Annotated in this window: 54 protein-coding genes and 1 tRNA gene (2 of these 55 cut by a window edge); 21 read left to right on the forward strand and 34 right to left on the reverse strand. The window is 70.9% G+C overall.

All coding sequences use genetic code 11. The annotated features are described in order from the left end of the window. A protein-coding gene (locus tag Aco03nite_RS09765; RefSeq protein WP_275415855.1) for a TetR/AcrR family transcriptional regulator crosses the window boundary here: on the forward strand, nt 1–119 show its 3' end. It extends 541 nt beyond the left edge of the window; only the last 119 of its 660 coding nucleotides appear in the window; its start codon lies beyond the left edge, outside the window; it ends in the stop codon at nt 117–119. A gap of 218 nt (nt 120–337) precedes the next feature. Then, entirely contained in the window at nt 338–3,238 is a 2,901-nt protein-coding gene (locus tag Aco03nite_RS09770) for a carbohydrate binding domain-containing protein (RefSeq protein WP_203794691.1), read from the forward strand. Nucleotides 3,239–3,311: 73 nt separating this feature from the next. On the opposite strand, the gene Aco03nite_RS09775 is transcribed toward Aco03nite_RS09770, so the two are convergent. The 5 genes from Aco03nite_RS09775 to Aco03nite_RS09795 are packed head-to-tail and all read right to left on the reverse strand — an operon-like array spanning nt 3,312 to nt 10,405. Beyond that, nucleotides 3,312–6,095 (reverse strand): DUF5682 family protein, encoded by a 2,784-nt coding sequence (locus Aco03nite_RS09775; RefSeq protein WP_203794474.1) that lies wholly within the window; start codon nt 6,093–6,095, stop codon nt 3,312–3,314. Further along, nucleotides 6,092–7,204, reverse strand: coding sequence for an ATP-binding protein (locus Aco03nite_RS09780; RefSeq protein ID WP_203794476.1), 1,113 nt, complete (start codon nt 7,202–7,204; stop codon nt 6,092–6,094). Before Aco03nite_RS09780 ends, Aco03nite_RS09775 begins: the two co-directional genes overlap by 4 nt. A gap of 26 nt (nt 7,205–7,230) precedes the next feature. After that, on the reverse strand, nt 7,231–8,541 hold the full coding sequence (locus tag Aco03nite_RS09785; RefSeq protein ID WP_203794477.1) for a vWA domain-containing protein: 1,311 nt from the start codon (nt 8,539–8,541) through the stop codon (nt 7,231–7,233). Next, nucleotides 8,538–9,905 carry a hypothetical protein gene (locus tag Aco03nite_RS09790; protein ID WP_203794479.1) on the reverse strand — a complete coding sequence of 456 codons (1,368 nt, stop codon included), beginning with the start codon at nt 9,903–9,905 and terminating at the stop codon, nt 8,538–8,540. Before Aco03nite_RS09790 ends, Aco03nite_RS09785 begins: the two co-directional genes overlap by 4 nt. Further along, nucleotides 9,902–10,405: a hypothetical protein gene (locus tag Aco03nite_RS09795; protein WP_203794480.1), complete on the reverse strand. Its 504-nt coding sequence runs from the start codon at nt 10,403–10,405 to the stop codon at nt 9,902–9,904. Before Aco03nite_RS09795 ends, Aco03nite_RS09790 begins: the two co-directional genes overlap by 4 nt. A 121-nt stretch (nt 10,406–10,526) precedes the next feature. Here Aco03nite_RS09795 and Aco03nite_RS09800 point away from each other — a divergent pair, with 121 nt between their 5' ends. After that, the gene (locus Aco03nite_RS09800; RefSeq protein WP_239145032.1) at nt 10,527–12,473 is read left to right on the forward strand and encodes a methyl-accepting chemotaxis protein; all 1,947 of its coding nucleotides are present in this window, start codon (nt 10,527–10,529) and stop codon (nt 12,471–12,473) included. On the opposite strand, the gene Aco03nite_RS09805 is transcribed toward Aco03nite_RS09800, so the two are convergent. Next, on the reverse strand, nt 12,467–15,448 hold the full coding sequence (locus tag Aco03nite_RS09805) for an AfsR/SARP family transcriptional regulator (RefSeq protein WP_203794482.1): 2,982 nt from the start codon (nt 15,446–15,448) through the stop codon (nt 12,467–12,469). The genes Aco03nite_RS09800 and Aco03nite_RS09805 overlap by 7 nt on opposite strands. A gap of 670 nt (nt 15,449–16,118) precedes the next feature. On the opposite strand from Aco03nite_RS09805, the gene Aco03nite_RS09810 reads away from it, so the two are divergent. Together Aco03nite_RS09810 and Aco03nite_RS09815 are read left to right on the forward strand one after the other, a co-directional pair. After that, a complete protein-coding gene (locus tag Aco03nite_RS09810) occupies nt 16,119–16,643 on the forward strand; it encodes a zinc metalloprotease (RefSeq protein WP_203794484.1) in 525 nt (174 codons plus the stop codon). Beyond that, nucleotides 16,643–17,266, forward strand: a complete 624-nt coding sequence (locus tag Aco03nite_RS09815; RefSeq protein ID WP_203794486.1) for a hypothetical protein — start codon at nt 16,643–16,645, stop codon at nt 17,264–17,266. The genes Aco03nite_RS09810 and Aco03nite_RS09815 overlap by 1 nt, the downstream gene beginning before the upstream one ends. A 41-nt stretch (nt 17,267–17,307) precedes the next feature. Here the strand turns inward: Aco03nite_RS09815 and Aco03nite_RS09820 are convergent, their stop codons facing one another. From Aco03nite_RS09820 to Aco03nite_RS09865, 11 genes are all read right to left on the reverse strand, one after another. Then, nucleotides 17,308–17,937 carry a hypothetical protein gene (locus Aco03nite_RS09820; RefSeq protein WP_203794487.1) on the reverse strand — a complete coding sequence of 210 codons (630 nt, stop codon included), beginning with the start codon at nt 17,935–17,937 and terminating at the stop codon, nt 17,308–17,310. Then, a complete protein-coding gene (locus Aco03nite_RS09825; RefSeq protein ID WP_203794489.1) occupies nt 17,924–18,430 on the reverse strand; it encodes an RNA polymerase sigma factor in 507 nt (168 codons plus the stop codon). The genes Aco03nite_RS09820 and Aco03nite_RS09825 overlap by 14 nt, the downstream gene beginning before the upstream one ends. Nucleotides 18,431–18,609: 179 nt before the next feature. Further along, nucleotides 18,610–20,196, reverse strand: a complete 1,587-nt coding sequence (locus Aco03nite_RS09830) for an acyl-CoA dehydrogenase family protein (RefSeq protein ID WP_203794491.1) — start codon at nt 20,194–20,196, stop codon at nt 18,610–18,612. 571 nt (nt 20,197–20,767) lie between these two features. Next, nucleotides 20,768–21,313, reverse strand: a complete 546-nt coding sequence (locus Aco03nite_RS09835; protein ID WP_203794492.1) for a GAF domain-containing protein — start codon at nt 21,311–21,313, stop codon at nt 20,768–20,770. A 16-nt stretch (nt 21,314–21,329) separates the two neighbouring features. Then, nucleotides 21,330–21,905, reverse strand: a complete 576-nt coding sequence (locus Aco03nite_RS09840) for a GTP-binding protein (RefSeq protein ID WP_203794494.1) — start codon at nt 21,903–21,905, stop codon at nt 21,330–21,332. After that, nucleotides 21,883–22,260 (reverse strand): DUF742 domain-containing protein, encoded by a 378-nt coding sequence (locus Aco03nite_RS09845; protein WP_203794496.1) that lies wholly within the window; start codon nt 22,258–22,260, stop codon nt 21,883–21,885. Before Aco03nite_RS09845 ends, Aco03nite_RS09840 begins: the two co-directional genes overlap by 23 nt. Further along, entirely contained in the window at nt 22,257–22,691 is a 435-nt protein-coding gene (locus Aco03nite_RS09850; RefSeq protein WP_203794497.1) for a roadblock/LC7 domain-containing protein, read from the reverse strand. The genes Aco03nite_RS09845 and Aco03nite_RS09850 overlap by 4 nt, the downstream gene beginning before the upstream one ends. A 36-nt stretch (nt 22,692–22,727) precedes the next feature. Then, the gene (locus tag Aco03nite_RS09855) at nt 22,728–24,107 is read right to left on the reverse strand and encodes a sensor histidine kinase (RefSeq protein ID WP_239145033.1); all 1,380 of its coding nucleotides are present in this window, start codon (nt 24,105–24,107) and stop codon (nt 22,728–22,730) included. A gap of 490 nt (nt 24,108–24,597) precedes the next feature. Next, a complete protein-coding gene (locus Aco03nite_RS52790; RefSeq protein ID WP_239145034.1) occupies nt 24,598–24,726 on the reverse strand; it encodes a DUF1349 domain-containing protein in 129 nt (42 codons plus the stop codon). 337 nt (nt 24,727–25,063) lie between these two features. Beyond that, a tRNA-Val gene (locus Aco03nite_RS09860) sits at nt 25,064–25,135 on the reverse strand. A 52-nt stretch (nt 25,136–25,187) separates the two neighbouring features. After that, a complete protein-coding gene (locus Aco03nite_RS09865; RefSeq protein WP_203794501.1) occupies nt 25,188–25,562 on the reverse strand; it encodes a TIGR02611 family protein in 375 nt (124 codons plus the stop codon). A 310-nt stretch (nt 25,563–25,872) separates the two neighbouring features. Here Aco03nite_RS09865 and Aco03nite_RS09870 point away from each other — a divergent pair, with 310 nt between their 5' ends. The 4 genes from Aco03nite_RS09870 (at nt 25,873) to Aco03nite_RS09885 (ending at nt 28,153) form a co-directional block, all read left to right on the forward strand. Then, nucleotides 25,873–26,304: an SsgA family sporulation/cell division regulator gene (locus tag Aco03nite_RS09870; RefSeq protein WP_014446635.1), complete on the forward strand. Its 432-nt coding sequence runs from the start codon at nt 25,873–25,875 to the stop codon at nt 26,302–26,304. Between the two features lie 190 nt (nt 26,305–26,494). Further along, nucleotides 26,495–27,373 (forward strand): helix-turn-helix domain-containing protein, encoded by an 879-nt coding sequence (locus Aco03nite_RS09875; RefSeq protein WP_203794503.1) that lies wholly within the window; start codon nt 26,495–26,497, stop codon nt 27,371–27,373. A gap of 77 nt (nt 27,374–27,450) precedes the next feature. Then, nucleotides 27,451–27,906 (forward strand): RrF2 family transcriptional regulator, encoded by a 456-nt coding sequence (locus Aco03nite_RS09880; RefSeq protein ID WP_092554613.1) that lies wholly within the window; start codon nt 27,451–27,453, stop codon nt 27,904–27,906. 64 nt (nt 27,907–27,970) lie between these two features. Beyond that, on the forward strand, nt 27,971–28,153 hold the full coding sequence (locus Aco03nite_RS09885) for a DUF4236 domain-containing protein (RefSeq protein ID WP_203794505.1): 183 nt from the start codon (nt 27,971–27,973) through the stop codon (nt 28,151–28,153). A gap of 1 nt (nt 28,154) precedes the next feature. Here the strand turns inward: Aco03nite_RS09885 and Aco03nite_RS09890 are convergent, their stop codons facing one another. Beyond that, on the reverse strand, nt 28,155–28,943 hold the full coding sequence (locus Aco03nite_RS09890) for a hypothetical protein (protein WP_203794507.1): 789 nt from the start codon (nt 28,941–28,943) through the stop codon (nt 28,155–28,157). Nucleotides 28,944–29,017: 74 nt separating this feature from the next. Here Aco03nite_RS09890 and Aco03nite_RS09895 point away from each other — a divergent pair, with 74 nt between their 5' ends. The 3 genes from Aco03nite_RS09895 to Aco03nite_RS09905 all read left to right on the forward strand — a co-directional run bounded on the left by Aco03nite_RS09895 (nt 29,018) and on the right by Aco03nite_RS09905 (nt 32,748). After that, nucleotides 29,018–30,553: a tetratricopeptide repeat-containing protein gene (locus Aco03nite_RS09895; RefSeq protein WP_239145035.1), complete on the forward strand. Its 1,536-nt coding sequence runs from the start codon at nt 29,018–29,020 to the stop codon at nt 30,551–30,553. 88 nt (nt 30,554–30,641) lie between these two features. Beyond that, nucleotides 30,642–32,204, forward strand: a complete 1,563-nt coding sequence (locus Aco03nite_RS09900; protein WP_203794508.1) for a GGDEF domain-containing protein — start codon at nt 30,642–30,644, stop codon at nt 32,202–32,204. 22 nt (nt 32,205–32,226) lie between these two features. Then, nucleotides 32,227–32,748: a mycothiol transferase gene (locus Aco03nite_RS09905; RefSeq protein WP_203794510.1), complete on the forward strand. Its 522-nt coding sequence runs from the start codon at nt 32,227–32,229 to the stop codon at nt 32,746–32,748. Nucleotides 32,749–32,752: 4 nt separating this feature from the next. On the opposite strand, the gene Aco03nite_RS09910 is transcribed toward Aco03nite_RS09905, so the two are convergent. Genes Aco03nite_RS09910 through Aco03nite_RS09925 form a run of 4 tightly spaced genes read right to left on the reverse strand, consistent with a single transcriptional unit; the run spans nt 32,753 to nt 37,024 of the window. Then, entirely contained in the window at nt 32,753–33,529 is a 777-nt protein-coding gene (locus Aco03nite_RS09910; RefSeq protein ID WP_203794512.1) for an endonuclease/exonuclease/phosphatase family protein, read from the reverse strand. After that, entirely contained in the window at nt 33,526–35,004 is a 1,479-nt protein-coding gene (locus Aco03nite_RS09915; RefSeq protein WP_203794513.1) for a phosphatase PAP2 family protein, read from the reverse strand. The genes Aco03nite_RS09910 and Aco03nite_RS09915 overlap by 4 nt, the downstream gene beginning before the upstream one ends. Before the next feature lie 38 nt (nt 35,005–35,042). Beyond that, nucleotides 35,043–36,056 carry a YihY/virulence factor BrkB family protein gene (locus Aco03nite_RS09920; protein ID WP_203794515.1) on the reverse strand — a complete coding sequence of 338 codons (1,014 nt, stop codon included), beginning with the start codon at nt 36,054–36,056 and terminating at the stop codon, nt 35,043–35,045. Then, a complete protein-coding gene (locus Aco03nite_RS09925; protein ID WP_203794517.1) occupies nt 36,053–37,024 on the reverse strand; it encodes a diacylglycerol/lipid kinase family protein in 972 nt (323 codons plus the stop codon). Before Aco03nite_RS09925 ends, Aco03nite_RS09920 begins: the two co-directional genes overlap by 4 nt. An 80-nt stretch (nt 37,025–37,104) precedes the next feature. Here Aco03nite_RS09925 and Aco03nite_RS09930 point away from each other — a divergent pair, with 80 nt between their 5' ends. Genes Aco03nite_RS09930 through Aco03nite_RS09940 form a run of 3 tightly spaced genes read left to right on the forward strand, consistent with a single transcriptional unit; the run spans nt 37,105 to nt 38,944 of the window. After that, nucleotides 37,105–37,605 carry a DUF1990 domain-containing protein gene (locus Aco03nite_RS09930; protein WP_203794518.1) on the forward strand — a complete coding sequence of 167 codons (501 nt, stop codon included), beginning with the start codon at nt 37,105–37,107 and terminating at the stop codon, nt 37,603–37,605. Then, the gene (locus Aco03nite_RS09935; RefSeq protein ID WP_203794520.1) at nt 37,602–38,369 is read left to right on the forward strand and encodes an MBL fold metallo-hydrolase; all 768 of its coding nucleotides are present in this window, start codon (nt 37,602–37,604) and stop codon (nt 38,367–38,369) included. Before Aco03nite_RS09930 ends, Aco03nite_RS09935 begins: the two co-directional genes overlap by 4 nt. After that, entirely contained in the window at nt 38,366–38,944 is a 579-nt protein-coding gene (locus Aco03nite_RS09940; RefSeq protein ID WP_239145036.1) for a DedA family protein, read from the forward strand. The genes Aco03nite_RS09935 and Aco03nite_RS09940 overlap by 4 nt, the downstream gene beginning before the upstream one ends. Here the strand turns inward: Aco03nite_RS09940 and Aco03nite_RS09945 are convergent. Further along, nucleotides 38,919–39,836, reverse strand: a complete 918-nt coding sequence (locus tag Aco03nite_RS09945) for a serine hydrolase (protein ID WP_239145037.1) — start codon at nt 39,834–39,836, stop codon at nt 38,919–38,921. The two genes, Aco03nite_RS09940 and Aco03nite_RS09945, sit on opposite strands and share 26 nt — an antisense overlap. A 145-nt stretch (nt 39,837–39,981) precedes the next feature. Between Aco03nite_RS09945 and Aco03nite_RS09950 the strand changes: the two genes are divergently transcribed. Next, nucleotides 39,982–40,698, forward strand: a complete 717-nt coding sequence (locus Aco03nite_RS09950) for a hypothetical protein (RefSeq protein ID WP_203794522.1) — start codon at nt 39,982–39,984, stop codon at nt 40,696–40,698. 63 nt (nt 40,699–40,761) lie between these two features. On the opposite strand, the gene Aco03nite_RS09955 is transcribed toward Aco03nite_RS09950, so the two are convergent. Both Aco03nite_RS09955 and Aco03nite_RS09960 read right to left on the reverse strand, forming a co-directional pair. After that, complete coding sequence (locus Aco03nite_RS09955) at nt 40,762–41,757, reverse strand: S1 family peptidase (protein WP_203794523.1); 996 nt, start codon at nt 41,755–41,757, stop codon at nt 40,762–40,764. A 272-nt stretch (nt 41,758–42,029) separates the two neighbouring features. Continuing rightward, entirely contained in the window at nt 42,030–42,581 is a 552-nt protein-coding gene (locus tag Aco03nite_RS09960) for a winged helix-turn-helix domain-containing protein (RefSeq protein ID WP_203794525.1), read from the reverse strand. A gap of 204 nt (nt 42,582–42,785) precedes the next feature. On the opposite strand from Aco03nite_RS09960, the gene Aco03nite_RS09965 reads away from it, so the two are divergent. Then, nucleotides 42,786–43,268 (forward strand): NADPH-dependent FMN reductase, encoded by a 483-nt coding sequence (locus Aco03nite_RS09965; protein WP_203794526.1) that lies wholly within the window; start codon nt 42,786–42,788, stop codon nt 43,266–43,268. Nucleotides 43,269–43,301: 33 nt separating this feature from the next. Here Aco03nite_RS09965 and Aco03nite_RS09970 read toward each other — a convergent pair whose 3' ends face one another. The 5 genes from Aco03nite_RS09970 to Aco03nite_RS09990 are packed head-to-tail and all read right to left on the reverse strand — an operon-like array spanning nt 43,302 to nt 48,068. Then, complete coding sequence (locus Aco03nite_RS09970; RefSeq protein ID WP_203794528.1) at nt 43,302–44,915, reverse strand: S8 family serine peptidase; 1,614 nt, start codon at nt 44,913–44,915, stop codon at nt 43,302–43,304. A 39-nt stretch (nt 44,916–44,954) separates the two neighbouring features. Beyond that, the gene (locus tag Aco03nite_RS09975) at nt 44,955–45,581 is read right to left on the reverse strand and encodes a response regulator (RefSeq protein WP_203794529.1); all 627 of its coding nucleotides are present in this window, start codon (nt 45,579–45,581) and stop codon (nt 44,955–44,957) included. Beyond that, nucleotides 45,578–46,726: a sensor histidine kinase gene (locus tag Aco03nite_RS09980; protein WP_203794531.1), complete on the reverse strand. Its 1,149-nt coding sequence runs from the start codon at nt 46,724–46,726 to the stop codon at nt 45,578–45,580. Before Aco03nite_RS09980 ends, Aco03nite_RS09975 begins: the two co-directional genes overlap by 4 nt. A gap of 5 nt (nt 46,727–46,731) precedes the next feature. Then, entirely contained in the window at nt 46,732–47,157 is a 426-nt protein-coding gene (locus tag Aco03nite_RS09985; RefSeq protein ID WP_203794533.1) for an ABA4-like family protein, read from the reverse strand. Then, nucleotides 47,154–48,068, reverse strand: a complete 915-nt coding sequence (locus Aco03nite_RS09990; protein ID WP_203794534.1) for a hypothetical protein — start codon at nt 48,066–48,068, stop codon at nt 47,154–47,156. The genes Aco03nite_RS09985 and Aco03nite_RS09990 overlap by 4 nt, the downstream gene beginning before the upstream one ends. A gap of 111 nt (nt 48,069–48,179) precedes the next feature. Here Aco03nite_RS09990 and Aco03nite_RS09995 point away from each other — a divergent pair, with 111 nt between their 5' ends. The 3 genes from Aco03nite_RS09995 to Aco03nite_RS10005 all read left to right on the forward strand — a co-directional run bounded on the left by Aco03nite_RS09995 (nt 48,180) and on the right by Aco03nite_RS10005 (nt 51,029). Further along, on the forward strand, nt 48,180–49,607 hold the full coding sequence (locus tag Aco03nite_RS09995; RefSeq protein WP_239145038.1) for a hypothetical protein: 1,428 nt from the start codon (nt 48,180–48,182) through the stop codon (nt 49,605–49,607). Beyond that, nucleotides 49,604–50,131 (forward strand): nucleotidyltransferase family protein, encoded by a 528-nt coding sequence (locus Aco03nite_RS10000; protein WP_203794536.1) that lies wholly within the window; start codon nt 49,604–49,606, stop codon nt 50,129–50,131. Before Aco03nite_RS09995 ends, Aco03nite_RS10000 begins: the two co-directional genes overlap by 4 nt. A gap of 94 nt (nt 50,132–50,225) precedes the next feature. Continuing rightward, nucleotides 50,226–51,029, forward strand: a complete 804-nt coding sequence (locus Aco03nite_RS10005) for a pectate lyase (RefSeq protein ID WP_239145039.1) — start codon at nt 50,226–50,228, stop codon at nt 51,027–51,029. Nucleotides 51,030–51,182: 153 nt separating this feature from the next. Here Aco03nite_RS10005 and Aco03nite_RS10010 read toward each other — a convergent pair whose 3' ends face one another. From Aco03nite_RS10010 to Aco03nite_RS10025, 4 genes are all read right to left on the reverse strand, one after another. Beyond that, on the reverse strand, nt 51,183–51,542 hold the full coding sequence (locus tag Aco03nite_RS10010) for a hypothetical protein (protein ID WP_203794539.1): 360 nt from the start codon (nt 51,540–51,542) through the stop codon (nt 51,183–51,185). A 424-nt stretch (nt 51,543–51,966) separates the two neighbouring features. Then, the gene (locus Aco03nite_RS10015) at nt 51,967–52,863 is read right to left on the reverse strand and encodes a GlxA family transcriptional regulator (RefSeq protein ID WP_203794541.1); all 897 of its coding nucleotides are present in this window, start codon (nt 52,861–52,863) and stop codon (nt 51,967–51,969) included. A 7-nt stretch (nt 52,864–52,870) separates the two neighbouring features. Then, nucleotides 52,871–53,455 (reverse strand): isochorismatase family protein, encoded by a 585-nt coding sequence (locus tag Aco03nite_RS10020; protein ID WP_203794542.1) that lies wholly within the window; start codon nt 53,453–53,455, stop codon nt 52,871–52,873. Nucleotides 53,456–53,524: 69 nt separating this feature from the next. Continuing rightward, nucleotides 53,525–55,099 (reverse strand): DUF6194 family protein, encoded by a 1,575-nt coding sequence (locus Aco03nite_RS10025; protein ID WP_203794544.1) that lies wholly within the window; start codon nt 55,097–55,099, stop codon nt 53,525–53,527. Between the two features lie 64 nt (nt 55,100–55,163). Here Aco03nite_RS10025 and Aco03nite_RS10030 point away from each other — a divergent pair, with 64 nt between their 5' ends. After that, a protein-coding gene (locus tag Aco03nite_RS10030; protein ID WP_239145051.1) for a TioE family transcriptional regulator crosses the window boundary here: on the forward strand, nt 55,164–55,817 show its 5' portion. Its footprint extends 90 nt past the window's final position; only the first 654 of its 744 coding nucleotides appear in the window; the start codon lies at nt 55,164–55,166; its stop codon lies off the right edge, out of view.

Below are 55,817 nucleotides of genomic sequence, written 5' to 3' on the forward strand. Positions count from 1 at the left end.
TCCCGATGCTGATCGAACTGGCGGCGTCCTATCGCGGCGAACCCGACATGGACCGCTACTACGCGTTCTGCGCCGACCTGCTGGTCTCCGGCGTGGAGGCGACGGCCGCGGCCCGCTGATCGCTCCGGCCCGGTGCGGCCGGCGACCAGTGCCACCCCTACGACGCGGACACGGCGGTCTCCTGCGAGCACTGATGCCGTACCGGCGCCTTGCTGTTTCTTGCAAGAAGAAGTCATCCTCTTCCAAGCTCTGCAAGAACTTGCTAGCTTCCACGGCATGTGAACGCGGGATCACACTCGCGTTTCTCCCCCATGTCATCGGAGGCCCCGTGTCCCGAATGCTCCGCAGAGTGCTGGCCGCGCTCTGCGCCGTCCCCCTGCTGCTCCTGTCCGACCTACCCGCCGCCCACGCGGCGACCACCGTCACCGTCTACTACCAGGCCCCCACCTCCTGGTCCGCGGCGAACCTCCACTACGCCCCGACCGGCGGCGCCTGGACGACAGCGCCCGGCGTCGCCATGAGCCCCTACTCCGCGTGTGCCGGCTGGTTCGTCAAGCAGGTCGACCTCGGCACCGCGACCGGCCTGCAACTCGTCTTCAACAACGGTTCGGGCACCTGGGACAACAACTCCGGAAACAACTACAGCGCCGGTACGGGCACCATCACCGTCTCCGCCGGCGCCGTGAGCTCGGCGGTCCCCTGTGGAAGCAACGGCGCCAACACCGCGACCGTGTACTACCGCACCACCTGGACCACGGCGTACCTGCACTTCGCACCGTCCGGCGGTTCGTGGACCCCGGTCCCCGGTGTGGTCATGAACGAACCGGCGTGCGCCGGATGGGTGCGCCGGACCGTCAGCCTCGGCACCGCCACCACCTGGGCCGCCACCTTCAACGACGGCGCCGGGACCTGGGACAGCAACGGCGGCCGGAATTACCCGCTGGGCACCGGCACGAGCACCGTCAGCGGCGGTGTGGTCACCGCGAACGCCGCGGATCCGTGTGCCGCCGCGCCGCCGGACACCACCGCGCCGTCCACGCCGGGCGGACTGACCGCGACCGCGGCGAACACCACCGTGACGCTCGGGTGGGACGCCTCGACCGACGACGTGGGCGTGGCCGGATACCGGATCACCCGCGGGAGCACGGTGCTGAGCAGCTCGACCACGGCGTACACCGATCGCGGGCTGGCGGCGAACACCTCGTACACGTACCGGGTCCAGGCTCTCGACGCGGCCGGAAACCTCTCCGCGGCCGCCTCGGCGACCGTGACCACCGGATCCGCCGCGCCCGCCCCCGCCGGAGGCGAGATGCTCGGTGGCGACCCGCGCAAGGACAGCATCTACTTCATCCTCACCGCCCGTTTCAACGACGGTGACAGCACCAACAACCGGGGCGGCAGTCAGCACGTCAAATCCGGGAACGCCGCCAACGACGACCCGATGTTCCGGGGCGATTTCAAGGGCCTGGTCGACAAGCTCGACTACATCAAAGGGCTCGGATTCTCCGCCGTCTGGATCACGCCGGTCGTGCTGAACCGCTCCGACTACGACTTCCACGGCTACCACGGATACGACTTCTACGAGGTCGATCCGCGGCTGGAGTCGGACGGCGCGTCCTATCAGGAACTCATCGACTCGGCCCACGCCAAGGGCCTGAAGATCTACCAGGACGTGGTCTTCAACCACACCTCCCGATGGGGCGCGAACGGTCTTTTCACCCCGACCGTCTACGGTGTCCGGGACAATCAGTGGAGCTGGTACTACAGCGAGAAGGCCGCCGGGAAGAAATACGACCCGCTGGCCGAGGACGCCAACGGGCGCACCTACAACGGCGATCTGTGGAGCAGCACCGCACCGGCCGGGAACACCTGCCCGAACTACGGCACACCGACCGGCGGGAAGAGTCCCGAGGGATACACGCTCTACCACTGCCAATGGCCGTCGCCGACCGCGAAGATGTTCCCGTCGAACCTCTTCCACCAGTGCTGGATCGGCAACTGGGAGGGTGAGGACGCCCGGTCCTGCTGGCTGCACGAGGACCTGGCCGACCTGAACACCGAGAACGCCGCGGTGCAGGACTACCTGATCGGGGCGTACCAGAAGTACATCGACATGGGCGTCGACGGATTCCGGATCGACACCGCCGTACACATTCCGCGGGTCACCTGGAACCGCCGGTTCCTCCCCGCCCTGCAGAACCACCTGACCGCGAAATACGGCGCCACCAAGGCCAAGGACTTCTACATCTTCGGTGAGGTCGCCGCGTTCGTGAACGACAAGTGGAACCGGGGCTCGGTCAACCACTCCGCCCAGTTCTTCACCTGGAAGGAGCGGGCCACCTATTCCAGCGACGACGTGACGGCCGCGATCGAGCAGTTCGACTACGAGAACAACATGGGTACGGGTAATCAGCCGACCAGCACCAACGCATTCCTGAACGGCAACACCTATCACGCCCCGGACCACTCGAAGTTCTCCGGCATGAACATCATCGACATGCGGATGCACATGAACTTCGGGGACGCGTCGAACGCGTATCACAACGGCAAGGACTCGGACGACTCGGTCAACGACGCCACCTACAACGTGGTCTATGTGGATTCGCACGACTACGGGCCCAACAAATCGTCGGTACGGTACGCCGAGGGCACCGACGCGTGGGCCGAGAACATGGCGCTGATGTGGACGTTCCGCGGCATCCCGACGCTCTACTACGGCTCGGAGATCGAGTTCAAGGCCGGGCAGCGGATCGACTGCGGGCCGACCTGCCCGCTGGAGACCACCGGCCGCGCCTACTACGGCGGCCAGATCGCCGGGAACGTCACCGCCAGTGATTACGGCGTCGTCTCGTCGGCCACCGGCCAGGTCGCCACCACCCTGTCGAAACCGCTGGTCAAGCACCTGCAGCGGCTCAATCAGATCCGCCGGGCGGTGCCCGCGCTGCAGATGGGCCAGTACTCGACCGAGGGTGTCAGCGGCAACATGGCCTACAAGCGCCGCTACACCGCGAACGGCGTCGACAGTTTCGCCCTGATCACCGTCTCGAACGGGGCGACCTTCAGCGGCATCCCGAACGGCACCTACGTCGACGCGGTCACCGGCGACACCCGGACCGTCACCGGCGGCTCCCTCACCGTCGACCTCAACGCCAAGGGCAACCTGCGCGTCTACGTCCTCTCGACGAGCGCCACCCCGGCCCCCGGCCGGATCGGCTCAGCCACCACCTATCTGAAGTGACACCCCGGCTCTGAGGTGACACCCCCGGCCCGGCGGCCCCCACACCGCCGGGCCGGGCGTCACTTCCGGCCGGTCAGGCGCCGACCAGGTCCGCGACCCCCTCCACCGCTTGCGGGTACGCCTGGAGCAGCCCCGCCACCACCCCCGCGTCCGCACCGGACGCGGGCGCGACCGGCGCCCACTCCCCCGGGCACCCGAGCAACTCGGCCACCGCATCCGCCGCCGCCGGATACCCCGCCAGCAGCACCGTCACCGCTCCGGCCGGGCCCACCGGCGCCGCGGCCGACGAGGCCGGGCGGGAGCGGGCCGGAGCGTTCCACGGTGCCGTCCACGAGTCCAGAGCCGCCAGGCTGCCCGGGAACGTGCGCCCCGCCTCCCGGGTCAGCACCGGCACCAGCTCCGCCGCCTGCGATTTCAGCGTGGTGATCAGATTCGGTAGCCAGGGCAGCAGCACCGGGTCGGGCAGCTGCGCGAACACCCGGGACAGCGTCTCCACCACGAACGGCGCCAGCCGCGGCACCGGTTCCAGGGCCTGCACGAACCCGCTCACGTACTGCGGGACCGACGGCACCACCAGCGGGTTGGCCAGCAGGTCACCGACCCTGGTCCGCAGCTCGGCCAGCGGGAGCGCGCCGAGCTGGTGCAGCGCCGCCCAGAGCAGGGCCACCTTGGCCGGGGCCTCCGGGTGCGACTGCCGGACCGCGATCTCCAGCTGGGTGCGGTCGCAACCCAGCGACAGGGCCAGACTCTCCATGCTGAACAGGAAGCCGAGCATCGCCCCGACCTGCCGGACCCCGGTCTCCTCCTCGACGAAGGCGGTGGGCAGCAGGGTGCAGTAGTGCGCGTACCCCTCGGTGACGAACCGCTCGCACCAGGCCGGCAGCACCGGGGTGGTGGCCCGGTAGTGCCCGAGCAGCCGCCGGATCCGCCGCAGCACGTCCGGCGCGTCGTCGACGGTGCGCTCGGCCGCCAGCAGCTCGATCGCCCGGGCGCCCAGCTCGGCGGTGAGCCGTGGGCTCTCCAGGAAGAGCAGCGAGTTCTCCACCGCCTTGAGCGCGGTGGCGGCGGTCGCCTTCGGATCCCAGGCGTCCCGGCGCAGCCGCTGCTCGAGGACCTGCTCGACGGTGACACCCTCGTAGCCCAGCTCGATGATGCTGCGCTGGTGCCGGCCGATGTCGAGGTCCCAGCTCTCCTGGATGTGCTTCTCGCCGAGCTTGCGGCTGCCCATGATCGGGCGGACCGCGTTGTCCGGCAGCAGGTAGCGCAGCATCCAGAGCAGCTGGGAGCAGGCGGCCAGCTCGGGCCGGGCGTTCAGGTCGAGCAGCGCGCGCTGGATGCTGCGCTGTTCGAGGTTGAGCCCGAGCGGTTCGAGCCGGTCGTGCACGTCCCGCGCCAGCGGCGGCAGCGCCTCGTAGCCGACCTGGCCGACCCGGTCGCCGCCGAGCAGGATCTCGCACAGCCGGCGCACGTCGCGGCGGCCGGGCACGGTGTCCTTCTCGATGCAGGTGACCGCGGCGTCCTGGAAGTCGTAGGGCGTCGGCCGGGCCCGGCCCCGCATGCCGGCCAGCAGGATCGACGTCTCGAAGACGGCGATCGCGTCGGCGGTGCTGGACAGGTAACCGTTACGGCGGGCGAGCCGGACGATGTCCACACACCAGCCGCGCAGTTCCTCCTCGTCCAGCCCGTCCAGCGCCGGCGGGCCGGCCAGATAGCCGGTCAGGTGGTCGGTGACCACCTCGCCGGTGACGACCGGGGCGGGCAGCGCCTTCTTCGACTTGCGGGCCGCGCCCTTCTGCCCGTCCAGCCGGAACGGGGTGAGCCGGGACCGGCCTAGCTGTTTCTGCCAGGTGCCGGCGGCGATCGACACCGAGCCGGGCGCCAGCCCGAACTGGGACTCGATCGCCGAGTGGCTGGACGGGATCAGCCCGTACAACCAGGTGGTGCCGGTCCGTGGGGTGATCACGAAGTCCGGGGTGCCGGGCGCGGAGCCGGCCTCGGGCACCCGGCTCGCGGCGTGGAAGGCGCCGCAGATGTAGAGGCAGTCGGCCGGGTCGGCGCCGGACGCGGCGAGGTGCTCGCGGATCCGGGTCCACATGTAGCGCTCGCGGTCCTCGTCACTGGCGAACCGCCGGGTGTCGTGCGGGGCCAGCCGCCGGAACAGGCTGCCGATCAGCACCATCACCTGCCGGTAGGTGTCGTGGTCGGCCCCGGCCAGCGGCTGCTCCACGTACTGGTCCCACCACTCCGACCAGTGCCGCACCCGGCCGTGGTGCAGCAGGTGCTCCTCCAGCTCGGCGAACCGTGGGCGCAGGTCGCCGATCTCCACCCCGACCGCGTCGCCGTGCAGGTCCTCCTCCGGCTCCGGGGTGTCGGCCGGCGACGCGACGTCGGGCTGCCACTGGAAGACGTGGTCGGTGGACCGGTCCACCAGGACCAGCTCGACGCCGGGAGTGTCCAGCGCGTACGAAATCGCCTGGTACTCCGCGGAGGCCTCGGTGATCGGCGCGATGACCGACAGCGGCGCCGACTCCTTGGGGAATCCGTCCAGCTCGGAGGCGAAGGCCTGCAGCGCCACCGGGAGCCGGCAGTTGCGCAGCTCGGTCAGCAGCGGCCGCATGTCCTCGCAGAGTTCCAGGTAGACGACCTTGGGCTGTTTCTCCCGCAGCCGCCGCAGCATGGCCAGGGCCGAGGCCGGCGAGTGGTGACAGACCGGGAAGATCTCCAGCGGCTCACGCAGGGCGTGGTCCACGTCGTCGACGATCCCGGCGAGGATCTCGGGCAGGGCCGCCGGGCCGTCCGCGAGAGCTTCCGCGGCGCCCAGCAACTGGTCCCGGAGCGGGTCGAAGGGACTGGTCACGACAGGGTCGCAATCGCCTGGCGGCCGCCCTCCAGGAAACCGGTCCACTCGCCGCTGTGCTCCTTGCTGCGCGGCTCGATCACGCCGTGCCAGTACTTGTTCAGAATCGCCAGGTCCTCCGGGCTGCGCCGGGCCAGCGAGCCGACCAGTGACGACGCCAGGGTCTGCGAGGTCAGGGTGGCGGCCCCGAAGAAGTTGCTGTGCAGGATCGCGTCCTCCAGCACACCGATCTGCTCGGCGGTGGAGAGCGCCGACTCCAGCCGCTCGTCGTCGCTGCCCGCCGAGGCGGACGCGGCCCGCAGGTCGGCGAAGCTCTGCAGCAGCACGTCGAGCAGGGTGGGCGGCACCTCCAGCTCGATGTTGTGCCGGCGCAGCAACTCCTCGGTGCGGAAGCGGACGATCTCCGCCTCGCTCTTCTTGTTGGTGACCACCGGGATGCGGACGAAGTTGAACCGCCGTTTCAGCGCCGAGGACAGGTCGTTGACACCCCGGTCCCGGCTGTTGGCGGTGGCGATGATGCTGAAGCCGGGCTTGGCGAAGACGATGTTGTCGTCGTCCAGCTCGGGGATCGACACGTACTTCTCGGAGAGGATCGAGATCAGCGCGTCCTGCACGTCGCTGGTGGAGCGGGTCAGCTCCTCGAACCGGCCGATCACCCCGTTCTCCATCGCGGTCATGATCGGCGAGGGGATCATCGAGGCCCGGGACTGGCCCTTGGCGATGACCATCGAGACGTTCCAGGAGTACTTGATGTGGTCCTCGGTGGTGCCGGCGGTGCCCTGCACCACCAGCGTCGAGTTACGGCTGATCGCGGCGGAGAGCAGCTCGGCCAGCCAGCTCTTGCCGGTGCCCGGGTCGCCGATCAGCAGCAGGCCGCGGTCGGAGGCCAGGGTGACGATGGACCGCTCGACAAAACTGCGGTCGCCGAACCATTTCGGGGCGATCTCGCGGTCCAGGCCGTCGGCGCGCTCCGAACCGAGGACGAACAGTCGCACCATCTTGGGGCTGAGGCGCCAGGAGAACGGCTTGGGCCCGGTGTCCACCGACTCCAGCCAGTCCAGCTCCTCGGCGTACTTGACCTCGGCGGGGGCGCGCAGCATGTCACTCATCGCGGAATGTCTCCTTGCGTGTCGATCTAGACGAGGAAGTTCTTGAGCTCGGTGACGAGCTTCTTGATGTGGCCGGACAGGACCGGGGTGCCCTGGTCCTTGAAGCGCTGCCGGAACCACGGGTTGACGCTCTGGTGGCCGCCGCTGCTGACCGAGCCGACCGGGATGAACTTGACCCCGGACCGATGGATCGCCTGGAAGCCCTCCCAGCAGGCCTGCTCCTGCCACTCGTAGAAGTCGGAGATCCAGACGACGACGCTGTTCCGCGGATCAGTGATCTTGGGGCGGGCCAGGTCGAGCGCCACGGTGCCGTCGGTGCCGCCGCCGAGCTGGGTGTGCAGCAGCACCTCGAACGGGTCGTGCACCCACGGGGTGAGGTCCAGGGCGCGGGTGTCGTACGCCACCAGATGCACGTCGACCTTGGGCAGGCCGGCGAAGATCGAGGCGAGGATGGTGCAGTTGACCATCGCGTCCACCATCGACCCGGACTGGTCGACCACCACGATCAGGCGGGCCGGCTCGATCCGTTTCGCGGTCTGCCGGTAGTAGAGCCGGTCGACGTAGAGCCGCTCGTCCTCGGGGCTCCAGTTCGGCAGGTTCTTCCAGATCGTGCGGTCCAGGTCCAGGTTGCGGAAGACCCGTTTCGGCGGCACCGAGCGGTCGATCGTCCCGGCACTGGCCTGGGCGACCTGGGTGCGCAGCACCTCGGCCACCTCGTCGACGAACCGGCGGATCAGCGCCTTGGCGTTGGCCAGCGCCAAACCGTCCAGGTTGTCCTTGTCGCGCAGCAGCTGCTCGATCAGCGACATGCTGGGGGTGAGCTGCTTGGCGAGCCGGTTGTCGGCGAGCACCTCGCGCAGCCGCATCCGCCCGACCAGATCACCCTCGATCCCGGCCAGGGTCTTGCCCAGGCCGGGGCCGTTGCCGGCGGACCGCCCGCGCAGCTCGCCCGGCTCGCAGCCCATCGCCCGCTCGAACCAGCCGGCATCGGACTGCCACCGCTGCAACTGCTCGGCGGTCACGTTGCCGGTGCCGGTGGCGAAGACGTTGAGCAGCAGTTTCGACACCAGCGCGGCCCGCCGGACCTCGCCTTCACGCTCCGCATCGGTCTCCGGCCGGTCCTCCGCCATCAGGCCGTCGAACTCCGCCTCCAGCTGCGGGAACCGCTGGACCACGGTGTCCACCGACACCGACGGGTCGAGCAGCGCGGCGGGCAGACCGAGGTCACCGACGATCGCCATGCTGCCCGCTTCCAGGCTCTCCTGCTCGTCCGGATCGAAGAGCCGGGCCAGCAACCGCCAGTACAGAACCTGACGGCGGGTCTCCGCAGCACTCATTTGCGCAACAGCCTTCCCGCTCGCTCGCTGAGCACCTCGACCGCGGTGCCGGCCGCGGCCTCGGCTTTCGCCGCCTTGGCCTCGGTCGGGCCGAGCGCCCAGTCACCGGTGTGCGCGACGACCGGTTTCTTCCGGACCACCGCCTGCACGGCCAGCGGCTGCACCGCCCAGCGGCCGGACTCCCAGCGGAGCAGGCCGAGGCAGGCGGTGGAGGCGGCCACCAGGGCCGGGGTGATCGGCCCGGCCTCGGGCAGCCGGTCCAGGTCGACGGCGACCGTCACACCGCCCAGGTCGAACGACTCCGGCCCGGCGGTGTAGCCCTCCAGCAGCACCGGCTCGGCGATCACGGCCGGATGCCGGTCCAGCGGGGCGGCCGGCGCGGCGATCGCCGTGCCGAGCCGGACCCGGGCCACCGCGAACGGGTCGACGGCCTCGCCGGTGACCGCGCACGTCTCGTCCCACAGCAGGTCGCCGGTGGTGATGAGCGGCATGCCGGTGATCTCGATCGCGCGCCGCCCGGCCAGGGCGGCCCGGAACACCGGGAACGCGGCGAGCATCCGCCAGGCGGACGGCCCGCTGATGGTGTCCACCTTGGCCGCGGCGACACTCGCCCGGACCAGCCGGACCTCGCCGCCGGGCGTCTCCAGCAGGCCGTGCGCCTGGGCCCGGAAGACCGTCGGGTGCTCGTGCAGGTCGACACCGAGCAGCAGGAACCGGCCGTCGGCCGGCGCGGCCGCCGGGACCGGGAAGCCCTCCTGGGCGAGCAGCAGGGCCCGCGACCACAGGTCGGCCCACCGGCGGACCGGGATCCGGTCGAGACCGGCGACCGGGGCGGAGGCCCGCAACTCGGCGGCGAACCCGTCGAGCAGCACCGCGAGACGGCGACCGGCCGGATCGGCGAGCAGGGCCTGCACGGTCTGGGCGCCGCCGCCGGCCACCTCGTGGTCGACCCCGCGCCAGCCGGCGATGGCCAGCTCGCGCAGCCACGAGCGGCCACCGGCCAGCAGCGGCCCGCTCGCCGCCGGGGCGGCCGGGACGCTCCACGGCGCACGGGTGCGGCCGTGGGCCTCGTCGAGCCCGCCGAGCAGCGCGTCGTGGACGGCGCCGAGCAGCGCGGACCGAGCACCGGCCAGCACGGCCAGGTGCTCGTCGGTGACGGTGCCCGCGACGATCTTGCCGATCGCGTCGGTGACCCGGGCGGCGAGCGGCGAGCCGGTGAACGCGGCGGCCAGCGACTCGAGGGCGGCGGCGCGCTCCTCGTCGATCCGGGCCAGGCCGTGGACCAGGGTGTCGTCCAGCCCGTCGATCAGGGCGAACGCCTCGTCGAGACCGGACGGGTGGGCGCGCAGGGCGTCGGCGATCATCCGCGCACCACCCCGGCGGCCGGGAACCACTGCAGGTCGGGCAGCGGATCGGTGGTCGGCGGAACCTCCAGGTAGGCCAGGTGGCGCAGGAAGCCGGAGAAGACCTCGGCGGCACGGTTGGGCGCGGTCGTCGTGTGCAGACCGGACCACAGGTCGCCGGCACCGTCGGGCAGTGCCGCCTTCAGGTATCGGGCGACACGGTCCAGACCGTACTGAGCGACCGCGGCGTCGGCCAGGGCCCGCAGGTGGCCGCAGGGGCGGGAGCCGCCGGAGAGACCGCCGCAGGGACGATTGTTGTTGGTGTTGCAGCTCAGCCCGTGGTCACCGGCGGTGACGGACGAGACGTAGACCCGCTCGACGTCCGACCCGCTCGACACGACACCCTGGAGACGGCCCTCGGACAGCTCCACGAACGGCACCTTCGCCAGCTTGCGCGGCCGGACGGGCGCGATGACGGGTGCAGTGCTGCGCCGCTCGGCGGCGGCACCCTCGATGGTCACAACAGACCTCCTCAGAACCAGGTGCGGAAGTTCTATCCCACGGGTACGACAAAACCGCATCGGCCCAGCTCAGAAGAGACGGGGGTAGGCCGATCGGGAAGACGTGGCGGGTCTGGCTCGGGTGACTATCAAGGTGCGCGTCATCGCGTCGATGACACTGATGCTGCTGGTGTCGATGGCGGTCGTGGTCGGCTGGATCGCGGTACGCAACGCGACCGAGGCCCGGGAGACCGGCTTCGCCTACACCGACGAGATGGCCAAGGGCAGCGCCTCCGACATCCAGGAGGTGATTCTGGGCGGGCTGAGCACCGCCCGGGACATGGCCCGGGTACTCGGCGCGGCCTCCGCCGGCGGCGGTGACCGGGTGCTGGCGAACGCCCAGCTCAAGGCGGTCCTGGAAGCCCACCCGGAGTATCTCGGCACGTGGACCGGATGGGCGGCGGGCGCGTTCGACGGCGCCGACCGGAAACACCGCGACGCCGGTCCCGGCGACGACGCGACCGGCCGGTTCGTGCCCTACTGGTTCCGCGACGGCGACAAGATCGGCCTGACCCCGCTGGTCGACTACGACAAGGCCGGGCCCGGCGACTACTACCAGGTGCCGCTGACCACCGGCCGGGAGAAGGTGGTCGAGCCCTACTTCTACGAGGTCGGTGGCGAGCAGACCCTGATCACGTCGGTGGCGGTGCCGATCGAACGTGGCGGGACGGTCGTCGGGATCTCCGGCATCGACATGTCGCTGGCCACGCTGCAGGGCCTGGTCGGCGCGGTGAAGCCGTTCGGCTCCGGGACCGCGGTGCTGCTCAGCACGGCCGGGACGGTGGTCAGCGGCGCCGGGGAGGCCGGGCAGGCCGCACCGGCGGACCTGGTCGCGCTCGCCGGGCGGACGGTCACCGCCGGAACCTCCTCCCGCGAGGTCACCGAGGTGGGCGGCGAGGAGACACTGCGGATCGCCGCGCCGCTGACCCTGGGCGGCAGCGACACCTGGACGCTGATCATCGAGGTGCCCACCGCCACCGTCCTGGCCGCCGCGAACAGCACGTTCTGGGCCAGTGTGCTGATCGGGCTGGTCGCCGCGGTGATCGCCGGGGTGGCCGCGTTCTTCCTGGCCCGGTCGGTCGTCGGCCCGATCGAACGGCTCCGCGACCGGATGGCCGAGATCGCCGACGGCGACGGCGACCTGACCCAGCGGGTGACCGCCGACCGCGACGACGAGGCCGGGCAGATGGCCGCCGCGTTCAACCGGTTCGTGGAGAAGGTGGCCGTCACGATCCGCGGCATCGCCGGGGCCAGCGGGACGCTGAGCACCGCCGCGCAGGAGCTCCAGGTGGTCAGCCGGCAACTGGAGAGCGGCGCGTCCACCGCGTCCAGCCAGGCCGGCAGCGCCAGTTCGGCGAGCGAGGAGGTCAACGCCGGGGTGCAGGCGATCGCCGCGGGCGCCGAGCAGATGAGCGCGTCGATCGCCGAGATCTCGTCCAACGCGACCCAGGCGGCGCAGGTGGCGTCCCAGGCGAAGCAGATCGCCGAGCGCACCAACGAGCAGGTCGCCGAGCTGGGCACGGCCAGCACCGAGATCGGCGAGGTGGTCCAGCTGATCACCTCGATCGCCGAACAGACGAACCTGCTCGCGCTGAACGCGACCATCGAGGCGGCGCGGGCCGGGGAACTCGGCAAGGGCTTCGCCGTGGTGGCCGGTGAGGTGAAGGATCTGGCGCAGCAGACCGCGAACGCGACCGAGCAGATCACCGCCCGGATCACCGCGATCCAGTCGTCCAGCGAGGCGGCGGCCCTCGCGATCGGGGAGATCGCGCAGGTGATCGAGCAGATCGGCGACTACACCACCACGATCGCGTCGGCCGTGGAGGAACAGACCGCGACGACCGCCGAGATGAGCCGTACCGTGACGGAGGCCGCCGGTAACAGTGGTGATGTCGCCCGTACCATCGTCGGGGTCGCCGGGGTGGCCTCGTCCACCGCCGACGGCGCCCGGACCACCCAGCAGGCCGCCGCGAACCTCACGCACCTGGCCGACCAGCTCACCGGCCTGGTCGGCGCCTTCCGCTACTGACCGGCGACCCGGACGGCGGCGTCGTCGAGAGGGCCGGCGTCCGGGAGACCCAGTTCGGCGTACAGAGCCAGGGCCTGCTGGTGGTGGGTTTCCGCTTCGGGGTGACCGAGCGCCGTCAGGCTCCGGGTGATCCCCCGGAGGGCGTGGGCCCGGGCCGACCGGTACTCGACGTTCTCCGTCAGGTCGAGCGTCCGGCGGTAGTGCCCGGCCGCCACCTCGTACTCCCGGATGTCGTTGTGGATCGCGCCCAGCACGTTGTGGGTCTCGGCCAGGTCCACCGGGTCGGGGATGTCGTCGAGGATGGTCATGGCCTCGGTCGCGGGCGCCAGGGCCTCGCGCGGGCGGCCGGACCTCCGGATCGCCTCGGCCAGCCGGTGCAGGTAGTCGGCCTCGAAACGGCGGTCCTCACCCTGGCGGGCCAGCTCGAGGCTCTCGGTGAGCAGCCGGATCGCGACGTCGTGCTCGCCCAGCTGGCTGTGGGCGGTGCCGCGGCGGCTCAGGATGGCGCTCACCTGCCGCAGGTTGGCGAAACCGGCCAGCGGGAGCGCCGCCCGGTCGGCGACCCCGATCGCCTCCCGATCGCGTCCGAGCTGGCTCATCGCGTCCATCATGATGGTCAGGGCCACCGCAGCCCGCCACACGTCGCCCAGCTCCTGGTAAACCTCGAAACTGCGGGTGGCGTAGTCGATGGAGTCGGTGAACGCGCCGACCAGGTGGCTCAGGTCGGCCTTGTGGATCAGCGTGCGGGCGATGCTGTCGAGATCCCCCGCGACCGCGGCGTCGGCCGTCCCCTGCTCCAGGTACTCGAGGGCGAGCCGGTACCGGCCCATCACCTTGTGGATCAGGGAGACGTCCACCTGGCAGGCGGACCGCACCGCGGGCGGGGTGTCCGGGCGGCACGCGGCCAGCGCGATCTTGAAGACCTCCAGGCCGGCCGAGAACTGACCGCTCTCGTACAGCAGTGAGCCCACCTCGCGCGGCAGCTGCCAGCCCTCGCCGCCGGCCCGGTGCCGCGCCGCGAGCCGGGCCACCGCCACGAGATTGGCGTGTTCGGCGGCGGCCCAGGCCCGCACCTCCGCGGGCCGGGACATCCGGGGGACGGCGGCCGGCCGGTACCGCGGGCTCGCGCCGAGCCGGGGCCGTCGGGGATTGTCCATCTCGGCGGCGATCCGCGTGACGTGTGTGTAGTAGTCCAGCAGGCGGTCGCGGGCGTCCGACCGGCCCGGGGCGGACTCGTCGGCCTCGACGGTGGCCCGGGCGAAATCGCGCACCAGGTCGTGCAGCCGGTACCGGCCGGGCCGGTACGCGATCAGCAGGTGCATGTCGCACAGGGCGTCCAGCAGGTGCTCCGCCTCGTCCAGCGGCAGCCCGGCCAGCGCCGCCGCGGCGAAGACGTCGACGTCCGCACCCGGATGCAGGCCGAGCAGCCGGAACATGCGCCGTTCGGCGTCGGCGAGATGCCGGTAGGACAGCGCGAACGCGGCGGTGATGCCCCAGTCGTCCGACTGCAGCAGCCGGGTCCGGCCCCGATCATCGCTCAGCCGGTCCACCAGATCGGACAACCCCCATTGCGGCCGTACGCGGAACCGGGCGGCCGCGATACCGATGGCCAGCGGCAGATGTCCGCAGAGCCGGACCACCTCGGCGACCGCCGTGGGCTCGGCCTCCCCCCGGTCCGGCCCGGCGACCGCCCGGAACAGGGCGACCGCGTCGTCGGTCGGCAGGGTGTCCAGGGACAGCACCTCCGCCCCGATCAGCCCGGTCAGCCGGCGCCGACTGGTGATCAGCACGGCGCACCCGGCCGACCCGGGCAGCAGCGGCTCGACCTGGGCGGAGTTCAGCGCGTTGTCGAGCACCACCAGCACCCGGCGGCCGGCCAGCTCGCCCCGCCACATCGCCGACTTCTCGTCCGGGCTCTTCGGGATCCGGGCGTCGGAGACCCCGACCGCGCGCAGCAGCACGTCCAGGGCCTCGTCGGCGGTCAGCGGATCCCGGCCGGCGGTGTGCCCGTGCAGGTCGACGAAGAGCTGGCCGTCGGCGAACCGTCCGGCCAGCCGGTGGGCCGCGTGCACCGCCATGGCCGTCTTGCCGACCCCGCCCATGCCGTCGATGGCCTGGATCACCGTCACGCCGCCGCTGTCCGCGACCGACGAGATCCGGTCCAGTTCGGCCGATCTGCCGGTGAAGTGCCCGACGTCGCGGGGCAGATGGTTGCGGGCCGGCCGGGCCCCGGGCCGGTGGTTCAGCTCCGGGTCGGCGGCCAGGATCCGCTGATAACGGCTCTGCAGCTCGGGACCGGGATCCACCCCGAGTTCCCCGGCGATCGTCCGGCGGATCCGCTCGTAACACACCAGCGACTCGGCGGCCCGGCCCGCGCGGTACAGCGCCAGCATCTGCAGGCCGGCCAGCGGCTCGCACAGCGGGTACCTGTCGATCTCGGCGGGCAGCTCGTCGGCGACGGCGCCGTGCGATCCCAGCTCGAGCGCGATCTCGGCCCAGGCCAGGACCGCCGACAGCCGCCGGTCCTCGAGCTGTGCCGCGGCGGCCGACACGGTCCGGCCCCCGACACCGGCGAGAGCCGGCCCCCGCCAGATCGCCAGCCCGGCCCGCAGCAGCGCGGCCGCGTGCGCCGGATCCCGGGCGGTCCGGGCCGCGTGCGCCTCGGCCAGGAGCCTGTCGAACCGCCCGGCGTCCACCTGCTCGGCCGGAACCCGCAGCACGTAGCCGGGGCCCTCCGCCGCCAGCACCGCGCCGACCGGGGTGCGCCGCAGCGCGGACACCGCGTTCTGCACCTGCTTGCGGGCGGTGGCCGGCGGCTCGCCATCCCAGACCGCGTCCACCAGCTGGCTCAGCGAGACCACCCGGCCGGCGTGCAGCGCCAGCGTCGCGACGACACGGCGCTGCTTCGTCCCGCCGATCGCTGTCGGCCTGCCGTCCTGCCGGACTTCGAGCGGCCCCAGGATCCCGAACTCCACGCCGCGCCCTCACCCTCATCAACGTCCGGAGCAGTGTACGAGGGGCAACCCGCCCGCGCCGGAGCAACCGAGGACAAAACGAGGACGGCACCGGTCACGATGACCAGGCGAGCGGAGTCCGGGCCAGGCGCCCGGCACGACCCGCGCGCGCACCGGGGCCGGTTTCATCGGGGGTCCGGTTCACCGGCGAGCTCCGGCGAACCGGGTAGGCATCCGGGGCGGGCGGAGGACGTGCGGCGCCGGCCTCACGTCTCGCGACCGGCACGGGCCGACGGGGGCCGTCACGTGCCAGAACCGGCGAGCGGCCGGCCGATCCAGGCCGGCCGCGCCGCTGTGCTTCCCCTCCGCCGCTGGCACCGCCGCGCCGCTGTTCCGCCGCGCCGCTGTTCCGCCGCGCCGTACTCGCCGCGCCAACAAATACGGACAATGGCCACACCGTTCCGCGAATCATCTGCATTCAATTATTTAAACCTACTGTGATCCACGACATAGTATTCGGGAATGTCAGTGCCCGTCGAATTCCCCTACTATCCGTTGTAGACCATCGCCGAGAGTCACCGATTGGCGCCGATCGGTCGGACGCGCCCGGATCCAGGCGCGAAAGAATTCGAACACTCTCGGCTCGGGCGTGCCCGGATAACGGTGGGCACATTGCACGGGGAGGAATTCAGTGAGACTGAGAAGGCTTCTTGTCGTCCCGCTCGCGGTGACCGGACTGATCGCCGCCACGGGGGTGCCGGCACAGGCCACCTACTACAGCGGCGGCATGCCCAGCCGCACCTTCAACTACAAGACGGTCGGCATCAACTCGACCTGGGTGGCGTTCTACGACACCGGCAACATCCGCTGGAACCAGCGCGTGAACAGCCACATCGGCCGCAGCACATCGGCCGCGGCCGATGCCACGGCGGGCTCCTACTCGCAGAGCTGGTACGGCCAGTACACCCCGCACGGGGTCCGCGGGGTCAACCGCACGTTCAGCATCAAGGTCAACTCGCGAACCCTCCAGGCCAGCGCCGGGTCCAATTACACGGCCTGGATCACGAGCACGGTGACCCACGAGATCGGCCACGCCCTGAGCCTGGACGACAATCCGAACACCACCCAGGCGTCATTGATGAAACACAGCAGGAATCGCACCACGTCGCAATTGCCGACCGCGTACGACATCAGCGAAGTGGAGAGGATCTACTGATGGGCCGGAAAGGTGGAATCGCCGCCGGGGCGATTGTTTTCGCGCTGCTGTCAGGGTGCTCCGCGCAGCCGGCGACGGAAGACGCGAAGGTCGTCGAATACCACTTCGACTACCCGGTCTACGACAACGCCGAGCAGATCATCGGCACCGCGGACGTGATCGTGCGCGGCACGGCGGTGGCGTCGCGGGCCGAGTGGCTCTACCCGGAGACGTCGACCGAGACCGACCCGCTGCTCAACCCGCAGGCCGGGCTGTCGGCCGGGGAGATCGCGCAGTGGCGGGAGGACGCCGCGGTCGCGGTGACCGTCTCCACGCTCGAGGTCACCGAGGTGCTCAAGGGCGAGGTCGCGGTCGGTGAGCGGGTCGAGGTGAGCCAGGTCGGCGGCACGCTCGACGGGGTCACCTACACCGAGCAGCACACCACCGTGCTGCCGTCGGACGGCTCCGAGTTCGTCCTGCTGCTGGCCGACCACGGCGCCGGCAAGCCGTTCGACCTGCTCAACCCGGAGCAGGCGCTGTACGGGGCGAACGGCTCCGCACCGCTGGAGGCGGTCGCCGAGGACGCGCCGCTGGACAACGAGACGACCGGGGACATCAGGGCCGAGGTCGCGGCGCAGAAGTGAGGGACGTCGCCGGCCGGGGGGCGACCCGGCCGGCGACGTGTTCAGGACACCCCCAGCGACGACGTCACGGCGGCACTGAGCGCGACCGTGTTGTCGACGGTGGGGGTGAGTTCGCCCCCCGCGACGGTGTAGTAGCCCTGGGTGGTGTTGACCAGGTTCCACGTCGTGGCGTCGCGGGACTGCAGGAGCAGCACGTACTCACCGCCCTTGCGGATGCCCTCGGCCTGCTCCGGGCCGGTGGACGAGTAGGCGATCTCGATCGACGAGCCCGGCTTCGGGTCGCCCTTGGCCACCTTGCCCACCGAGACGGTGGCCACGGTCTCGGTGATGCCGTCCGCCGTCACCGTCCGGGTGGCGCTGACGGTGGCCCGGACGATCGCCTCGGCGTTCTCCTCCAACTCGGCCGTGTCGCGGTAGAACGGCTGGTCCGACATCGCCGGCGGCGCCGGGTCGCGCAGCACGATCGCACCGGCCACCCCGACGCCGACCACGACCACCGCGGCGGCGGCCAGGCCCCACACCAGGGTGCGGCGGCGGGCGGGCGGGCGTTCGAACTCGGCCGGGCGGCTGCCCAGCAACTCGGCGAGCCTGGTCTCGGCCCGCTCCTCGCTCTCGACACGGTCGTTGCGCACCGGATTCGCCTCCTGCATCAGTCGCTTAACGCTTGGCATGACCGACCTCCGTGATGGCTTTGAAGGACCGCTTGAACGCCTGCCGGGCCCGGTGCAGCCGCACCCAGACGGCCGACACGGACAGGCCGGTGAGCGCGGCGATCTCGCTCGCGCCGAGGTCGTCCCAGTAGCGGTGGACCAGGACGTCGCGCTGCGCCTCGGGCAGCTGCTCCAGCACCTCGGACACCAGGTCGGCGGTCTCGCCGGCGGGTTGACCGCCCGGCGACGTGACGGCGAGTCTGCGGTACGCGAAATCACCGCGCTGCACCGACCGGCGATGGTTGCTCAGCACATGGCGTGCCGTCACGAACAGCCAGGCCGGTGTGAGCACCTCCCCCCGCACGCTCTTGTCCCACGCGATCCGGAAGACCTCCGCGGTCAGATCCTCCGCCTCGGCCTCCTCGCCGACCCGTCGCGCGACGAACCGCAGGACCCGCCCGTGGTTCGCCCGGTACAGGTCGGTGAATCCCTGCTCTGGTGGATCGTTGCCCATCGGTCCCTCCTCGGCCTGTACATGTCGGCCGGTACCCGGATCCTTACCTCCGCGGAGAGAAACTTTTCGCCGGCGACGGCCGGGTGGGGCGATGACGACAGAACACCCGCTGCCATGATTCCTGGCAGCGGGTGTCTTCGCAGCTGGATGCCGGTGCCGTCCGGCTGTGCGGGGGGCCTCTACCGGAGCAGCGGGTCCGTCCGCCACTCCTCGGCCGGCCAGCGCCGCTGGTCCACGTCGCCGATGACGTCGGCGTAACCGGCGACGTGGTCGGTGAACTCCGCCAGGGTGGGCAGGCTCCGGTGCGAGGTCAGTTGTGCGTTGCGCAGCCGCTGCCGGAGCTGGTGCTCGGTCCAGGAGGCGGTGTAGGCGTCCATCGCGGAACGGTGCGCGGTCTCCCCCGTCACGACGGTCAGCAGGGTCCAGCACACCAGCTCGCCGACCAGGGCCGCGTGGATGTGCCGGGCGCCGGGATCCTCGGGCCGGTCGGCGCTGATCCGGGCGACCTGGTCGACCAGGTCGAGAATCGGCGCGGTGGGCCGGACCGGGCCGAGCAGGTCGGCGAACTCGTCCGGCTTCCGGGCGAACACGCTGCCGAGGTACACCGTGATGGCTTCGGTGGAACCCTCGAAGATGCGGAACAACCGGTAGTCCCGGAAGTGCTGGCCGACCGTGTTGGTGTCCAGGAAGCCCCGGGCGCCCAGCACCTGCAGAGCGTTGTCGATGGCGCTCCAGCCCAGCTCGCATCCCAGGATCTTTGCGCAGAAGAACCAGGCGTCCGGGACGTCCTCACCCGCGTCCTGCCAGGCCGCGATCCGGGCGAGCAGGGTTTCGGCGGCCTGGACACCGGCTCCGGACTCGGCGAGCAGCTCGCGTATTCGGCCGTTCTCCGCCATCGAGCCGGTGGCTATCTCGCGGCCGTTGGTGAACCGCTGGGCCAGCTCCAGCGACCGCATGGCCGCACCCAGCGTCATCGCGGCCAGCACCACCCGGCCGCTCGTGAACGCGGTCTTGGCGATGTCGAGTCCGGCGCCCTCCTGGCCCAGCAACGCGGACCGGGGAACCCGCAGATTCCGGAAACCGAGGTCGTACTGCGGCACCGCGCGCAGCCCCAGGGTCAGCATTTCCGGGCCGATCTCAAATCCGGGCGTACGGCTGTCGACCAGGAATCCGGTTATTCCCTGGGGTCTGCCACGTTCGTCCCGGAGCTTGGCGAACACGTTCACGTATCGTGCGTCGCCGCCCAGTGAAATCCACTTCTTGGCCCCGTTGATGGTGAACGATCCGTCCGCGTTCCGGCTCGCGGTGGTGGCCATTCCGCGGACGTGCGAGCCGATGCCCGGTTCACTGATCGCGCTGGTGACCAGTGCCTGCCCGCCGGCCAGCCGGGGCAGCACCTCGTCCTTGACCGCGTCGGTGGCGGAGAACCTGATCGGCGGGATGCCCAGCGTGTTGTGGACCGCGCAGAACACCGCGAGATTGGCGTCGATGGCCCCGAGTTGGGTGAACACGCGCTTCATGTCGGCGTGGGACAGTTCCTGCCCGCCGTACCGCCGGGGGATCTGCAGGCCGAGCAGACCGGCCTCGGCGAATTCCGAAATCAGTGCGGGCGGCAGCGAACGGCGCTCGTCCATCAACCGGGAATTGAGGAAGTTCCGGGCATATTCCCGCAGGAAGTCCTGCATCCGGCTGGTCCGTGACGACGGCGGCGGGTCATCGGCCGGCGGCGGGACAACGGCATCGTGATTGAGGGTTTCCGTATCCATCGTTCGCTCCTCGCGAGCATTTCCGAACTGCAAACGTTGGGGGTGTGCTGGGGCCTCGCCCGGCTCGCGATATTGTCGGCGCTCATGAATCTCGCGGAACATCGGGACGCGTGACACCCATTGGGAAAACCATCGGAGCGCACGGAATTCGCGGCTCATCATTGATGCCGCCGACCATTTATCGACAGCTGCGATCGGGCGTTGTTAATCGCCCGACCCGACATGCGAAGTCGGCCGTTTCGCAATCGCGCTGCCAGTTTGTCGATCTCGACGGGACTCTACAGCAGACACGATGGTTCCTCAACGGGGTCACTTCGTGACTGAATGTAATGGACCCTTTGAATGCGGGGTCCACACCCGGCATCCGTGGTGAACACCACTGCTACGGCGGGCCGAATGGAAAGCCCGGCCCGGCATCGGTCGGCGACGACACGAACGATGCCGAGGGCAAGACGGGACAGTACCGCCGTTACGGCCGGAACGGTCGAATGGCGGCTCAGCGACGCCGCCGTTCGCGATCCCCGATTCTCCGGGGGACGATCCCCGATTCCTACGTGGAAGTAACAGGCTCCTATTTGCCCTCGCGGGCATGGATCTGCGCCACCAGTTCCGCGGCCAGAGTCTTGATGGTCTCCAGCCCCGGCCGGCCCCACGGGCGCGGTTCGGTGTCCACCACGCAGACCGTGCCGAGCGCGACCCCGGTCCGGTCGATCAGTGGAGCGCCCAGATAGGAGCGGATGCCGATCTCGTCGACCACCGGATTGCCGGCGAACCGGGGATAGTCGCAGACGTCGTCGAGGACGAGAGCCTTCCGCCGGACGACGACGTGCGGGCAGTACCCGTGCTCGCGCGAGAACGTACGGCCGGACAGTCCCATCCGGAGGGCGACCGGCAGCTCGGGTCCGGCGTACAGGCCGCCCAGGTACTGGTGGTCCTCCTGGATGAAGTTGACCATTGTCAACGGCGCCTTGGTGACTTCGCCCATCCGGCGCGCGAACTCGTCGAGCAGCGGATCCGGGCCGTCGCCCAGCCCGAGTTCCTTCAACCGGACGAGGCGGTTGGGCACCTCCGGATCCATCGGGGTCAGCGGGTGGTTTCCGGAGAGGTCGTAGATCATTCCGGATCTCCGTTCGTTATCGGGGGGCCTGTGAGGCGAGGAGATGGTGCATCAAACTGATCAGCACACCGGTCGCGGACCGCTGGTCCCGAGCGTCGCAGTGGACTATCGGGATGTCGGGCTTCAGGTCCAGGGCGCTGCGCAGGTCGTCCAGCTCGTACCGGATGCCGCTGTCGAACTCGTTGACCGCGACCAGGAACCGGATGCCGCGGGACTCGAAGAAGTCCACGGCCGGGAAACAGTCGGCCAGCCGGCGGGTGTCGGCCAGCACGACAGCACCCATCGCACCGCCGGACAACTCGTCCCACATGAACCAGAAACGCTCCTGGCCCGGCGTACCGAACAGATAGAGCACGTGGTCCCGGCTGATGGTGATGCGGCCGAAGTCCATCGCGACCGTGGTCGTCGACTTCTGCTCGACACCGGTCAGCCGGTCGGTGCCCACACTCGCGGTGGTGAGCAACTCCTCGGTACGCAGTGGCTCGATCTCGCTGACCGAGCCGACGAACGTCGTCTTGCCCACGCCGAATCCGCCCGCGATCAAGAGCTTGAGCGCGGACGGGAACCCGTCAGAGCCGTTGTTTGAGGGCATAGATGATGGTCTCCAGTACCGCCGGGTTCGAATTGTCAGCCATCGGGTCGGGAGCCCGGGTGTCCACCGCGCCCCAGCCCGCGAGATCGGAGAGCAGGATCTTGGCGACCACCGCGGGCAACCTCAACCGCGCCGCGATCTCGGCGACCGTGGTGACGCCGCTGCAGAGATCGAGTGCCTGGGAGTGATCCGGCCCGAGGTGACCGTGCGGGCGGCGGCCGGTGGCGATCACCATCGACAGCAGCTCCATCCGGATGGACGGCTCGGTCCGCCCGTTGCTCACCGTGTACGGCCGGATGAGACGTCCCGCGGCGTCGTCGAACCAGTTGTCGTCGTCGGTCTCGGAGATTCTCACCGTCCGTGCGTACCGGGGAACTCAGCCTCGTGCCGGGTCGGCGTCGCCAGGTACGGCCGGACGCTCTTGACCATCTGCGCCATCTCGTAACCGAGCACCCCCGGGTCGGCCGACTTGCCCGCGAGCACCGCGAGCACCGCCCCGGACCCGGCCGCCGACACGAACAGCAGCGAGGTGTCGAGCTCGGCCACCACCTGCCGGACCCCGTCGCTGCCGTCGAAACGGGTGGCGGCGCTGCGGGCCAGCGAGAACAGCCCCGAAGCGATCGCGGCCAGATGGTCCGCGCCGTCGTCGTCGAGCCCGTGGGCGGCCTTGCGCAAGCCGTCCGACGACAGCAGCAACGCGCTTCTGGTGTGCGGAACCCGGTCGACCAGGCCGGACAACAGCCAAACGAGATCCTGGGACCGGTGGACGGAATCGATGCGTGACATGGAGCCGGGCCTTCCTGAGGAACAGACGGTGGGGAATCAGCCGTGACTTTCGGGGCCGGACGCGTGGGCCTCGGCTTGCGAGACACCGTTCATGAACGATGCCATCAGGCCCGGGTTGTGCTCGCCGGCCAGGTCCTTGGCGGGCGCCGCCGGGCCGAGCTTCAACTGCGGGGCCATGTGGGTCTGACTGTGGCGGCGCGGGAGTGGGGGCCGCGCCGGCGTCGGTGGCGGTGGCGGTGGCGGTGCCTGCACGTAGTCGGGGACGATCGGGACGACCTGCGGGTACGCGGCGGTCGGCCCGGCGTCACCGTGCCCGGTGTAGGCGAGATCGGAACGCGCCGGGGCAGCGGGCGCCGTCAGGACCGGGGCGGACACGACGTGGTCCGGCACGGTCTCGGCCGTCGGGAGACGGAACGGCGCCTGCGGTGGCGACGGAGGCTGCTCGTGCACCGGGGCCGGGGTTCCCGGCCCGGTCATGGCCGGCGCGATCTCCGGCGGTGTGCCGATCAGCAGGCGCGGCAGGATGACCACCGCCTGGGTGCCGCCGTAGATGTTCGTCTGCAGCTGCACGATGATGCCGTGCTGCCGGGCGATCATCGAGACCACGTAGAGCCCGATCCGCCCGTCCCGCAGCAGGTCGTCCAGGTCGACCGACTGCGGATCGGCCAGCAGCCGGTTGACCCGGTCCTGGTCGGCGCGCTGGATGCCCAGACCGCGGTCCTCGATCTCGACCGCCGCCCCGGCGGTGACCTGCTGGGTGCGCAGCAGCACCTGGGTGTGCGGTGGCGCGAACATCGTCGCGTTCTCGATCAGCTCGGCGATCAGGTGGATGACGCTGGCGACGGCGTGCCCGGGCACGGTGCCCTCGATCGGCGGCACCAGCTTGACCCGCGAGTAGTACTCCACCTCGGCGATCGCCGAACGCAGCACCTCGGTCAGGGCGACCGGGCGGCTCCACTGCCGGCGCGACACCGAACCACCGAGCACCGCCAGGTTCTCCGCGTGCCGCCGGATCCGGGTGGCCAGGTGGTCGACCTGGAAGAGACCCTTCAACAGGTCGGGGTCCTCGACCTCGTTCTCCAGCGCGTCGAGCAACTTGATCTCCCGGTGCACCAGCGACTGCAGCCGCCGGGAGAGGTTGACGAAGACCTCGACGTGGCGGTCGTCGGCGTGCGTGGCCGATTTCCGGACGGTCTCCATCTCGGTGTGCAACAGCCCGAGCCGCTCGGTGAGCCGGCCGACATCGGAACGTGCCGCGGTCAACTGGGACCGCGTCTCGGCGAGCTCGGTGCGAGCCTGCTCGGCCAGGGCCCGCTGCTCGTTCGACCGGGCGTCGCCGCGCCGGTTCGCCCAGACCGCGAAGACGACCGCGGCCAGCACCGCGATAGCGGCGACCAGATATGGGGTGTCGGGCATAAGCATCCTTGTTCTTGGTGATGCGGCAATGTCCGGTATGGAGGCTCAGTCACTCTAGTGGCCCCGGCGGCTCGTGGCCAAGGTGAGAAATCGGTTCCTGGTATTAACGCCAGGAAGCCGAGACCCGGGACGCCGACTGACGCCCGTCACTGCTTGTCCCCGGCCGTTCGCAGTCCGTTTCGACAGGCCCGTCACCAGCGACTTCACCGCAGCTCCGGCCGAGTCGTCCACCCTGTCCGTCCTAATAGCCACCGACGACATGGGCGAGTTTTGGGGGATTAGGGGATTAACGCCCGCCGAAAGTTAGGGATGACCGGGAGCCATCCGATGAATTGACTCGGGCTCCCGCTCCGGTCCGGCTCCACACACATAGGAACGGAATCTTCACTAATCAATCGCCGCACCGCCAATGAGCACGGCGGCCGGCGGGTAAAGACGGTGCGATGGCCCCACCCCGCTGGAACGGGAACTCGAAGAGGCGGCGCGATGGTCAGGGGAGGCGGAGTTCGCGCCAGGTTCGGCCGTCGGCGGAGTACCGCACGTCGAACACGTCGTCCGCGCGGTAGATCAGGACGTAGACCCCGGGGCCGGCGCCGGAGACCACCTTCGGCAGATACATCGACGCGATGATCCCCACCAAGCTGGTCTCGGCCGCAGGCGCGTCGGCCAAGACGCGGGTATGCCAGGCCCGGCCGGCGTCGGTACTTTCCACACGTACCCGAACAGCCTGGTTTGCGAGACCGAACCTCAACCCGAGGACCACCGCAACGGGCCGCCCGACAGCGCCCACCGCGAGGCGGGCGGGGTTTGCCGAAACCGGAACCGGCGACAACCGCAACGGGGCAGCAGACAGCGCCCACCGTGATGCGGGGTTTCCGGGGGCTCGGCCCCCGGAGCAGACAAGACGAGGGGCCGCGGTCTGCGCTTTCCGCAGACACACGGCCCCTGCCATCTCGTGGGCGATACTGGGATCGAACCAGTGACCTCTCCGGTGTGAACGGAGCGCTCTCCCGCTGAGCTAATCGCCCTCAACGAGATGGAACTCTACTAGACGGCCATCCCGCTGTGCGAATCAGGGGGTCAACGCCACCCGAGGAAGTCGAGGGTCCAGGTGAAGAGGTTGAGGTGGAAGGTGAGCAGGACGCTCAGCCAGACCACCGCGCTGATGAAGATCATGCCGACCAGCCCGACGAGGGCCCGGATCGGGAGAGACTGAGCGGCGATCCAGTGCGTCCAGCTCTGGACGTGCCGCTTGGTGAAGGCGAGAAGCGCTCGGGCCCAGTGGAACTCGACGGCCAGGATGGCCAGGCCGAGGATCACGATGGCCCAGCCGGGACCGGGGAGCGGGATCAGGACGATCCCGACCGCGGTGACCAGGGTGCCGAGGATGCCGACACCGATCTTCAGAGCGAGCCGGCCAGTGGAGTTGGACCGGATACGGTCAAGCACACGCACGTCGCAGAACCCCGTCGTCCGGTTTTAGGGCCATTTCATCCCCCAGTGTCCGGGGGCCCCGTCACTACCCGGGAGGAATGGACGTTACCGGAGTAAGTCAACTGCTGGACCATCCGATGCCGGGTGGAACCGGGTACTTGGGCGGAACGGGACAAGATATCTCATTGTGTCTCGCTTGGAACCGTTTTCGGAACCGCCTTCCCACTACTGGGTGAGATCAGCGTATGGCGGAGCGTAACGACAGGGATCACCTGAGTATGGGAAACGCGGGGTTCACCAGCCTCGCAGCGGTGCCGGGGGGAGTTCGTCCATGAGTACCATTCGTCCAACGACCGTCGAGGTCGAAACCTCGCTGCGGCTCGTAGCGCCTGACGCGACGGCACTGCCCGTGCGCGCCAGTCTGCGTTACGACCCAGCCGACCCCTATGCGGTTCACGTGTTGTTCCATGCAGAATCAGCCGGTGGGGAAGCCGTGAGCTGGTCTTTTGCGCGGGAACTGCTCGTGACCGGGCTCGATGAGCCGGCCGGGATCGGCGACGTCCGGGTGTGGCCGTGGGCCACCCCGCGGGGCGACTTCGTCGCTCTGGCGCTCTCGTCACCCGACGGGAACGCGCTGTTCGAGGTTCCGCGCAGCGTCCTGGTCCGGTTCCTGCGGCGCACCTACGTGGTGGTGCCCCGCGGACGGGAGTCCGATCACCTGGACGTCGACGCGGCGGTCAACCGGCTGCTGGCCGGGCGTTAAGCGAGATAAGGGCGACCCGCTCGGACACTGCCGGTCCGCGCGGGTCGCCCTTTATCCGGAAAAGCAATCGATCTCCGAAAAGAAATCGGAATCGGACGTATAGCGAATCCCGAGCCATAAAACGGACATTTAGTTCAGTCGGTGCGCTAGTGGATGCGAAGGAACGCATCGACGACTACCGTCAGGCGCGATGTCAGCACTCATTCAATACACCGAGCCGGCACCCGCCGCCCGTCCACCGGACTGGTCGGGCATCGGGAGCAGCATCCTGCCGGTGGCCGCCGGCGCCACCACCGACCTACTGAACTGTCACGCGCTCGTGCTCAGCACCGGCGGACCGCTGCTCACCGAGATCGATTTCGACGAGCATCCGGCCGCCGCGGGCACACTGCTCTGGGTCCGGCCCGGGCAGGCGGTGCGGTTCGCCGAAGCACCGGACGATCCGGTGACGATCGTCTTCCGGCCGGGACTTTTCGGTCCGGGCGAGCTGCCGGGGGTGAATCCCGACGCTCCGGCCGGGCCCGCCCGTACGCCGCTGGCCCTGCCCGATCCCGAGGTCTTCCGGACCGCGTTCGCCCACCTGGCCGCCGACACCGCCGGGCCGTCCGGCTCGGTCACCGCCGCGCTGTTACGCCACCAGCTGGCCGCGCTGCTGCTGCGGATCCGGGCGATCGATCCGGCCGACGAGACGCTGGACCACGTCGAGGGCCGGACGTTCGAGCGGTTCCGGATCCGGCTGGAGGAGGGTTACCCGCACACCCGGCGGGTCGAGGACTACGCCTCGGAGCTGGGCTGTTCGGTGCGTACCCTGACCCGGGCCAGTCTGGCGCTGACCGGGCGTACCGCCAAGCAGGTGGTCGACGACCGGGTGGCGCTGCAGGCCAGGCGCCTGCTCGCGGCGACCGCGCTGTCGGTCGCCGAGGTGGGCCGCATCCTGGGATTCGGGGAGCCGACCAACTTCGGCCGGTTCTTCCACCGGGAGACCGGACTGAGTCCCGGTCAGTTCCGCGGCCGGTACGGGGACGACCGTCCAGGCGGGATTCCGGCTCCCCGGGATCCCAGCGACTGAACACTCACCCACCGTTAATTCCCATAAAACCCTGGGGTATGTGCATCCGGATTGCGTGGCCGGGGCAGAATAGTCGGGTGCAGATCTCCGCGCGCGGCGACTACGCGGTCCGGGCCGCCCTCAGCTTGGCGCAGGCATACCCGGCGCTGATGTCCGCCCAGGCCATCGCTCAAGACCAAGAGATGCCCCGGAAGTTCCTCGAGGCAGTGCTCGCCGACCTGCGTCGTGCCGGTGTGGTGCGCGCACAACGTGGTGCCGAGGGCGGCTACACGCTGTCGCACCCACCCCGGGACGTGACGATCGGCCAGATCCTGCGGGCCGTCGACGGCCCGCTCGCCGGGGTGCGCGGCCTCCGTCCGGAGGAGACGCAGTACACCGGCGCCGCCGAGAACCTGCCGAACCTGTGGGTCGCGGTGCGTGCCGCCGTGCGCGAAGTGGTCGACGAGGTGAGTCTCGCCGAGCTGATCAGCGGGCGGATGCCGGCCCACGTCCGCAAGCTGACCACCCGCCCGGACGCCTGGCAGCCACGCTGACGTTTGTGAATCGGCGCCATCGGGAACCGTGCTCCCATCAGCAACGTCGATGGGAGTGGTTCCGATGGGCATCGTTTTCCGCAAGCGTAAGAAGATCGGGCCGCTGGTCCTGAACTTCACCGAGAACGGCTACTCCTCGTTCAGCTTCAAAATCGGCAAGTGGTCGTGGAACTCCAAGACCCGCGCGCACCGTTACGACCTGCCCGGCCCGATCTCCTGGAAGCAGGACAAGAGCCGCTCGTCCTAGGTCAGAGACTGATCACGACGTCGCCGCCGAGCCGGCCCTCCGCCGGCTTGCGGGCGACCTCCCCGGTGTCGATCAGGTCGTAGAGCACCGGGGTGACGTCGGCGGACCGGTAATCGGTCCAGGTCAGGGCGAAGGTGCGCAGTTCGGTCACCGTCGAGGGCCCCTCGGCGGCCAGGTGACCGAGCAGCGCCCGCCGCAGCTCGCCCTCCTCCACCGGCCGGTCCGGCTCGGCCGCCCACAGCGCGTCCTTGAAACTCTCCAGACTCTTGGCCGACGTGGTCGCGAAGACCACCACCTCGCCGTTCGCCAACGCGGCCGACGAGACGAGCGGGAAACCCGGCCCCTGGTACACACCGCCCGGCGGCAGCACCAGCAGCACCTCGGCCGGTTTGCCCCCGGTGATCGCGCGGATGGTGGTCGCCGCGGGCGGTTCGCTCGCGGCCGACGCGTCCAGATAGGCCAGCAGCGGTACGTTCGACGCACCGGCCGCTTTCAGCGCGACGGCCAGCCGCTCGTCGGTCCCGCCACCGATCGGCAGCACCGGGAATCCGGCCCGCACCGCGGTCAGCCGCTTCCCCACCTCGTCCATGTCCCGGCCGACGGCCACCATGGACAGTTCCCGGCCCCGTGCAAGATCGGGCAATTCGCTCAGAACACGTGCCGCCGTCTCCGCTCCGGCACCTCCGTCGTCGTCGGCGTATCCATGCACATAGGTCACCCGGCGGGACCGGCGCAACGCCGACTCCGCCCAGGTGTGCAGGTGATGAGCGAGTAGATCAAGCTTGGACATATCGCAGTTCTACCGTGTCCACTTCGCTACCGGAAACTTGTACCGAGGGTGTTCAGTTGAGCACTATGGGATACATGGCCCCTCCGCTCGCCGAAGTCACCGCCCAGGCGCAGACCCTGTCGTCGTCGGGCGATCTCGCGGGCGCCCGGGCCGTTCTGGACGATCTGCTCCGCACCGCCGACGCCGACCCCCGCCGCGCCACCGCCGACCTCGCGGTCGCCGCCACCCTGCACGCCCGCGTCCTCATCGCCCTCGGCGACCCGGAAACCGCCCGGCTCTCGGCCGCCTTCGCGCACTCCGCCGACGAGCGCCTGCACGGCCGCCGGGACGAGCGCACCATCGCCGCCGCCGCCCTGCACGCCGCGGTGCTCCAGCGGATCGGCCAGCACGGCCGGGCCGTCTCCGTCTACCACGACCTGATCGGCGAACTCGCCCTGCTGGACGGCCCCGACTCCCCCCGGGTCCTGGCCGCCGAAGCCGACCTGGCCACCGCCGAACACGCCGCCGGCCACTGCGCCACCGCCCGCTCCCGGCTGGCCCGGGCCTGGCGGCGGCACCGCCGGGTGCACGGCGACGCCAGCCCGGCCGGCATCAAGATGCTGGCCCGGCTCGGCGCGATGGAACGCGACTGCGGCCACGACGACGAGTCCCGCGAGCACCTGACCCTGGCCGGTGAGCTGAGCGCGCGCTACCTGCCGGCCGACCATCCGCTGGCCCGGCAGACCGCCGCCCTGGTCGCCGGCGCCACCGCCGGGCGGCACACCTGCGGCAGCCGCGACACCTCCGGCGGCACCCCGTTCCGGCCCTTCCCCCGCCGCCCCACGGTGCCCGACCCGGCCGGCTCCCGGCCGTCACCGTTCCCCGCCGACGCACCCGGCCAGCCGCCACCCGACGACCGGCCCACCGACCCGGCCGGCACGGTCTACCCGGTGCCGCCCGAGGACTTCTACGACGATCTGCCCCCGGCCGACAACCGGGCCACCGACCCCAACGGCAACGTCTACCAGCAGCCGCTCTACCTGGCCGACCTCGGGCTGCCCGGCGACCCGACCGGCCGGCACGCCCGCGCCGACACCCCGCCACCCCTGCCCGGCAACCGCGCCCCCGACTACGGCGAGGACGGCAAACCACTTCCCGTCGGTACGGCCCGGACCGGCACCCGCACCGATCCGCCCAACTCACGGCGCCTGCCGGTGCGTACCGGCAAGCCCGGAAGATCTCGCACCGGCCACCAACTGCTCCTCGCCGCGCTGCTGGCCGGTGGGGTCGCCGGCGCCGCGGCCCTGGTCATCCTCACCCTGCCCGGCGCCGACGGGGCGAAGCGGCCGGCCGACTCCCCCGCCCCACCGGCCGCCTCGCCGAACGTCCTGCTGCGCGACGGCGGCGACAGCATCGCCCTCCAGTGGGCCTACCCGCGCGGTGCCACCGGCGACGTGCTGATCACCGGCGGACGGGACGGACAGCCCCCGGTGAAGATCGCCGACCTGCCCCGCGGAGCCGCCGACTACGTCGTCTACAGCCTCAACCCCGACCTGGACTACTGCTTCACCGTCGCGATCCGGGGCGCGGACACCACCACGGAGGCCGGCACGGCGTGCACCAGGCGGTGATGCAACCGTTCCGCAACCGGCTGCGACCCGGGCCGCTCCCCCCACCCCGGACCGTAGGGCGTCACGGCCACGACAGGGAAGAGGCACAGTGACGACCCTCGTCCCCAGCGAGCAGACCCGGCAGCTCACCGAACTCGAGACCGCCGTGACGGAACTCGAGGCGCGTACCCCGTCCCAGTTCCGGACCGTGTGGGCGCCCGCCGCCGCGCTCCGCCAGCGGGCCGAGGAGGTCGGCGACACCGAAGTGGTCCAGCGGGCCGTCCTGCTCCAGGCCGGCGTCCTGCTCCGGGAAGGACAGACCGGCGAAGGCGGCCAGCTCGCGCTCCAGGTGAAGGTCTGGGCCGAGGAGAACGAGGCCCGGTACGTGCTGGCCCGCGCCCACCGGGAACTCGCCGTCTTCTACCGGCACGTCGGCGACTTCTCCGACGCCCTCACCCATGCCGTGCAGAGTGTCGCCTTCCTCAGCGACGACGTGCCCGCCCACCTGCGGGCCCGGCACCTGATGACCCTCGCCGTCTCCCTGTCCGACACCGGCTCGCACGCCGACGGCAAACGCCGCGGCCGGGAGGCACTCGCGCTGTCCGCCCAGGCCGGCGACCACGAGATGGTCCTCGCCATGCTCAACAACATGGCGTACAGCGCCGCCGAGCTCGGCGACGAGACCGAGGCCCGCGCCCTCGTCGCCCAGATGCGCGACGTCCAGCAGCGCAACGGACACCGGTTCACCGCCAACGAACTCGACACCATGGCCCAGGTCGAACTGATGAGCCATCGGTACGCCGCCGTCGAGGAACTGCTCACCCCGGTACTCGCCGACCTCGTCGTCGCCACCGAAGGCGACGCCGTCGCCGAGTGCCGGCTCACCCTCGCCCGGGCCCGGCGGCTCGACCGCCGGTACGCGGCCGCCCAGGACGCCCTCGACGCGGCCCGGGCCACCTGCGCCGAACGGCAACTCGGCGCCATCGGGGCCCGGGTCCGCCAGGAACAGGCCGCCCTCTACGCCGACACCGGGCGCTACGCGGAGGCGTACGAGGAACACCGCAGTTTCCACGCCGACATGACCGCCCTGCAATCGGTGCAGCGCGACGCCCGGGCCCGCGCCCTGCAGGCCGTCTTCGAAGCCAACGAAGCCCGCCGGGCCAGCGAACACTTCCGGGAGATGGCCCACCGGGACGCCCTCACCGGACTGCACAACCGGCGGTATGTCAACGAACGGCTGCCCGCACTGATGGTCGAGTCCGCGGAACGGGGCCGGCCGCTGTCCGTGGCGATCGTCGACCTCGACCACTTCAAACGCATCAACGACACGCTGTCGCACGCCACCGGCGACACCGTCCTGCAGCACGTCGCCGAACTGCTCGAAGAAGCCGCGCCGGGAGCGGCCATCGCGGCCCGGATGGGCGGGGAGGAGTTCCTGCTCGCCTTTCCCGGAGTGGACGCGGAGGAGGCGGCGATGCGCTGCGAACGGCTACGGCTGCGGATCCGGGCACACGGCTGGGAACCGGTCACCGGAACCCTCCAGGTGACCACCAGCATCGGGGTGACCACCGTGGAACCCGGCGAGACCAGCCTGTCGGCCCTGCTGTCCACCGCCGACCGCAACCTGTACGCCGCCAAACGCTCCGGCCGCGACCGCGTCGTCGCCGGCTGATCCCTCGGTGCAGAATCCAGGTATGGCCGATGACTCGACGATCCCGTTCCCCTCGCCCATGACCCCTGCCGCCGGGCGGGCCGAGGTCTTCGTCCGGTACCTGGACTTCTACCGGGAGACCGTCCTGGCCAAGGCCGCCGGCCTACCCGAGGCCGAGCTGCGGTCCAGCCGCCTGCCATCCGGGTGGACACCACTTGAGCTGCTCAAGCATCTACGGTTCGTGGAGTTGCGCTGGCTGGAATGGGGTTTTCAGGGCCGTGACGTCGCCGAGCCGTGGGGCGACCGCAAGGACGACCGCTGGCACGTCGATCCGTCGGAGAGCCTGGCCGATCTGACTGCCGCGCTCCGGGCGCAGGGTGTCCGCACCACAGCGGTGATCACCGGGAACGACCTGGAGGCGGTGGGCCGGCCCGGCCCACGCTGGGCCGGCGACGATCCAGCCGGTCTGGAGCGGATCTGCTTCCACCTGCTCCAGGAATACGCCAGGCACGCCGGCCACCTCGACGTCGTCGTCGAACTGGCCGGAGGCCCCGTCGGCGAGTGACCGGTCAGAGGTCGGCGTCGGCGCGGACCGGGTAGTGGTCGGAAGCTGTCGCGGTGGTCTCGTCCCGGACGGACCAGACGCGCTCGGTCCGAGCTGCCAGAGCGGGGCTCGCCATCATGTAGTCCAGTCGGACGGCGCCGAACTCGCGGCCCGCGTAATCGGTGGGGACGGTCCGGCCGTCACCGTCGCCGGCGGTGTGCCACAGGTCGGTGTACCCCTGTTCGTGGAAGGCCGCGATGGCCCTGGTGTCGGCGGTACCGTCCGGGGCCAGGTGGCGCTGCCGGTAGAGCGATGGCAGGGCGGCGAGTTCCCGTTCGTGATCGCCGCGGGGGTCGAGCCCGTTCATGTCTCCGGCGATCAACGCCAGCCCACCGCGAGAAGCGTAGCGAGCGGCGAGCCAGCGGGCCTCTCGGTAGCGGCGGGTCGGGGAGAACGGGTTCAGGTGGGTGCTCACCACCGTCAGGGGGCCGGCGGTGGTCTCGGTGCGGACCACGGCTGCCGCGTGGTGCAGACGCCATGTCACCGACGTGCGGTGGGTGATGTGTAGTGGTGGGCGGATCAGGACCGCCACCGGCTGGGCGAACGCCGACGGGGCCATGTGGGCTTCCATGCCCACTGCCGCCGCCAGCTGGTGGAGGCGGCGGCGGCCGTAGGCGCGGTAGTTCAGCAGCTCCTGCAGGCACAGGACGTCGGGTTGCTCGGTGCGGATCACCTGGATGATCGACGGGAGACGGTCACCGCCGCCGTGTTTGATGTTCCAGGTCATCAGGCGCAACGTCATCCGACCTTCTCCAGGTCGCGGGAGCGGGTGGCCTTCTCCGCCTCGGCCGCGGCCTCGGACAGCGTCTCGGCGTGTGCGTTGGGGCGGATCACCCACCACAGGACGCCGATCCAGGCCGTGGTCAGCAGCAGCGCGCCCATCACGTCGGTGGGGTGGTGCATGCCGCGGTACATGCGGGACAGGGCGACGATCGCCGGCATGATCACGGCCAGGGCCGGGAAGATCCAGCGCCACGGCTGCCGGACCCGGGCCATCACGATGATCGCGATCGCCACCCATAGGCACATGGTGGCGGCGATGTGCCCGGACGGGAACGACGAGGTCGGCATCTGACCGTCGATCTGTTCGACGGACGGGCGTTCCCGGCCGACCGAGGCGGCCGCGCAGAGGAAGAGGGTCAGCTCGCCGATCATGGTGAGGGCCAGGAAGAGGACCGGCCGCCACTGCCGCCACGCGGCCAGGGCCAGCGGGCAGAAGATCAGCGAGATGATCAGGATGGCGTGTGTGTCGCCGGCTTTGCTGGCGAGCCAGCTCAGGTGGTCGAGGTCGGGGGTCCGGAAGGTCTGGAGCCAGCGCGGGACGGCGTCGTCGAACGGCGGCTCCCACCTGTTCACCGAGTAGCCGACCAGGTAGAGCAGGCCGAACACGAAGACCCAGCCGACCAGGATCTCGGCGCCCTTGGCCCACGGGTGCGGCAGCACGGCCTCCTCGGCGGGGGCGGGGCGCAGGTCGGGGCCGGCTTCCGGGTCGAGGCCGTCGGTGATCGGCGGCGTCTCGTGGCCGGCTTCGCGGCGCCAGATCCGGAAGGCGTACGCGGTGACGCTGATCCAGGCGATCCCGAGCAGCCAGCCGCCGAGCACGTCGGAGAGGAAGTGCACGCCGAGGGCGATCCGGGTGAACCCGACGGCGGCGACGATCAGCGCGGCCAGCCCGATGAACCAGGGCCGCCACGCGCGCCGCATCGCGGGCAGGAAGACCAGCACGAGCATCCCGTAGACGACCATCGAGCCGAGCGCGTGCCCGCTGGGGAAGCTGTTGCCGGGCGCGGAGGCGACCGGGATCTCGACGACCGGCCGGAGCCGCCCGATCAGCGCTTTCAGCGACGGGTCGAGGATCAGCGCGCCGGCGCCGGTGACCAGCAGGTAGATCGCCGGCCGGGGCAGTCTGCGCAGGAACAGCAGGGCGGCGGCGAGGACCACCAGCGGGAGGAGTACGCCGCGGCCACCGAACGAGGAGATCTGCTGGAGCACCGCCACCGTCGTCTCGGATCCGGCGGCCCAGGAGTTCAGCCCGTGCGCCACCGACTGGTCGAGGTCGAGCAGTGGCCGCCAGTGGAACCGGACCAGCAGCAACAAGACGCCGAAGGTGAGCCCGATCGCGGCGACCACGATCAGTCCCAGCACACTGCGTTCGGCGAAATGCCGCACGGGCGCCCAGCCGGTGCGTTCCACCACTCGGTTCTCGTCGGTCGTCACTGCGCGCTCCAACTCTCGGGGAGGGGGTGCGCGGTGACTTACCCGGCGGGCTCGGTCGTCACACCGGGGTCGCGCGGTGACGGGATCTCCGGCTGTTCCTCCGGCTCCCAGCGGTCCTCCTGGGCGGGCTTGGGCACACCGACCCGGCGGGCCTCCAGCTGGGCGGCGAAGGCGAGCCCGAGGAAGAGGGCGATTCCGGTCAGGTTGGCCCAGAGCAGCAGCGCCATCATCGCGGTGAGCGGCCCGTAGGTGGCACCGAAGGCGTCGCTGAACCGGATGTACCCGGCCAGCAGCAGACTGGCCAGCCACCACAGCACGGTCGACACCACCGCCCCGAACAGCAGCCAGGAGAGGGCGGGCTGGTTCCGGCGTACCGAATGGCGGAAGAGAAGGGCCACCGCGAAGATGATCAGGACCAGGCTCAGTGGCCACCGCACCACGTCCCAGGCCACCCGCAACCCGCCGGAGATGCCGAAATGTTGCTCGGCCGAGTCGCCGGCGGCCTTGCCGGCCACCAGGATCAGGAAGCCGAAGAGCGCGGGCAGCCCGGCGACCAGGGCGAGGACCGCGGCGCGGAAGTATTTGCGCAGGGCCGGCCGGTCGCGTTCGACGCCGTAGATGCGGTTGGCGCCGCGTTCGATCTGGGCCATCGCGCTGGTCAGTGCGAACAGTCCGGTGACCATACCGAGGGCGAGAGCGAGTTCCCCGGCGTCCTCGGTGCGGTCGTCGTCCATCAGCAGCTCGGTGACCAGTGGTGCGCTGGCGCCGGGGGTGAGTGCGATGACGGTGTCCGCGACGACCTGGCCGCCGTCCTCCACGCCGAGGTCGGTGGCGAGGCCGGAGAGGGCGATCAGGAACGGGACGATGGCCAGGCAGAGCTGGAAGCCGAAGGCCCGGGCGTGGCTGAAGCCGTCGCCGTAGCGGAACCGGACGAACGCGTCGTGCAGCAGGGGCCAGCGCCCGTAGTGCAGCAACGCGAGGAAGGCGTCGTCGGCGGAGAGCTTGTCCCCGGCCATCATCCGGGTCTCGGGGACCGGTTCGGTACTGCTCAAGCCTTCTCCTCGGCCGCTTTCTTGATCGGCTCCGCACGCTCGGCGACCGCCGACGCGTCGTACGCCAGGTCCGGGTCGGCGTCCGGCTGGGGCACGCAGAGCAGCAGCGCCCGGTGCCGGACCCCGATCTTCATGACCTTGCCCGGGGTGATCGTGTCGCCGTCGAGCTGGCGGGCCTGTGCCCGGTTGCTGTAGATCTCAACCCGCTGTGCGGTGAACGTCTCCATCAGCGGCACCCGTTTGCGGCGGCTCATCACGGCCCAGACCAGGGCCGCCCAGTGCGCCAGGTTGGTCGGGCTGAGGATGGCCACGTCGAGCCGGCCGTCGGCGGGATCGGCCTTGCTGAGCAGTTTCACCCCGCCCTGCAGCCGGCCCACGTTACCGACGATCACGGCGGCCGGGCGGCGCGGCATGGGCGGGCCGCCGTCCAGCCGGATCCGGGCCCGCATCGGCCGGTCGAGCAGGTGTTTGGCGGCGCCGCCGAGGTAGGCGGGCCAGCCGATGTGCTTCTTCGCCCGCTCCGAGGTGTCCTCCAGCATCTGGGCGTCGAAGCCCATGCCGGCCATCACCACGAAGCACTTGTCACCGAGCGTGCCGACGTCGATGCGCCGGCGGCCACCCTCCAGGGCGACCTGCAGCCCGGCGGCCGGGTCGTTGCCGAGACCCAGGTTGGCGGCGAGCAGGTTGCCGGTGCCGGCGGGCAGGACGGCCAGGGCCACGTCGCTGCCGGTCAGGGCGGTGACGACCGCGGTCACGGTGCCGTCGCCACCGCACGCGAAGACCAGCTCGGCGCCCTCACCGATGGCCTGCTTGGCCTGACCTCGGCCGGGATCGTCGGGCGTCGTCTCGTACCAGGACGGCTCCGGCCACCCGGCCCGGCGCAACGCCTCGTGGACGGTGCGCCGCAGGTGATCGGGATCGGCCACTTTGCTGGGGTTGAACACGATGGCGGAGCGGGGTCCAGTCACGTCGCTCAGTGTGCCGGAGACATGTCACGGCAGCGACTCGACGGGCGCAGTCGTGCACTCTCCGGGGGCACACTGGTCGGGTGACCGACTTGACCTACCCCCATGTGGGTGCGACCCGGACCGGGCGGCTGCCCGGTGGTTACCGGCATCTGCGCCACCGCGCCCGGATCGGCACCGGCCAGGAGGTGCTGGACCGGGCCGGTGCCGCGGTCCTGGCCTTCCGGATGCACCGGGCGATCGGCGCCGGTGTCACCGCCGACGCCGGGCGGGCCGCGCCGGGGGTGCTGCTCACCGTGCGGATCGGGCCGCTGCGGGCGCCGTGCGAGGTGGTCTGGACGCTGGAGGAGGGTGACCGGATCGGGTTCGCGTACGGCACCCGTCCGGGGCATCCGGCCAGCGGTGAGGAGGCGTTCGTGGTGGAGCGCGACGAGCACGACCGGGTGTGGCTGACGGTGACCGCGTTCAGTCGCCCGGCGAGCACCCTGATGCGGGTGGTGGGCCCGTTCGGGGTCGCCTTCCAGCACGTGTTCGCGCGCCTCTGCGGGTTGGCCCTGCGCCGTCTGGGTACCGTGAAACGGTGAGAGTGACCTGGTGGGGACACAGCACGGCGTGGATCGAGGACTCCGGCACCGGGCTGCTGACCGACCCGGTGCTGACCGGCCGGCTCGCCCATCTCCGGCGGATGGCCGGCCCGGCGCCCCGGCTTCCCGGCGCCCCGGACGCGATCCTGCTGTCGCACCTGCACGCTGATCACTTCCACTGCGCGTCACTTCGTGCCGTACCGGGAAATCCGCTGTTGATCGTGCCGAAGGGGGCCCGGGAGTTCACCGCCCGCGCCCTGGGCCGGGAGGCGGCCGGCCGTTGTGTGGAGCTGGCGCCGGGTGAACAGACCGAGGTGGGCGCGGTCCGGGTGCGGGCGGTGCCGGCCCGGCACGACGGCACCCGGGGTCCGTGGTCGCGGGATCGGGCGATGGCCGTCGGGTTCGTGGTGGAGGGACAGGCCCGGGCGTGGTACGCCGGGGACACCGGCCTGTTCGACGAGATGTCCGATCTGGGGCCGCTGGACCTGGCGCTGATCCCGGTCGGCGGCTGGGGCCCGACCCTGGGCGCGCACGGGCATCTGGACGCCCGGGACGGCGCCGAGGCGCTGCGCCGGGTGAAGGCGTCGTGGGCGGTGCCGGTGCACTACGGGACGCTGTGGCCGATCGGGATGGGCCGGGTGCGGCGGCACATGTTCGACGAGCCGGGCGCCCGGTTCGCCGAGTTCGCGGCGCAGGCCGCACCGGACAGCCGGGTGCGGGTGCTGGCCCACGGCGAGACCCTGGACCTGGGCGCCGCCGCGTGATCGACCTGCTGGGCGCGCTCGGCTGGTTGGTGCTGGTGGTGTCGTTCGGTGCGGTGGTGCCGATCGTGCCGACCGGGGCCGCGGTGAGCGGGACGGCGGCGCTGATGTTCCACGAGCACCCGTTCTCGATCGCGCTGGTGGTGGCGGCGGGCGCGGCCGGGGCTTACCTGGGCGATCTGGTGATGTACGCGATGTGCCGGTTCGGCGGGGAGAAACTGGCCCGCCGGTTGCGCTGGCTGCGCGACGAGGAGCACCTGGCCGGGGTGAAACAGCGGCTGACCCGGCGGCAGGTGCCGGTGCTGCTGGTGTCCCGGCTGATCCCGGGCGGCCGCGTCCCGGTGCTTCTCGCGGCCGCCTTCGCCGGGATCCCCTGGCGTACGTTCGTCGTCGCCAACCTGCCGGCCTGCGCGCTGTGGTCGCTGGTCTACGCCGCGATCGGGCTGGCCGGCGGGTCGATCTTCCCGGAGCCGTGGCAGGGCGTGGTCGCCGCGGTGGTGGCGATCCTGCTGGTCAACCAGGCCCTGACGTGGTGGGAACGACGACGGGCGATCAGTACTTCAGGTGCGTCCGGGTGAGCTTGGCGACCCGCTCCACCATGCTGATGCCGCTGGTCATGGTCTTGTTGGTGTGCGAGAGCACGGCGATCGACACGTCGGTCTCGTCGCCGGTGACCTGACCGACCGTGTTGATGATCCACAGGTTCTTCTCGGTGGAGCGCTGCAGCCAGCCGTTCTTCACGGCGGCGTCCTCGTCCTCGCCGGCCACGGCCGGGACACCCCAGTCCTGGTCGGTGGCGACGGTGGTCATCAGCTTGTGGGCGTACGCCCGGGAGGTTTCGTTCAGCTCGCCCTTCTCGTCCTCGATCGCGGCGAGCAACTTCACCTGGTCCTTCACCGTGGTCCTGGTGAGCCCCCAGGAGCTGCTGACCTTGGTCTGGGTGAGGCCGAGGCGCTTGTTGCAGGCGCTGAGCCCGGTGTAGCGGCCGATCTTGCCGAACAGCGACGTGGTGGCGGCGTTGTCGCTGTACCGGATCATCTTGTCGGCCAGCGCCTTCTCGCTGCTGGTGACCTTGCGGTCGTCGTCCTGCGCGGTCATCAGCAGGCAGGCGAGCACCTGCACCTTGACGATGCTGGCGGTCTCGTACTTCTCGTCGCCACGGAACGCGTAGGTCTCGCCGGTCTTCTTGTCGAAGACGGCGACGGAGAACTCCGGCTTGTCGGCGGCGTACTTCTTCAGAGCCGCGTCGAGGGTCTTGACACGCTTGGCACGCTCGATGGCGGCCAGCTCCTCGGGGGTGGGGCCGGTCGGCGTGGGGGACGCCTTGGCCGCGGGCACGTCGCTGAAGGATCCGGCCAGCGAGCCGGTCCCACCGGAGCCGCCGCCCAGCATGCCCTGGGCGACCAGCACCGAACCACCCAGGATGCCCACCGCGGCGGCTACGAGGATCAGGTTTCGGGGATTAGGCACCCATGCATACTGCCGTGTCGGCGGCCTCTGTGACACGCCAGAGGCCTGTGTATTCCGGACTTTCGACGCTCGGCTGCGCCGCCCGTACGTTGCGTCACCCCGGAGGAGCCGGGTGCGGGGTGCGCGCGCGGCGCACAATGGAGGCATGTTCAATCTTCTGTCCGGCGCCGTTCAGCTCACCTCCGCAGCGGTCGGCAAGGTGATCGAGACGGCGGCCACCGCGGCGACGATCCCGGTGCGCGCGGTCGGGCTGATCGGGCAGAGCGAGCTTTTGCTGAACCGGGCGACGGTGGCGGTCTCGCAGGTGGAGAGCCTGATCAACCGGGTCTCCGCGGTGGTGACCGCGGTCGAGGCGACGGTGGCCGAGACCCGGGCGGTGGCGGACGTCGCGGCGCTGACCGTGCGGGAGGTGGCCGTCACCTCGGCCACCGCGGCCGATCTGGTTCGACGGGCGTCGATCACCGCCGAGGCGGCCGGCGTGCTCGTCGGCGACGCCTCCACGGCTGTGAGCGAGGTCACGGCCATCGCGAACCGGGCCGGCGCCGTAGCCGGCGAGGTCGAGACTCTTGTCGGCGACTACGCGCCGACGCTGCGTGATGCCGCTCCGCTGGCCGCCCGGTTCGTCGCCGAGCTGACGCCGGACGAGGTGACCGCCGCGATCCGGATGATCGACGAGCTGCCGGCCCTGCAGCACCACCTGGTCACCGACGTGATGCCGCTGCTGGGCAAGCTCGACCAGGTCGGCCCGGACCTGCACAAGCTCCTCGAGGTCACCGAGGACCTGCACCTGGCCATCGCGGGCCTGCCCGGTCTGAAGATGCTGCGCCGCCGCGGCGAGGAGCGGGTGCACGAGAACGGATGACGGACGCGCGCCGGCCCCCGATCCGCGTGGATCGGGGGCCGGCGTGCCCGTGACGGGGTGGGATCAGAAGATCGACACGCCGTAGGCGTTGAGCGCCTCGGTGACCGGCTGGAAGTAGGTCACGCCACCGGAGGAGCAGTTGCCACTGCCGCCGGAGGTGAGACCGTAGGCCGCGGAGCCACGGTAGAGCGGGCCGCCGCTGTCGCCCGGCTCGGCGCAGACGGTGGTGCGGATCAGGCCGGAGACCGAACCCTGCGAGTAGTTCACCGTGGCGTTGAGCTGGGTGACCGAGCCGGTGCGGGTACCGGTGGTGGAGCCGCGCCGGGTGACGGCGGTGCCGACCGCCGGGGTGGAGGCCGAGGTGAAGCCGCCGGTCTTGGCGATGGTGGTGTTGGTGTAGCGGACGATGCCGTAGTCGTTGCCCGGGAAGCTGGTGCCCGACCGGGTGCCGAGGGTCGCCGAGCCGTTGGTCCAGGTGGTGCCGGCGTTGGTGCAGTGACCCGCGGTCAGGAAGTAGTTCGTGCTGCCGCTGCGCACGTTGAAGCCGAGCGAGCAGCGGCTGCCACCGGTGTAGATGGCGTCACCGGCGGCGATCAGGGGGCTCAGCGTGCCGGGGATGCTCTCCAGGCGGGCGGCGTCGCCGAGCTTGGCGACGGTGGCCTGGACGGCGGCGAGCTCAGCGCCGGTGACGCTCTCGTCGACGCTGACCACGACCTTGTTGGAGACCGGGTCGACACTGAACGCGGTGCCCGGAACCCGCATGGTGGTCTTGAGGTTCGCGTCGGCGGCGGCCAGTGTGGCACCGCTGTTGGCGACGTAACGGACGGTGGCGCCGGCGGCCCGCGCCTCGGCGGCGGTCGCCGCGTCGGTCACGTTGACGACGAGCTTGCCGTCCTGCACGAACGAGCCGGCGTCGCGGTCGCCGAGTTTGGCGTCCAGCGAGCTGGCGAGAGCCGAGTGGTCGGCGCTGATCAGGGGGGCGGCCGAGGCGGGGGACGCGGCCAGGCCACTGGCGACGAGAACGCCCACCGCGAGGCCGACGATCGGTCGGCGAAGCATCGGGTTGAGCACGTTTCCTCCCAGGGGGAACGGGTGGGGTACACCGATCCGGCGTACCGCGTGCTCGAAGTATTCAAATTGTTCGATCTAAGGGCAAGGCTCGTGAACGATCACCAAAAATCGATCAACATGATGGTGACCAGCGAAAACATCTGCGTCATATCGTGAGCCTATGACCCTTTCGGGATGAAAATACCGAGAAGCGTAACCGGCCGGCAACATTTCGTCGCCGGCCGGCACAGCTCCTACATCGACACACCTCGACGACCCGCCTACCGCTCGACGACGACGATCGGAGCGTCGTCCGCGAGCCGGTAGCCGAGGCCGTACACCGTGGTGATCAGCTCCGGGTCGTCGAGCTTGGTGCGCAGGCGGCTGACGTGCACGTCGACCGTCCGGTTGGTGGTGTGCCGGTGGCCCCAGACGTGGGTGAGCAGCTGGGCGCGGCTGAACACCTGGCGCGGATGGCGGGCCAGGAAGAGGAGCAGGTCGTACTCCAGGCGGCTCAGCTCGAGCAGGCGGCCGCCCCGGAACGCGGTGCGCGCCCGCGGGTCGAGGCGGATCTCCGCGACCCCCTCGGGCCGGGAGGCGGACTCGGTGGCGCCCACCTCCACCGCGGCGGTGGCGCCGGCGGCGTCGACCAGCTCACGGAGAGCGGCCAGCACGCGCTCCCGGCCGCCGGCACCCCCGGCGATGCTGATCGTCACGGTCACGGGGGCCTGATCGTCGTCCAACTGCTGCTCCGGCGGCGGCTCGGGCACCGGCCTCAGCAGGACCGGGCGGGGGTATGTGGCGTGCGGATGCGCGACGGCGAGAACGGACACGGCTGCTCCTTCTGACTCCTGGATCGGGGGGTGGCGCCCCGCAAGGATACATTTCCTATCAGTTAGATAGGCATATCCGATCGTAGTGGCGGGCATCATATCCCCGCCAGTGACAATCCCCTATCGGTTAACTAGGATATATGCAGCGCCATAGCTGGGCTTTCCCAGGGAGTGGACCGTCGACAGAGAGAGGCGCACACCGATATGACGGGAATCGTGGTGGTGTCCGGCAACCCGCGTGCCGGGTCGCGGACGTCCGCGCTGGCCGTGGCCGTCGGCGAGGCGATCGCCGAGCGGCTCGGCTCGCCACAGCCGCACGTGATCGAGGTCGGTTCCCTCGGCACCGGCCTGCTGGCCCCCGGCGACGAGTCCACCGAGACCGCGCGCGCCATCATCCGCGAGGCGAACCTGCTGGTGGTGGCGACCCCCACTTTCAAGGGCAGCTACTCCGGCGTGCTCAAGGTGCTGCTCGATCCGCTCCCCGCGCAGGCGCTGGCCGGCAAGCTGGCCGTGCCGGTGGTGACCGCCGGCTCCGCCACCCAGGCGACCGCCGCCGAGGCGCTGCTCCGGCAACTGCTGGTCGAGCTGGGCGCCATCGTGGTCCGGCCCGGCCTGCCGGTGCTGGAGGCCGACCTGCCCGAGTCGACCGCGATAGCCCAGAAATACGCGGCGGCCATGGACTGGTGATCCGGTCCATGGCCGCGCGATTCAACATCAAGATCAACTGACGGTCATCGTGTACGCCCGGGTCGCGCTCTGCCCGGCGGCGTCGGTGAACCGCACGGTGAAGGTGAAATCGCCGGCCGTGGTGGCGGTGCCGCCGATCATCCCGGAGCCGGCCAGGACCAGCCCGTCCGGCAGCGCGCCGGAATCGATCGTCCAGGTCCCGGCCCGGGCGCCGGCCACCGCGAGCCACTGCTCGTAGTCGTCACCGGCGGTCGGTCCGGGCAGCGTCGCGGTGGTGATCACCGGGGTGGAGGCGAGCACCGGGATCACGATCCTCTTCGTCACGACCTGCGGCACGTAGTCGGTGAACCGGACGGTCACCGTGTACCGGCCCGCCTTCCTCGGCGTGCCGGACAGGACACCGGCTGCCGACAGCGACAGACCGGGCGGCAGCGAACCCGAGTTCAGCTTCCAGGCGCCCCGGCGCGACGTCTTGAGCGCCAGCCGCGTGGAGTACGCGACACCCGCCGCGGCGTTGGGGGTCTGACCGGTAGCGATCACCACGGGCTTCGGCGGCGCCGGGACGTACAGCAGGCGGTTCGGGCTGCCCCTACGGTCGGTGACCTTGCCCTTGGTCGAGTCGGCGATCAGTTTCGCCTGCACCCGGGCCGGGGACCACGCCGGGTACGCGTCCAGGATCAACGCCGCCGCGCCGGTCACGTGCGGGGTGGCCATCGAGGTGCCGCTGTACGTCGCGGTCGCGGTGTTGCTCTTCTGGACCGACGACTTGATCCCCACCCCCGGCGCGAACAGGTCCACACCCTTGCCGTAGTTGGAGAACTTCGCCCGCCTGCCGGTACGGTCGCTCGCCGCCACGGTGACCGTCTGCGGCAGGTCGGCCGGGCTGCTCAGGGACGCGTTGACGTTCTCGTTGCCGGCCGCCACCACGTAGGTGACACCGGAGGCGATCGAGTCGGCGACCGCGTAGTCCAGCGCCGCGCTGCGGCCGCCGCCGATGCTCATGTTGGCGACCGCCGGGCGGACGGCGTGCCCGGTCACCCAGTCGACGCCCTCGATCACGTCGGAGACGTAACCCTCGCCCCGGCAGTCCAGCACCCGCACGGACACCAGCTTGACCTTCTTCGCCACCCCGTAGGTGGAGCCGCCGATGGTGCCGGCCACGTGGGTGCCGTGCCCGTTGCAGTCGCCGGCGGACCCGTTGCCGTCGACGAAGTCGTAGCCGTACGACGCGCGTCCGCCGAACTGGGTGTGACCGATCCGGATCCCGGTGTCGATCACGTAGGCGTGCACCGCGTCACCGTCGGCGGACGGCCGGTAGCTCTTCGAGAGCTTCACCGAACGCTGGTCGATCCGGTCCAGGCCCCAGACCGGGTTCTTCTGGACGGCGGCCAGCGAGACCACCCGGTCCACCTCGACGGACCGCACGTTCGGGTCGGCGGCCACCCGGCGGGCCTGCGCCGCGGTCATCGACGAGACGAACCCGGGGAAGCTGCCGAAACTGCGCAGCAGTGCCCCCGCGGCGACCACACGCGCGCCCGGCTCCGTCATCGTCACGATGTAACGGTCCTGCGGTGCCGCGGCCCGCGCCGGTGACGGTGCCACGAGAGCGGAGGCGGCCACCACGGTGGCCAGGATCGTCTTGAACATGACCGCCGTGATCGGCCGGGACCGGCCCGGCCTGAGAGTTCAGGCCCGGTGCGCGAGCAGCGCCAGGCGCACCCGGTTCGGGCTGCCCGTCTTGGTCATCAGCGCGGTGATGTGCGTCTTCACCGTGGTCACCCCGATGTGCATCCGCTCGGCGATCTCGGCGTTGCTCAGCCCCTCCGCGACCAGGGCGAGCACCTCCTGCTCGCGGCCGGTCAGCCCGCCCACCGCCGGGCGCGTCTCCGGCCGGGCGTCCACCGCGCGGCGGACCAGCCGGCGCAGCACGTCCTGACTGAACGGGCTCTCCCCCGCGGCCGCCTGCCGGATCCCGTGCAGCAGCTCCTCCGGCGGCGCGTCCTTGAGCAGGAAGCCGCACGCGCCGGCCTGCAGCGCCGGATAGAGGTGGTCGTCGTCGCCGAACGTGGTCAGCACCAGCACCCGGGCCGCCGGACGGGCCGCGACGATGCGGCTGGTCGCGGTGATCCCGTCGACACCGGGCATGCGCAGATCCATCACGATCACATCCGGTACGAGCCGGGACGCGGACTCCACCGCCGTACGCCCGTCCCCGGCCTCGCCGACCACCTCGATGTCCGGCGCGGCCTCGCACAGCATCCGCAGCCCGGCCCGGATCAGTTGCTGGTCGTCGACCAGCAGCACCCGGATCACGCGGTCTCCCCCGGCAGCATGGTGGCCACCCGCCAGCCCTTCCCTTCTCCCCCGGACGGCCCGGCGGACAGCGTCCCGCCCAGCACCTCGACCCGTTCCCGCATGCCGGTCAGGCCGTGCCCGCCCCCGGACGGTACCTCCCGGCTGCCCGGCAGACCGCCGTCGTCGGCGACCTCCCACTCCACATCGGAGCCGGACAGCGCCACCCGCAGCCGGGCGGTGGCCGACGGGCCGGCGTGTTTGGCCACGTTCGTCAGCCCCTCCTGGGTGAGCCGGAGCACGGCCAGGCCCCGGACCGCGTCCAGCCCGCCGACCGCCGGATCGATCTCGGCCTCCACGTTCACCCCGGCCAGGCGGGCCTTCTCCACGGCGCCGGCCAGCGCGGCGGGCAGCGCGGACGGCTCGATGGCGGTCAGCGAGGCGTCCCGGCGTACCTCATCGGGGTCCCGCAGGACCGCGACCAGCCGCCGCAGGTCGGCCAGCGCGTCCGACCCGGTCCGGTGAACGTCGTCGAGGATCTCCCGGGCCTTCGGGTCGAGATCGGGCAGCACGTGCCGGCCCACGCCGGCCCGCAGCACCATCGACGCGATGTGGTGGGCGACCACGTCGTGCAACTCCCGGGCGATCGCGCTGCGCTCGTCGGCGCGGGCCGCACGCTGCTCCGACTCCACCCGTCGGGCCTCCTGCACACCCAACTCCGCGGTCTTGCGCCCGACCGTGCCGAGCAGCACCGGCACGGCCAGGTTCGCGATCAGGCCGGCCAGACCCTCGCCCAGGCTGTCCGCGTGCGGCAGGCCGAAGATCAGGTAGGTCGCCGCGACCAGCCCGGTGGCGCCTGCGGTCCAGACCGGGCGCGGCGCCCAGAACGCCAGCTCACCGAGCGCCCACGCGGTGCCCACCTGGCTGATCGTCGGGTCCTCCAGGACGGCCAGGGAGATGCCGAACAGCACCGTCTGGACGGCCAGGTTGACCGGCTGCCGGTTGTGCAGCAGCAGTCCGCAGCCGAACGTGATCACCGCGAGCACCCACTGCGGCACGGTCGGCGGGCTCTGGGTTCCACAGACCACCAGCAGGTACACCAGACCGCTGGAGATGAGCAGCAGCATCCGCGGCAGCGTCTCCCGAGCGTTGAAGAGCCGGGCCATGCGCGTCAGCTTAGGTTCTTCCGCCACCACTGGCGCACCGCCAGGTAGGCGGCGAACCCGATCGGGCCGAGCAGAATGGTCAGCAGCAGCACCGGGGCCATCAGCAGCGCCGGAACCCCGCGCTCCCGGCTGTCCAGGTAGGACCACCGGCCGACGAACAGGTCGAAGGCGATCATGTGGGCCCAGCCGGCCGCCGCGCCCTCCGGGGTGCCGAGCAGCGCCCGCATCCCGTCCAGGGTCGGGCTGGTCACGGCCGGCCACACGTCGCCGAAGGAACCGGCGATCAGCACCGCGTAGATCGCCACGATCGGCAGCGCGATCAGCGGGCTGGACACGATCCGGTGCGTCCACGACCACTTCGGCAGCAGGATCATCAGCGCCCAGAACGGGGCGGCCAGCGCGAACGTCAGCTCGAACAGGATCCCGGTCATGACGAGCGGCCCCGGATCACCGCGGTGGCCGCGCCGGCGGTCAGCACGGCCAGGCCGGCGAACGCGGCCAGCGTGATCGGGTCGGGGGCGGTGAACGGCTGCGCACGCAGCGCCTGCCAGGTCAGCAACAGCACGAGTCCGGCATACGCGATCCCGCCGACCAGCACCAGCCCGGCACGCACCCGCTCGGCGAACCCGGTCCAGCGGCCCAGCGCGTACGCCAGCAGGGGTAGCGCCTGCAGGGCGTGCAGCCCGACGAAGTGGCTGATCCGCAGATCCCCGCCGGTGGTGCTCCAGCCGGTGATCGGCATCCCCGGGCCACCGTCCGGCACCCCGACCGAGTGCGCCCCGATCAGCCCGTCCGCGGTCTGCTGCGAGGTCATCAGGAACGCGACGGCCATGCCGAGCAGCGAGACCCCCAGCCCGAGCCGGATCGCGAAGGCGGCCGGGCGGTCCGGGATCCGCTGCCGCAGCGCGACCACGGCGATCACCACCTGGGCGATGAACAGCACCATGATCGAGGTGCCCATCGCCGACCAGAGCAGCGCGTTCAGCGGGGTGCTCATGTTGTAGTGGCTGGTCTGGCCGCGGAGCACCTGGCCGACGATGACCGCCAACTCGATCACCGACATCCCGACCATGATCACCCCGGACCACTCGGCGGCCCGGCTGCGGCGGGGCAGGAGCGCCAGGATCCAGGCGAGGGTCCAGGCGTAGAAGATGAACGAGACGGCGAACTTGAACGGTTTGAGCCAGATCGGGACACCGGTCAGGACCCGGTCGTCGAAGAGGATCCCGGCGCCGGAGATCACGGTCAGGATCACGGCGGCCCCGGTGAGCCAGAGCAGCGGTCGGTTCCAGCGGGCCCCGGAGCGGGATTCGGGTAGCGGCGGCGCGACGGTGGCGGTCATGTCCTCACCGTCCCTTTTCGAACGGCCCGGATCGCCCGACCGGGGGCCGCATCGCCGGCCGCGCGAAGGAGGGCTTCTCCTCCTCTGGTAGGAGGCGGCGATACTGACCCGGTGGATCACACCGCCCCCCTGATCGATTTCCCCGCCGACGAGTCCGGACGGCGCTCCAGCACCGCTTTCGGGCGGGCCGTCGTCGCCGACGCGCTCCGGTCCGTCGACCCGGCCGCCGCGGCCGCCGCCGAACGCGAGACCGACTGGCGCGCCGGCTACCCGCGCCACTTCCGGGCCCTGCTCGAGGCCGGGCTGGCCGCCGACGGGGCGGCCGGGTACCGGATCGCCGAGGCCGGGCTCGCCTCGGTGCAGGCGCGCATCCGGCACCGGCGCGACGACGGCGACGTCACCCTGGCCCAGGCGCTGACGGCGGCGCCCGGGCAGCCGCTGGAGACCGTCGAGGTGAAGGGGACGGCCCGGCCGGAGACCGAGGTGGTCCTGCCGTACAAGAAGGAACTGCTCCGCGGCGACGCCCTGCGGCGGCAGCTGGACGCCTGGGTGACCGCCGGGGTGATCGAGGAGTCCGGCGCCGAGGCCGTCGGTGCGGTGGCCGCCTCCCCGGACTGGCTGGACCTCAGCGACCAGACCCTGGTCGCCGCGGGCGCCGGCACCGAGATGGGCCCGGTCGCCTCGATCCTCGGCTGGGGCGGCACCGTCCTCGCCCTGGACCTGCCCCGCCGACCGGTCTGGGAGCGGGTGGAGGGCCTCGCGACCGCGGGCGCCGGGCGGCTGCTCGCCCCGGTGCGCGGCGAGACCCCGGGCGCCGACCTGCTCAACGACCTGAGCGCGACCGCCCAATGGGTGCTCGGATTCGACGGGCGGCTGATCCTCGGCAACTACGTCTACGCCCCCGGTGGCGCCTACACGCTGCTGGCCGCCGCGGTCGACGCGCTCGGCAGCCACCTGCGGCACCACCGGCACGACACGGCGCTCGCGTTCCTGGGCACCCCCACCGACGTGTACGCCGTCCCGGAGGCCGCCGTCACCGACTCCCGGTCCCGCTATGCCGGCCGGCCGGCGCGGGCGAAGGCGGGGGCACTGCTCACCGGTGGCCGGATGCTGCGCCCGAACTACCCGTACCCGGGTGAGCCCGGGATCAACGACAGCCTGGTGCCGCAGCAGGGCCCGAACTACGCCCTGGCCAAACGGATCCACCGGTGGCGGGCCACGGTCGCCCGCCGGGACGCCACCGTCGCCTTCACCGTGGCGCCGCCGACCAACACCCGTTCGGTGGTCAGCAACAGGTGGCTGGCCGCCGCGTACGCCGGTGCGCACCTGTTCGACGTGGAGATCTTCGAACCGGAGACGGCGAGCAAGCTGATGGCTCTGCTGCTGGTGCACCAGATCCGCAAGCCCCGGTCGGCGGCGCCGGCCGCGTGGCGGGACGAGGCGTTCGCCGCCACCCACGGTGGTCTGTGGCGGATCGGCTACCAGCTGCGTACCGCGCTGCCGCTGGCCGCCGTCCCCGGGCTGGTGCTGTCGCGATGACCACCGCGGGGCTGGTGCTGGCGGCCGGGGCGGGCCGCCGGTACGGCATGCCGAAAGCCCTCGTCCGGTACGAGGGACAACTGCTGGTGGAACGGGCCGTCGCCGTGCTGGAGTCGGCCGGCTGCCCGGCCACCGTGGTGCTCGGCGCGGCGGAGGTGCCCGGTCTGGCATCCACCGTGGTCAACCCCGACTGGGAGTCCGGGATGGGCTCGTCGTTGCGGGCCGGGCTGCGCCACCTGGCCGGGACCGAAGCCACCGCGGCCGTGATCCTGCTGGTGGACATGCCCGGGGTGACCGCCGCGGCGGTGCGCCGGATCGTCGCCGGCGCGGGCGCCTCGTCTCTGGTGATGGGCGGTTACGGCAATCGGCGGGGCCATCCGGTGCTGATCGGCCGCGACCACTGGGACGGGGTCGTCGCCGTCACCACCGGGGATCGCGGGGCCCGCGACTATCTGCGCGCCAATCCGGTGACGGTGATTCCGGTCGATGACGTCGCCGACGACACCGACATGGACTTTCCGTAGTCGGCTCGTAGCGGAAAATTACGAGCAACCTTTCGGTCGGGGCGGCCCACTTCCGCAGTGGAAACGCAACACCCGTTCCTACGAAAGGTCGCTCGTGTTCAAGACTGTGAAGAAGCGTTGGCGTGCCGGTGTCGTGGCGGTCGCCGCCCTCAGCCTCGGCATGGGCGCACTGGTCTACACACAGGGCGCTTCCGCGGCGACCTTCCCGACCGCCACCGGCACCACCAAACTGACCGCGACCAAGGCGGTCTCCGGCAGCTTCGACGGCGGCCTGAAGCGTTTCGTCGGCAGCGGCGCGCTCGGCACCAGCGGTCAGGACGAGGGCCAGGATCCACTGTTCACCCTCGCCGACGGCGCCACCCTGAAGAACGTGATCATCGGTTCGCCGGCCGCCGACGGCGTGCACTGCCTCGGCTCCTGCACGATCTCCAACGTGTGGTGGGAGAACGTCGGTGAGGACGCCGCCACGTTCAAGGGCGGCGCGAACGCCAAGTACACGGTCACCGGCGGTGCCGCCAACGGCGCCGACGACAAGGTCTTCCAGCACAACGGCGGCGGCGCGCTCACCGTCAGCAACTTCGCGGTCAGCGACTTCGGCAAGCTGTACCGCTCCTGCGGCAACTGCAAGACCCAGTTCAAGCGCAACGTGGTCCTGAAGAACATCACCGCCACCGCGCCCGGCTCGGTCCTGGCCGGCATCAACTCCAACCTCGGCGACACCGCCACCCTCTCCGGCATCACCATCACCGGCGACAGCAAGAAGAAGATCGCCGTCTGCGTGACCTTCAAGGGCAACAAGACCGGCGCCGAGCCCGCCAAGCTCACCACCCAGACCGCAGCCACCGGCGGCGACGGCACCAACTGCAAGTTCAGCACCTCGAACATCACCTACAAGTGACCCGCTGACCTCGCTGACCCGCCTTCGCCTCACTGAAGCGCGACCCCGGCGCTTTCCCCCAGCGAGTCGTAGGCCCGAAAGGAAACGGCCGGACCCGGTGCCAGACGGGCCGGCCGTTTCTTTTTCGTACGCTGAACGAAAGGCCCCGCGGCCTCAGGAGACGTAGTCGAACTGGACGTTCTTCGGCCGGAAGTCCGTGTCGGCGGAACCAGCGGGATCAGACGGCCAATGCGGCGTCGACGCGCCGATGGCATGGATCGCCGTCCGGCACAGGTTCAGGGCGGCGCCGACCGCCTCGGTGTCACTCTCGGCGGCGACGAGCAGGTCGATCGTCACCTCGCTGAGGTCCGCATCGCTCGACGTCGCGGGATCCCGCAGGCCGTCGTTACAGGCCTCCAGGTCGAGCAGCGCCGCCATGAGCTGCTCACCCACCTTGTGGAGTCGCTCGGGCGGCAACGGTCGCCCGCCACGGTCACCGACGGCAAACGAAAGCTCCAACTGCAGCTCCACCATCAGTCGTCCCCTTCTCCCTACCAACAGGGCTTGTTCCGTGCCCACTGCACCACGTGGTTCGCGTAGTGCGCACTGCTCGGCGTCAGATGCACCTGCCGCTGGTGAGCACCGCAGGAACAACGAACGGTGTAGTACTTCGGCGGGTTCAGGATCTGGTATCCGTGTTCGTGGAGCGTCTGCAGAACGTCCTCCAGATCCTTTTTCGGGTGCCTCGCCCAGTAACCCAATACTGCCCTCCGATCGACCCGTCAGGCCAGCTGATGCCGAACGAGCCACCTCGCGCCGGCGCCACCTCAGGTCAGAAATTCAACCGGTAACCGCATCAGATGTCTCTTACCGGACCGAACGCCATGTTCGGCATGATCAGAGCGCGGAACCGGCCGAACAGGGACAAGGGCGAATCCGGGCGGCGGAGGGCGACTGCCTACTGCCCGGCGGGGGTGGGGCGGGATCGGAGGCGGCGGAGCATGCGGGCGTCGGTGAAACCGACGGCTCGGGCCGCGGTTTCGGTGGTGGCTCCGTGGCTCAGCAGGTGTTCGGCTCGTTCCACCCGTAACAGCTGCTGGTAGCGCAGTGGGGTTCGGCCGGTCGCTGTGGTGAAGAGGCGGGTCAGGGTTCGTTCGCTCACCCCGGCACCGGCCGCCAGAGCGGACAGCGGGAGGGTGGCCGTGAAGTCGGCGTCTATCCGGTCCTGGACCCGGTGGACCACGTCGTTCAGGTGGGCCCGGTGGCGCAGCATCGCACTGTCCTGGTGGTCGTCGCCGTTGCGGCGGGCGTAGACCACCATCTCGCGGGCCACCAGCGCCGCCTCGGCCGGGCCGTGGCGCTGGGCCACCAGGTGCAGGGCCAGGTCGATGCCGCTGGCGATGCCGGCCGACGTGACCACCCGGTCGTCGCTGACGTAGAGGACGTCGCGGACCACGGTGGCCGCCGGATGGGTGCGGGCCAGCAGGTCCTGCAGACCGTGGTGGGTGGTGCAGCGACGGCCGTCGAGCAGACCGGCCCGGCCCAGGGCGTCGGCCCCGGCACAGACACTGGCTACTGTGCCGCCACGCCGGTGGTGGGCGGCGATCCGGTCCAGGGTGCCGGCGGTGAAGTAGCCGTAGCCGCTGCGCCAGCCGGGCACCACCACCAGGTCACCGGGATCCAGCTCCGGCCAGGTCGTCGAGGCGACCAGCGGCACCCCCTGCCAGGTCGGCACCGGGGACGCCTCGGCGTAGTAGAGCAGCTGGTAGCCCGGCGCGGTGGAGAACACCTGCGCCGGGCCGGCCAGGTCGAGCAGGTGCACCTGCGGGGTCAGCACGAACAGCACCCTGCTCACGATCCGGTCACTCCCCGATGATCTCCGCGACGGTTCTGACCGTGGCGAACCGGCCGGCCAGCGCGTAGACGGTGCGGGCCACCACGTCTTCGGCCGCCAGCGTACGGGGATCGGCCAGCAGCTCCGCCACGGTCTGGCCGGCGGGGGCGTCCGGGTGCGGGATCGGGTTGGTGGCGGTGGCGTCGATCGCGAAGGTGACCTGATAACCGAGGTCGGAGGCGAACCGGGCGGTGGTCTCCACACACTGTTCGGTGCGCAGTCCGGCGACCGTGATCGACCGGACCCCGGCGACGGTGAGCAGATGCTGCAGGTTGGTGGTGGTGAACGCGTTGTGCACCGTCTTGACCAGCAGCGGCTCGCCGTCGGCGGGGGTCAGCTCGTCGACGACCCGGACGTGCCCGTTGACCGGGTCGAAGGTGTTGCCCGAGCCGGGCTCCGAGTGCACCACCCAGATCACCTGGTCACCGGCGGCGCGGGCGGCGTCGACGAGACGGCCGACGTTCTTGATCACGTCGGGGTTGCTGGTGGTGGCCCAGAGCGGCCGGGCCCGGAACGATTCCTGGACGTCGATGACGATCAGCGCGTTGGTCATACCTTGAATCCAACGCTCGTGCGGGCCCGGGCAGAAGGCATCATCGGGACCGGCCCCGGAACGATCCGGTCAGCGCTGGCGGGCCCGGGACCGGGCTCGGGCGTACTCCAGCAGACCGTCGAGGGCCTCCGCCGTCGACGGCCCGGGATTCACCACACTGGCCCAGCCCTGGACCGCGTAGGCCGGGTGGGGCATGAGTGTGTCGGTGGCGGTGAAGTCGATCTCCTCCTGACGGGTGCTGAACTCTTCCGGCCCGTACCCGAAAAGGGTCTTGAACCTGTCTCTGCCCACCTCGACGTTGACCCGGTAGCGGCCCGGCTCGGACAGACGGGACCGCTGATCGAAATCGGGCACGTCGTGCAGGACGATGGTGGCGAACGGCCGCATCCGGTCCGCACCGGCAAAGAAGAAACGGTCACCCCAGGTGTAGGGCGGCATCTCGGAGTCGGCGGCGATCGACGTCTCGGTCACCCCGGGCAGCCCGGCGATCCGGGCCGCGTCGGCGGCGCCCGGACCATGGCCGACGTGCAGGATCGCGTCGGCGCCCGCGGCCAGCGCGCCGGTCAGCGGAAAGTGCCCGAGCACCTCGGTCCGCCTGTCGTGCAGGTCGCCGGAGGGTGGCGGGAAGATGCCGGTCACCGGGCCCAGGCTTGCCTCGTACGTGCCGGGCTCCGGCTCGCCGAGACCGGCCGGGCCGCTGGCGCCCAGACTGCCGGCGACGAACACGTACCGTTCGCCGAGCAGCGCGGACACGATCGAACCGGCGCCGGACCACTCGGCGGCCATGTCCACCCCCTCCCAGCGGGTCTCCCAGCTGCTCGAACCCCGCTGCAGGTGGGTGTTGTGCGCCCAGACCAGGACCGGGCCGCGATCCCGCTCGTGGCCGAGGATGTCGAGCAGGTTGCGGGCCATGATCGCGTCCCGGGTGCTGAGCAGACGGCCGATCCGCTCGGACTGAGTGCCCGGGTCGGCCATCGCCGCGTGATAGGCCAGCAGGCCGACGGCGGTGGAGGCGTGCACCGCGGCCCGATGCCAGGCGGCCCGCGAAGAGCCTTCGACGAGGCGCGGCGCGTCGGCGTACAACCGCGTCTGGAGATCCTCCGCCAGGCCGCGCAGCGCGAGGGCCTCCGGTGACCGGCCGGGAGATCGCGACGCGTCGTACATGATCTCCGGCGCGGTCCACCGGGCCTCGTCACCGGCGGCGCGCAAGGTGTCGAGGTCCGGGTCGACGCCCAGGTAGACGCAGAGTTCCCGCAGGTAGCGGACCGGGCTGGGGGCGGCCTGGATCTCGGTGGGGGCGTCGAAGCCGTGGAAGGCGATCTGCTCGCCCTCGGGACGGCCGGTGTTGTGGGCGCGCAGCCAGTCGACGAGTTCGCGGGTGGCCGGGCGGGAGCCCCAGTCGTGGCTGACGCCGGTGGACAGGTCGAGATCGTCGGTGCGGCCCCGGACGTAGTCGTCGACGGCGAGGGCGGCGACCCGGTCCGACTCGATGACGATCGACCGGAACCCGTGCCCGGCCAGGGTCTCCAGGATCCGGTTGCGGAGCCGGGCGAACGCCGGTTCGCCGTGGTAGGGCTCGCCCAGCGCGAGCAGGTGCGGCCGATGCTCGGAGATCAGTGCGGACAGCTCGGTGTCGAATGCCATGACCTCAACCGTATCGTTGAACCAGCGTGTGAAACTTTCCTCGCGAAATCCCAGGGAGAGTGCTCTGAAGTCTCAAATCGGGGTTCACCGGCCGGTGGATCTGGCGCGGGCGCACGGGCTGTCCGCGCAGGCGATCCGCAACTACGAGCAGGCCGGAGTGATCCCGCCGGCGGGGCGCACCGAAAGCGGTTACCGGGTCTACACCGACGATCATGCGCATGCGTTGTCCGCCTACCTCGGGCTGCTGCCGGGCTTCGGCTATGCGGCCGCTGGAACGATCATGCGAGCCGTGCTCCGGGATGATCTCGACGGCGGGCTGGCGGTGATCACCGCGGCCCACGTCCGACTGCAGCGCGACCGGGAGACGGTGACCCGGGTGGCGGCCGCGGCTCACGCGCTGGCCGCATCCGAAAGATCCGAAAAATCCGAAAAGCCAATTGCCGTCGGTACGCTGGCCCACCGGCTCGACGTCACCCCGGCCACTCTGCGCAAGTGGGAACGCGCCGGCATCCTCACCCCGGCCCGCGCGAACAAGGCCCGCGTCTACTCCCCCGACGACGTCCGCGACGCCGAGCTGGCCCATCTGCTGCGCCGTGGCGGTTACCGGCTGGACCACATCGCGACCGTCATCGAACAGGTCCGGGCCGCCGGTGGCCCCGGTCCGCTGGCCGCGTCGATCGACCAGTGGCGGGACCGGATCACCGCACGCGGCCGGGCC

Source organism: Actinoplanes couchii (assembly GCF_016862075.1).
GTDB lineage: Bacteria > Actinomycetota > Actinomycetes > Mycobacteriales > Micromonosporaceae > Actinoplanes > Actinoplanes couchii.

Bases quoted from the DNA above. Each gene is read 5' to 3' on its own strand.
- Aco03nite_RS09850 (WP_203794497.1), bottom strand. From the start codon at position 22,691: ATGTCACGCATCGATTCCGTCCACCGGTCCCAGGATCTCGTTTGGCTG.
- Aco03nite_RS09980 (WP_203794531.1), bottom strand. From the start codon at position 46,726: ATGGCCCGGCTCTTCAACGCTCGGGAGACGCTGCCGCGGATGCTGCTG.
- Aco03nite_RS09985 (WP_203794533.1), bottom strand. From the start codon at position 47,157: ATGACCGGGATCCTGTTCGAGCTGACGTTCGCGCTGGCCGCCCCGTTC.
- Aco03nite_RS09885 (WP_203794505.1), top strand. From the start codon at position 27,971: ATGGGCATCGTTTTCCGCAAGCGTAAGAAGATCGGGCCGCTGGTCCTG.
- Aco03nite_RS09870 (WP_014446635.1), top strand. From the start codon at position 25,873: ATGAGTACCATTCGTCCAACGACCGTCGAGGTCGAAACCTCGCTGCGG.
- Aco03nite_RS10000 (WP_203794536.1), top strand. From the start codon at position 49,604: ATGACCACCGCGGGGCTGGTGCTGGCGGCCGGGGCGGGCCGCCGGTAC.
- Aco03nite_RS09875 (WP_203794503.1), top strand. From the start codon at position 26,495: ATGTCAGCACTCATTCAATACACCGAGCCGGCACCCGCCGCCCGTCCA.
- Aco03nite_RS52790 (WP_239145034.1), bottom strand. From the start codon at position 24,726: ATGTATCTGCCGAAGGTGGTCTCCGGCGCCGGCCCCGGGGTCTACGTC.
- Aco03nite_RS09890 (WP_203794507.1), bottom strand. From the start codon at position 28,943: ATGTCCAAGCTTGATCTACTCGCTCATCACCTGCACACCTGGGCGGAG.
- Aco03nite_RS10020 (WP_203794542.1), bottom strand. From the start codon at position 53,455: ATGACCAACGCGCTGATCGTCATCGACGTCCAGGAATCGTTCCGGGCC.
- Aco03nite_RS09840 (WP_203794494.1), bottom strand. From the start codon at position 21,905: ATGCCCTCAAACAACGGCTCTGACGGGTTCCCGTCCGCGCTCAAGCTC.
- Aco03nite_RS09790 (WP_203794479.1), bottom strand. From the start codon at position 9,905: ATGATCGCCGACGCCCTGCGCGCCCACCCGTCCGGTCTCGACGAGGCG.
- Aco03nite_RS09770 (WP_203794691.1), top strand. From the start codon at position 338: ATGCTCCGCAGAGTGCTGGCCGCGCTCTGCGCCGTCCCCCTGCTGCTC.
- Aco03nite_RS09830 (WP_203794491.1), bottom strand. From the start codon at position 20,196: ATGGATACGGAAACCCTCAATCACGATGCCGTTGTCCCGCCGCCGGCC.
- Aco03nite_RS09815 (WP_203794486.1), top strand. From the start codon at position 16,643: ATGGGCCGGAAAGGTGGAATCGCCGCCGGGGCGATTGTTTTCGCGCTG.
- Aco03nite_RS09825 (WP_203794489.1), bottom strand. From the start codon at position 18,430: ATGGGCAACGATCCACCAGAGCAGGGATTCACCGACCTGTACCGGGCG.
- Aco03nite_RS09990 (WP_203794534.1), bottom strand. From the start codon at position 48,068: ATGACCGCCACCGTCGCGCCGCCGCTACCCGAATCCCGCTCCGGGGCC.
- Aco03nite_RS09965 (WP_203794526.1), top strand. From the start codon at position 42,786: ATGACGGGAATCGTGGTGGTGTCCGGCAACCCGCGTGCCGGGTCGCGG.
- Aco03nite_RS09955 (WP_203794523.1), bottom strand. From the start codon at position 41,757: ATGCTTCGCCGACCGATCGTCGGCCTCGCGGTGGGCGTTCTCGTCGCC.
- Aco03nite_RS09780 (WP_203794476.1), bottom strand. From the start codon at position 7,204: ATGAGTGACATGCTGCGCGCCCCCGCCGAGGTCAAGTACGCCGAGGAG.
- Aco03nite_RS09855 (WP_239145033.1), bottom strand. From the start codon at position 24,107: ATGCCCGACACCCCATATCTGGTCGCCGCTATCGCGGTGCTGGCCGCG.
- Aco03nite_RS09785 (WP_203794477.1), bottom strand. From the start codon at position 8,541: ATGAGTGCTGCGGAGACCCGCCGTCAGGTTCTGTACTGGCGGTTGCTG.
- Aco03nite_RS10010 (WP_203794539.1), bottom strand. From the start codon at position 51,542: ATGGTGGAGCTGCAGTTGGAGCTTTCGTTTGCCGTCGGTGACCGTGGC.
- Aco03nite_RS09895 (WP_239145035.1), top strand. From the start codon at position 29,018: ATGGCCCCTCCGCTCGCCGAAGTCACCGCCCAGGCGCAGACCCTGTCG.
- Aco03nite_RS09910 (WP_203794512.1), bottom strand. From the start codon at position 33,529: ATGACGTTGCGCCTGATGACCTGGAACATCAAACACGGCGGCGGTGAC.
- Aco03nite_RS09820 (WP_203794487.1), bottom strand. From the start codon at position 17,937: ATGCCAAGCGTTAAGCGACTGATGCAGGAGGCGAATCCGGTGCGCAAC.
- Aco03nite_RS09950 (WP_203794522.1), top strand. From the start codon at position 39,982: ATGTTCAATCTTCTGTCCGGCGCCGTTCAGCTCACCTCCGCAGCGGTC.
- Aco03nite_RS10025 (WP_203794544.1), bottom strand. From the start codon at position 55,099: ATGGCATTCGACACCGAGCTGTCCGCACTGATCTCCGAGCATCGGCCG.
- Aco03nite_RS09905 (WP_203794510.1), top strand. From the start codon at position 32,227: ATGGCCGATGACTCGACGATCCCGTTCCCCTCGCCCATGACCCCTGCC.
- Aco03nite_RS09835 (WP_203794492.1), bottom strand. From the start codon at position 21,313: ATGATCTACGACCTCTCCGGAAACCACCCGCTGACCCCGATGGATCCG.
- Aco03nite_RS09970 (WP_203794528.1), bottom strand. From the start codon at position 44,915: ATGTTCAAGACGATCCTGGCCACCGTGGTGGCCGCCTCCGCTCTCGTG.